The following is a 57,244-nucleotide window of genomic DNA, read 5'->3' as shown; positions in this document are numbered from 1 at the left end:
AGCCTTCAGTGCCCGCAACTGGCCGCCGAGAGCCGCCAGACACGCGCGGGCCACCTCCGGAACTCGGCGGTCGGCTGGATCGGCGACGACTTCTAACAGCTGTTCGACACCCCTGCGCCCGACGGGAGCAACAATCCCGAACTCGGCCAGATATGCGCGGATCGAGTTGATGACGGCAGTCTGCTGGCGAATGAAGAGATGGCGCACGCGATGAAGCATCAGACAGCTCTGTTGTTCGATGGTCTTGGTCGGCACGAACCGCATGTTGGGCCTTGTGACCGCCTCGCAAATAGCCTCTGCGTCGGTGCTGTCGTTCTTCTGCCGCTTAACGTAGGGATTCACATAGGCCGGAGGCATCAATCGCACCGTATGCCCCAACGCCTGCAGCTCGCGCGACCAATAATGCGAGGACGCGCAAGCCTCGATCCCCACAAGGCACGGCGGCAACTTCTCAAAGAAGGACAGCACGAAACGGCGATTGAGCTGACGACGTATGACCACCTGGCCGGCTGCATCGACCCCATGCACTTGAAAGACCGACTTCGCGATATCCAATCAACAAGACGGCGCTTACGATGCTGCGCTTCGAGCAACGGTTCAACGGCCGGGTCGCTCTCGTGCGGTCCGTTCGACGCGACGAGCTAAATCCAAACGACCTGAAAGCGCGACTGACTGCCCACTTCGAAAACCCGATGCCCGATGTCGAAGCGAGCGCTGATGCATTGGCTTTGTGCGTCTCGGATTTCGAGCGCGCCGTGATGGGACGCTTGCTCCAGCTCGGCTGTAGCGTTCGACCGCAAGTAGGTTCGTTGGGTTATCGCATTGACATGGTGGTTGAAGGCGCCAACGGCCGACGGCGGGCGGTCGAGTGTGACGGTGACCGCTACCATGGTCCAGAGCAATGGCGGAAAGATATGCGCCGCCAACGTGTGCTCGAGCGCGTCGGCTGCGCTTCTGGCGGAGTTTTGCATCCAGCTACTAGCTCGACGGGCGGTACGGCAGTTGCTCCCCAGCCGGACAGCGATATGCGTCTTCCTCCGGCAAATGGACAAAATCCTGCTTGCCGAAGCGCCCCTCGGATTTGGCACCAGACGTCTGCGGCTTGGGCACAGTTACCGTGATGCCGACCTCGTGGCGCGCGAGGATCTCCGGACTGCTGAAGTAACCGCGATCGGCAACGACCTTGAGCGTCTCGGTCGTTAGAACAGCCTTCGCCTGCCTGGCCATATTGGCAAGCTGATCCCGATCCGAGCCACTGTTCGTTACCTCATGCGTGACAATCAGATGGTGCTCGGTATCCACGGCGACTTGCACGTTGTATCCGACAACGCCGGACCCGCGGCCGCTGGTAGCCATCGAGCGGCTGTCGGGATCAGTCAGGGAGATTTGCTGGTCGGCCGAAGCCAGCATCCGCTTTTCGTAAGTAGCAAGCTTGCCCATTTCGTCCTTCAGTTTTGTGAGCTTCTCATTAAGCCTCGTCACCTTCGCGGCCAGAGCTTCGGTCGGCTCGTGTCGGTCAGCCGTGTCAAGCTGGCTGATACCGCGCGGCCCTCTCCTCCAACTGAGCACGACGCCGTTCCACCTTCGCTCGTGTGAAGTTCTTGTCCCGGTTGTTCACGGCTTTGAACTTGCTGCCGTCGATCGCAACACTCGCCCTCGCCAGTAAACCCATCTCTCGGCAGAGTTCAACGAAGCGCGCACATACCTTGCGGAGTGCCAGGCCGCTGTCCTTGCGGAAGGCAATCGTCTTGTGATCGGGAGCGAGCCGACCCAGCAGCTACATCGCCTTGACATTGCGGCCGGCTTCTCGTTCGAGCCATCGGCTCGATTGCACCCGGTTCAGATAGCCATAAATGTAGAGCTTCAGGAGAACCGAGGGGTGATACGACGGCGGACCCGTTGCAGCCGGCTCCGCTTCCTCAAAGCCTATCTCAGCCGAATCGAGCGCATCGACAAACATGTCGATCACTCGAACAGGGTTGCGGCGACAAGACCTGCGTCGCTTCCTCGAGGTGTCTACTGCGGATGGATGCCGGCCGCCTTGATGATCCTTCCCCATTTATCGATCTCGGCTTTCAGGAACGTCTCGAGCGCTTCTGGAGTTGCACGCTCGCTCTCGACCGGCGCCATGCTGAGCTCGGCAAAACGGCTGACCAAAGCAGGATCCTTCAGCGCCGTCTGCAGCGCGCCGACGAGATGATCGACCACGGGCTTTGGCGTGCCGCGCGGCGCGTAGAGGCCGTACCAGGTCGTGACGTTGAATTCGGGAACGCCGGCTTCGGTCGAGGTCGGCACATCCGGCAGCGTCGCGACACGCGCCTTGCTGGTGATGGCATAGCCCTTGATCGTCTTCGACTGGATGTACGGCGTCGGCCCTGTCGCGGGATCGCAATAGACGTCGATATGACCGGCGATGATGTCGTTCAGCGCCGGTCCGCCGCCCTTGTAGTAGATCTGCGAGAGTTTCGTGTCGGTGGTGCTCATGAACATCAGGCCGCAGAGCTGTGAGGCCGAGCCGAGACCGACATTGCCGATGTCATCTTGTCACCCTCGCTGCGAATCCGGGCGATCATCTCGCTCAAATCCTTGGCCGGGAAGTTCGGCAGCGCCACTAGGATCATCGGGACGTCGGTGACGAGCCCGATCGGGGCGAAGTCGCCGACGGGGTCGAACGGCAGCTTGGCGTAGAGGGAAGGCGCGGTGGCCTGGCCGACATGCATCAGCAGCAGCGTGTAGCCGTCAGGAGCCGCCTTGGCGACGCGGTTGGTGCCGAGCGTTCCGCCGGCGCCGACCACGTTCTCGATGACGACGGACTGCTTCAGCGTCGCGCTCATGGCGCTGCCTAGGATGCGCGCGATGACGTCGCCCGGGCCACCGGCCGAGAACGGCACGATCATCGTGACGGGGCGGACCGGGTAGTCGTCCGCGACCGCCGCGTCACCTGGGCAAAGCAGGAGGAACAGGATCAGCGATCGTACGAGAAACTTCATCGAACACTCCCTTGGCGGCATTGTTCTAGTCGTCGGAAGGCGCCGCCTCCTTGGCCGCCGACGATTTTTCGATCATGTCGAGCGCGGCCACCGCGGCCGCGTTGATGTGGTCGACGCAGCAGCGTTCGGCGAGATCGGCATCGCCGTTCTGGATCGCACGCCAGATCGCGGTGACTTCGCGAAGGCTCTTGTTGATCCGCTTCGGTTGCGACATCGACGTGATCCGCAGCAGCTGGATGCGGTCGTGCAGCGGCTTGAGCATGCGCTGGATAAACGCATTGCGGCAGCCGCCGATCAACGCCGCGTAGAAATCGGTCTTGGCTTCGAGGCATCCGATGAGGTCCTGGCTGGCCGCGGCCGCCTTCAGGCGCGTCAAGGCGTCGCCGATTCGGCGGGCCACCTCGGGGTCGTGAAGCCTGGCGCATTCGCGGCCGGCGAAGCCTTCGAGGACGGCGCGCGCCGCGTAGAGCTGCCGGGCTTCTTCGAGGCTGATTGTGGACACCACGGGGCCGCGGTGCGGGACCATATTGACGAGCCCGTCGGCCTCGAGCGCACGCAGCGCTTCGCGGATCGAGGGGCGGCTGACGCCCATCATCTCGCAGAGCTCGCGCTCGACCAGGCGTTGGCCCGGCTTCAATGTTCCCGACATGATCGCCTCACGCAGCTTCTGCGCCACCCTCGCCCGGACGGTCGGGACGTCCTCGATCCGGAGTGTCGACTGCAATTCGCTACGTCTTTCCATGTCCGGGTCCTGTTCGGGAAAATTCAGTACCGGTTTACAGGCAGAATCATCATTTCGGCAATTTGAACGTGGGCCGGCTGGTCGAGCGCGAAGACGATCGAACGGGCGATATCGGCCGGATCGAGCGCCATCCTGAACTGGTCGAAATAGTCCTTTTCCTTCTGCCGATCGCCGCGGTAGCGGGTCAAGATGATGTTGGTCCGGGTCAGGCCGGGCTGCAGCTCGGTCACCCGGATCGCGGTTTCCGCCAGTTCGCCCCGCAGGGTCTCGGTGAACATGTGCACGCCCGCCTTGCTGGTGCTGTAGGCGGCCATGTCAGGCACGATCCGGACCGCGTTGATCGAGCTGATGTTGACGATATGACCGGAATTGCGCTTGACCATGCCAGGGAGGATCGCGCGCGTGACGCGCATCAGGCCGATCAGATTGGTCTGGATGATATTGGACCAGTCGTCCGCGGAGCCGGCATCGAAGCGCGTCCGGCCGCCGATATCGTGGCCGGCGTTGTTGATGAGGACGTCGACCGGTTTGAATTGACCGGGAATGGCATCCGGCAGACCATCCACGGCCTTTGCATCGCTGATGTCGAGCTGGATCGGAAACACCGCGTCACCGGCCGTCGCTGCCAGCTCCGCAAGCGCCGTTGCATCGCGGTCGACCAGCACCATTCGACGGCCGCTTTCCAGCAGCGCCTTGGTGATGGCGCGTCCCATGCCGCCGGCGGCGCCCGTCAGCACGACGGTCTGGCCCAATTGTTCAGTCATCGCAACACTCCCATTCCGATGCCCTCATGCGACCGACCAGCCGCCGTCGATCGGCAGGTTGGCTCCGGTGATGTCGTTTGCGGCGGGTCCGCAGAGAAAGACGACCATGGCGGCGACGGCATTCATCTCGATGAAGCGCTGCGTCGGCTGGCGTTCGCCGAGATATTCGTGCGTCATGTCCTCGACCGGACGGCCGCTATCCGCCGCCAAAGTGGCGATCTTGTCGAGGATGGCGGGCGTCGGCAGCGTGCCGGGGCAGAGCGTATTGCAGGTGATGCCGCTGCGCGCCGTCTCAATGGCGACGGCGCGGGTGATGCCCAGGATGGCCGTCTTGGTGGTGACGTAGTCGACGCGGTCCTCGATCGCGCGGCTCGAATAGATCGAGCCCATGTTGATGATCCGGCCCCACCCGCGCTGCTTCATCGTCGGCAGCGCCAGGCGGATCAAATGGAACGGCGCCGACAGGTTGACGGCCAGCGCCTGCTCCCAGCGATCGGGCGGAAACTGCTCGATTGCCGAGAAATGCCGGACCACCGCGTTGTTGACGAGGATGTCCACGGCCCCGCAACGGTCGAGCAAATCGGTCATCATGGCCTCGATCGCGTGACGTTGCGCGAGATCGACGCCGGCCGTAACGACCTCGACGCCGAAACGGGTGCGGAGATCATCCGCGGCCCGCTTCGGCGCAACGAGATCGTGAAGGACGATATTGGCGCCGGCACCAGCCAAGCCTTCCGCGACGGCCAACCCAAGGCCTGCCGTCGCTCCGGTCACAAGTGCCCATTTGCCCTTCATCGCAACCACGCTCCGCTATGTCTTGTCGAGTTCGGCGAAGACGTCCTTCGCGTTCCGGAACGCATCCACGCCGGCCGGCACGCCGCAATAGATCGCGACCTGCATGAAGACCTCGCGGATCTCCTCGCGGGTTGCGCCGTTGGCGAGCGCGCCACGGACATGGGTCTTCAATTCATTCGGGCGATTGAGCGCGCAGAGCATTGCTAGATTGAGGAAGCTGCGGGTCTTGCGCGTCAGGCCTTCGCGGCCCCAGACGTAGCCCCAGCAATACTCCGTGGTGAGGTCCTGCATCGGGCGATTGAAGTCGTCCGCGGATGCGATCGCCTTGTCCACGAACTCGTTGCCGAGCACGCTCTTGCGGATTTCGAGGCCGCGGTCGTAAGTCGCCTTATCCATGTTGTTCTCCGTTGTCTTGAGGCGGGTCAGCTCTTCGGCCAGAACGGCTTTGCCAGCGCGAGCTCGGGCGGGAACACCGTCACTGGTACGCCGGCCTGCCATTGCACGATGGTCATGCCGGCGCCGACGCGGCGTCCTTTCTCGTCGAACTTGATCTCGCCCAGCGGATAATATTTTGAGGGACCGCCATCCATGGTCCGCAGTGCCTCGCCGACCGCGACGCGATCGGCCTTGCCCGCCTTCTCCAGCGCATCCTTGATCACCCACATGTCGCCATAGGTGGAGATCGCGTTCTGCGTCATCCACGGCTCCTTGTAGCGGGTCTTCAATTCCGCGATCAGCGCCTCGTGGCCCTTGGCGCCCCAGCTCGCGACGCAGGTCAGCACGCCCTGGAGCAGCTCGGGGCTGACGGTTTGCAGCATGTCCGGCTCGGCGATCGCGATGCCGAACGAGATGGTCGGTACCTTGCCCTGGCCGAGGCCGAACTCGTTCATCTTCTCAAGCAGCAGCTTTGCATCCGATATCACCGTCGGCAGGAAGAACAGCAGGTCGGGTTTCGCCGAACGGATCTTCTGCACCAGCGAGGTCGCGTCCGCCAGCGGCGGTGTGAAGGTCTCGTCAACGATCAGCTGCAGCTGGTTCTCCGCCAGCAAACCCTCGCGCATCGCCTTTGCGGAGGCGATCGAGGCCCCGGTGTTGTCAGTCAGGATCGCGACCGTCTTCGGCCGCTTGCCGGCGGCCGTCTCCGCCAGCTTGATGAGCTGGGGCAGCGCCTGCCGTGCCTGCGAACCAGCGGTGGCCGCGGTCTGGAATACGTATTTGAATCCGCGGTCGGTGATCAGGTCGGAATAGGAGAGGGTGAGGACGGGCAGGCTGGCGCGCTCGGTCACTTCCGTCACCGCAAGCGTGAACGAGGACAGATAGGCGCCGCTGGCCGCAACCAGATCGGTCTCCTGCGCGACCATGCGCTGGGCAGCGTTCTTGGCCTTCTCCGTGGTGTCGCCGGAATCGAGCACGACCAGCTTCAGCTTGGCGCCGCCGAGCGCCTTGATGCCGCCTTGCGCGTTGATGTGATCGACCGCCATCTCGGCGCCCTCGCGCATCACCGTTCCCGGGCGGGCGTAGAGCCCGGAGATCGGTACCAGCAGGCCGATCTTCACCTCGGATGGCTGCTGCGCCCAGGCGCGGGATGCGATCAGCGTGCCGGAGGCGCCGGCCAGCAATGTTCGCCGCGAGATCGTGATCTTGCTCTTTGCAGTCATGACAATTCTCCTCCCCGGAAAAATTCTCGCAGCGCTTTATGATTTCTTCGGCCAGAACGGTTGCGCTTGCGCGAGCTCGGGCGGATAAACGGTGACAGGCACGCCCGATTGCCATTGCACGATGACGACGCCGGCGCCGACGCGGCGGCCCTTCTCGTCGAATTTGAGCTGGCCGCCCGGATAATATTGCGACGGGCCGGCATCCATGGTGCGGAAGGCCTGCGCGACCGAATTGCGGTCGGCCTTGCCGGCCTTTTCCAACGCCTCCTTCATCAACCACATGTCGCCATAGGTCGAGATGACGTTCTGCGTCATCCAGGGCTCCTTGTATTTGGTCTTCAGCTCGGCGATCAGGGCCTCGTGGCCTTTCGAGCCCCAATTGGCGACGATGGTCATAATGCCCTGCACGGTCTCCGGGCTCACGCTCTGGAGCATGTCGGGCTCGGCGATGGTGATGCTGAAGGACACCGTTGGGATCTTGCCCTGGCCGAGGCCGAACTCGCTGATCTTCTCCAGCCCGAGCTTGGCATCGGAGACCGCGTTCGGCATGAATAGCAGCAGGTCGGGCTTGGCCGAGCGAACCTTCTGGATCAGCGGCGTCGCATCCCATAGCGGCGGGGTCCAGACCTCCTCGACGACGAGTTGCAGGCCTTCCTGCGCCAGCAGCTTTTCCTTGAGCGCCTTGGCGGTCGCAACCGAGGTCGCGGTATTGTCCATCAGCATCGCCACGGTCTTCGGCTTCTTGCCCGACGCATTCTCGGCGAGCTTCATCAACGTCGGCAATCCAAGCTCGGATTGGCGGCTCGCCGTTGCCGCGGTCTGGAAGATGTATTTGAAGCCGCGATCGGTCAGCAGGTCCGAATAGGACAGCGTCAGCACCGGCAGTTCGGCGCGCTCGGTCACCTCGGTCACGGCGAGGGTGAAGGAGGAGAGATAAGAACCGGTGGCGGCGACGAGGTCGGGCTCCTGCGCCACCATGCGCTGTGCCGCGTTCTTGGCCTTCTCGGTGGTGTCACCGCAGTCGATCACGACCAGCTTCAGCTTGGCGCCGCCGAGCGCCTTGATGCCGCCCTGCGCGTTGATGTGCTCGATGCCCATCTCGGCGCCCATCTTCATGACCTGGCCGGGGCGGGTGTAGATGCCCGACAGCGGCACGATCAGCCCGACCTTGACTTCGGCCGGTGTTTGCGCGCGTGCGACGCCGGCGAGGCCGATCGCGGCAGCGCCGGACAGCACGGTACGGCGCGTCAATCCTCTTGATGTCTTGCCTCTCGATGCCTTGTTCATTTGTCGTCTCCCTGGTCTTTTGTTTTTGTTCGTCACATGCCGAGATAGGCTTTTCGCACGCGGTCGTCGGCGCGCAGCGTGTCGTTGTTGCCTTCGAGCACGACGCGGCCGGCTTCGAGGACATAGCCGTGATCGGCTGACTCCAGCGCCTCCGCGACGCGCTGCTCGACCAGCAGCATGGTCAGCCCGGACTGGCGCCGGATATCGATCAGCCGCTCGAAGATGAAATCCGCGGTCGACGGCGCGAGCCCCATCGAGGGCTCATCCAGCATCAGCAGCTTCGGCGAGGAGGCGAGGCCGCGGCCGATCGCGAGCATCTGCTGCTGGCCGCCGGACATCGTACCGGCGAACTGGGTGCGGCGCTCCTTCAGCACCGGCAGCCACTCGAAGATGCGTTCGATATTGGCCGGCCAGTCGCGCCGGCCGCTTTCGGTCATCGCGCCCATCTCCAGATTCTCCATCACGGTGAGTGACGGGAACACCTGGCGCCCCTCGGGGACGTGGGCGATGCCGAGATGCGCACGCTGCGGCGGAGGTACCGCGAGGAGATCGACGCCGTCGAACCAGATGGCTCCGCCGCTCGGCTTCACGATGCCCGAGATGGTCTTGAACAGCGTGGTCTTGCCGGCGCCGTTGGGACCGACGATCGCGACGAACTGACCTGCGCCGACGTTGATCGACACGCCGTTCAGGACCGGTTTTGCCGAATAGCCCGCGCTCAATCCCTCAATTCGCAGCATGGCCCGCCCATTTTTTGCCGAGATAGGCCTCGATCACACGGCTGTCGCGCGTCACCACCTCGGGCAGGCCCTCGGTGATGACGGCGCCGTGGTCGAGCACGAGGAAGCTGTCGACCAGGCGGACCATCGCCTGCATGGTGTGTTCGATGATGGCGATGGTCATGCCGTTGCGCGCGAGCTGCTGGATCACGGCCACGACCTCATCCGCCTCGCCGTGACCCAGGCCCGCGAGCGTCTCGTCGAGCAGCAGGATGCGCGGCTGGCCGGCGATTGCGCGGGCGAGCTCCATCAGCCGCAGTTCCTTGGTCGAAAGCTCGCCGGCGACGCGATCGGCCACGGCGGAGAGTCCGACGCTGGCAACGGCATCGGCCGCGAGCTTGCGAGCCTCTGTGTCGGTGCGGGCGCGCACATAGGCGCCGACCACGACATTGTCCAGGATCGACATGCGCAGGAACGGCCGCATCACCTGAAAGGTGCGGCCGATGCCGGCCTCGCAGATCACATGCGGCCGCTGGCCCGACATGTTGCGGCCGTCGATCAGCACCTCGCCCTGGCTCGGCTTCAGGAAGCCGTTCAGGAGATTGAACAGCGTGGTCTTGCCGGCGCCGTTCGGGCCGATGATGCCGAGGATCTCGTTCTTGTGCAGCTTGAAGCTGACGTCCTGCACGGCCTTGAGGCCGCCGAATGAGCGCGAAAGGTTGCGAACCTCGAGCACGACCTCGCCGGTCGCTGTACGTTGCCGCGCGGCGGGCTTCAGCGCCGTGACCTTGACCGCGGTCGTGTCCGGGGCGGCGCTGGCCGCCGCCGTGGGGGCATTCCGCTTGCGCAGGAGATCGCGCAGTTTCCAGAACAGGCCTTCCGGCGCGAGCAGGATGACGCAGACGATGGCAATGCCGAAGATCACGCCCTGAATGCCGGGGATTCGCGCGCCGGCCTCCGCGTGCAGGATCTCGGCAAGCGGGATCAAGATCACCGAGCCGATGACCGGGCCCCAGACCGTGCCGACACCGCCGAACATCGCAACCGTGAGCGCCTGAGCCGATACCAGCATGCCGAACACCGATGCCGGGGTCACGACCAGCAGCACCTGCGCATAGAACCCGCCGATGGTGGCGGCGATCGCGCCGCTGAGCATGATCGCGCGCAGCTTCCACGCCAGCGTGTTGATCCCGGCAGCTTCAGCCGCGGCCTCGTTCTGCTTGATCGCGAGCAGCGCCATGCCGAAGCGCGAGCGCTCGATCATTTGCGTCAGCACGATAGTCGCCAGCATGATGGCGAGCCCCAGCAGCGTGTAGATGTGGGGATCGGCGAACTGCATATAGGCGATCGGCGCATCGCGCTTGATCGGGAGCGTCACCTCCTGAAAGCCAAGCCATTCGAACACGTAGAGAATCGCGAGCGGATAGGCGAGCATCGCGAGCGCGAAGTAGTGGCCTTGCAGGCGGAAAGTCGGAAAGCCGATCAGGAGCCCGGCGATGCCGCCGAGCATGGCGGCGATCGGGATCAGCAGCCAGGGCGAGATGTCGAAATAGATCTGCCCGAGCGCGGTCGCGTAGGCGCCGATCCCGAAGAAGGCCGCGTGGCCGAACGAGATCAGCCCGGTGTAGCCGCTGAGCAGATTCCAGGACAGGCCGAACACCGCCCATACGGGCACCAGCGTCAGGATCAGCTGGTAATAGGAGTTGCTGACGCCGAGCGAGATCCCGGCATAGGCGAGCGTGAACAGCAGGGGAGGCAGCAACGATCGCAGCGGGAGCATGGTCATGTCCTCTCGACCATGCGCCCGAAGAACCCTTGCGGGCGGAAGAAGATGATGAGGAGGAAGACGGCGAAGATCGCGGCGTTCTGCAGCTGCGTCGGCAGGATCAGCGTCGACATCTGCTGCACGAGGCCGATCGTCATGCCGCCCCAGAAGGCGCCGATGATGCTGCCCATGCCGCCGAGCACGACGCCGGCATACATGACGATGACGTATTCGAGGCCGACGAAGGGATGGAACGGATAGTTGGTGGCGAGCAGGCCGCCGGCAATCGCGGTGATGCCGCAGCCGAGCGCGAAGGCGGTGCGATGCGCGCGGTCGACGTCGATGCCCATATAGGTCGCGGCGGTTGGATTGTCCGCGGCGGCGCGCAGCGATTTGCCGATCCGGGTCCGCGTGATCAGCAGCGACAGCAGCATCATGATCGCCAGCGAAACGATCGCGTCGATGCTGCGCGCCTTGTTGAGGAAGATGCTGATGTCGAGGAACGGAATAAACTCCCACGCCGAGCTCGACAGCGGCGTGCGGATCGAAGCCAGCACCGATCCGAACACGATGAGGCCGCCGTTCTGCAGGATCAGCGCGATGCCGAGCGTGAGGATGAGCTGGGCGTAATGGCCATCACCCTCGAGCGAGGCGGTACGCGTACCCGAGACGCGCGAGATCAGAGCCAGATGGACGAAATAGCCGAACACGGCCAGCACCGGCCCGGCCAGGATAATCGCGACGAACGGTCCGACCGTATTACCGAACAGCGCCTGGATGCCGGCCGTGGTGAAGAGATAGAAGGCGGCATACATGCCGAGCATCATGAAATCGCCATGGGCGAAGTTGATGACGCGCATGACGCCGAAGATCAGGCCGAGCCCGACGCACATCAGGCCGTAGACGGCGCCGATCAGGAGGCCCGCGGCGAGCGCTTGCAGAAATCCTTCCATCAGCCCCGCCTCCGCGCAGCAGTCGTGCTGATTGCTGACGATGCCAAGCTGGTCTCCAGATCGACCATGTTTCCCCCGTACTCTCCGGCATTTCTTATGATGCCGATCGTAAAACCCGTTCCGTCGTGTCCAAACGGCATTGCGCTGCGATGACACCGGCGTTGCCGAGCTGCTCGCAGTCGTCGATGAGTTGCTCGAGCCGGTGCGCACGGTCCTCGCCGAGCGCACGGCCGGCGGCAGCGCGAAAGCGCGCGCGGATATCTGAAGGCGTCGCGGCGATGATATCGGGCAAAGCGTGCCGGATCGTCCGGCCGCTGCGCAGATGCACGGTCACGTCCGCGCCCTGCTTGCCGGGAAAGGCGGCGGTGAAGCCGGGGTCTGCCTTGAGGTCAGTGACCGAAACCAGGCGGAGGATGTCGGCATCATCGAGGTCGGAATAGTTCTCTTCCTCGATGTCGCCCCGTGCGAGCGTCGCGGCGACGCTGAAGGGAATACTCATCTTGGCCTGGAGCGCTTTGCGGTAGGGCCCCGTGGAATCGCAGCCGGGATAGCGAACGGCGGCATCGGGGACGCGAATGACGACGCGGTCGATCTCGCCGGCGTCCGCAAGCTCAAGTGAGACGCGAAGCGCCGCCTGCGCCGCGGTCTGCGCGAAATTGCAGGCTGGAACCGGCTTGTTGTAGACGGCCATGATCTCGCACTCGCCATCCGGGAACAGTGCGATGCTGTCGGGCGCGGCCTGGCGGCGATAGGCGGCGAACAGGCCCGCTTCGCCTTCGAGGATGGTCTCAGAGCCGAACGCGCCGGCCGCGGCAAGCCCGACGGCCTTCATCGCATTGCCGGCTGCAAAGCCTGGATGAAAATACATGTCGGAGCCGCCGGCATGCGGCCACTCGTTCAGTCCGCTGGACGTGTTGGCCGCGATCGCGATGGCGCTGGTCGCGGCATCCTCGGAAAGGCCAAGCGCAAAACTTCCCGCCAGCGCCGCGCCGGGCGGTGTCACGAGGCCGGTCGGGCGATAGAGGCGCGCGAGATCGGAGGTCAGCAGCGCACTGCCGATCCGCGCACCGGTCTCGTAGCCGATGATGGCGGCGGTCAGCAGCTTCGCCCCGTGCAGCGGCGTCTGCTCGGATAGGGCGAGCAGGGTCGGCCAGATCACGACGCCGTGGTGGGCGATGCTGGCCGCATGCATGTCTTCCCGCACCAGGCCGTGTCCCATCACGGCATTGGCGAAGGCGGCGTCGGCCGGTGAGGAGAGCTGCGACGTCCCGATGATCGTCGCGCTGCCACTGCCTTGCGCGATCGCGACCGCCTGACGGCTCCAGGGATGGTTGCCTGCTTCGAAAGCGCAGGACAAAAAGTCGAGCAGACAGAGCTTGGCCTTGGCGACGACGTCCGGCCCGAACTCACCGAGATCGAGCGCAAGCACGCTCCGCGCCATCTGGCGCGCGAGCGAGACCTTGCCTGATACGGTCGGGCCGATCGTCATCGCAATCGCTCTCCCTGAATGTATGCGTGATCAGCCGCGCATTTCGACGCCGGCCCACTCCTCGAGCACCTTGGCGATCGAGGTGAAATCCGATGCCGCGCCGTATTTAGCGTTGGTGATCGCGAGCATCTGCCGCACCACCGCGCCGCAGACCATCGGCACGCCCATGGCCTCGGCCTCGTCGACGCAAAGCCGGACGTCCTTGTAGGAGAGGCCGGTGGTGAAGCCGAAATCGAACGTGCCCGGTAGCACCGCGCGCGGGAATTTGTCCTCGGACGCACTGTTGCGGCCGCTGCTGGCGTTGATGATGTCGATCAGCACCTTTGCGTTGACGCCGCCCTTGACGCCCATCGCGACCGCTTCCGACGTGATCACCAGCGCCGCGGCCGCCATCAGATTATTGGCGAGTTTGGCCGTTTGCGCCACGCCGGGCTTGTCGCCGGTATAGAACAGCTTGCCGAAATTCTTCAGGATCGGCTGCACGGTCTCGCAGGTCGCTTGCGGGCAGGACACCATCACGGCCAGCGTGCCGTTGATGGCGCCCTTGATGCCGCCGCTCACGGGCGCGTCGACCAGCGTCATGCCCTTGGCTTTCAGGCCTTCCGCGACGATCTTCGCCGCGCCGGGTCCCGAGGTCGACAGATCGATGACGATCTTCGCGCGGCTGCCGCTGCTGATGCCGTCCTGGCCGAGCGTGACCTCCTTGACGATGTCGGGCGTCGGCAGGCTGGCGAGCACGATGTCGGCGCGGGAAGCAACGTCGGCCGGCGATTTGCAAAGTTGCGCGCCGCGTTTCACCAGCGGCTGGGTCGCCTCGCTTTGTGTGTCATAGATGACGAGCGAATAGCCCGCATCGATCAGTCGCCCCGCCATGGGGCCGCCCATGCGGCCCGTGCCGATTACGCCGAGAATCTCTCCCGCCATCGTCTACTCCCTGTCGCGCGATCCCGTGCCGGGCGCGCCTTCTTGATCTTGTGGCCGATATTCCGGCCGACCGTTTTCGCCGGCCGGCCGTATCAACCGCCGTCGTCGTGGCCGCGGCATCTCGCGCCAACGGTCGGATTGTTATGATTGTCAGACAAGCTGTCAAGCATAACATTTGGGGTCGACAGTTTGCCGCGGATCGGCATAAGGTCCGGGAAAACGAGGAAGACGCCCCGCGTGCCGCAAGATTCAATTCCGAGTGTGAGCAGGACGCTCGCCGATTTCGTCGAGTCCTCGTCATGGACTGACGTGGAGGCGCAAGGCCTTGAGGCGCGGCGATCGATCCTCAATTTCTTTGCGACCGCGCTCGGCTCTGCGCGCGATCCCGTGGTCACCGCGGCAATGCGCACGCTGTCGCCGTTCAGCGGTGCCGCGACATCGACGGTGATCGGCCACTCCGAGCCGATGGACGCGCTGTGCGCCTCGTTTCTCAATGCCCTCTCTGCGAACCTGCTCGACTTCGACGACACCCATCCTGGGACGATCATTCATCCAGCAGCACCAGTTGCCGCACCGATACTGGCACTGGCGGAGATGCGTAAGCTCTCGGGGCGTGAGGTCTTGAGTGCCTTCATCCTCGGCGTGGATGTCGAGTGCCGCATCGGCAATGCGGTTTCGCCGCGCCATTACGCACGCGGCTGGCACATCACCTCGACCTGCGGGATTTTTGGCGCGGCGGCGGCGTGTGCGAAATTGCTGGGATTGCCGGCTGAGGGGATTGCGAACGCGATCGGACTGGCGGCGAGCCAATCGGCCGGCAATGTCGAGAACCTGCCGAGTGCGGCGAAGAATCTCAGCGTCGGCAATGCGGCACGTAACGGATTGTTCGCCGCATTGCTCGCGCAGCAGGGCTATGACGCCGCGCCGCGCGCCATCGAAGGTCCGCTCGGCTGGGCCCGCACCATGGGCGACGAGCCTGATCTCGCCCGGCTGTTCGACGGCCTCGGCAAGACCTGGGAGATCGCGAAGAACACCTACAAGCCCTATCCCGCCGGCATTGTGTTCCATTCGGTGATCGACGCCTGCCTGCTGCTGCGCGAACGCATGGGTCTGCGGGTCGATCAGGTCGAGTCGGTGACGGTGCAGGGCTCGGCGCTGCTGCTCGCCCGCGGCGACCGCCCCGTCAACAACGAGCGCGATGCGCGGGTCAGCATCCATCATTGCGTGGCGTGCGGATTGCTGCTCGGCGCGGCCGGCGTTACCGAATTCGCAAACGAGAGCGTGATTCGTTCCGACATCGCGCAGTTGCGGCAGAAAGTGAGGGCGGAGTTCGACGGCGGGATGCCCGACGGTGCCGCGCGCGTGATCTTGCGCCTGTCGTCCGGTGATGTCCTCAGCGAGGCCGTAGTGTCGCCTCGTGGTAGCCGGGATGCTCCTCTCACTGACAGTGATCTCGAGGCCAAGCTGCGCGAAGGCGTGCGGTCCGGTCGAAGCGATTGGGATGCGGACCGTGTCATCGACGCGGTCTGGCGATTCGATATGGTGGACGACGCCGGCCATCTCCTGCAATCGCTGCGACCGCAATCGGCGTCGCTCGAAACAACTTCCAACTAGACTCTCTCAAGACCGGAAAGGGACGATCATGAGCAAGACCGAACTATTCGAAAAGGGCCTCAAGGTTCGCAAAGAGGTGCTCGGCGAAGACTATGTCAACAAGTCGATTGCCGGAGCCGACGACTTCACGCGCGCGATGGCGGAATGGTCGACCGAATTCTGCTGGGGCGCCTTGTGGACGCGACCTGGCGTCGACCGGCGCACACGCTCGATCGTCAATCTGGCGATGCTCGGCGCCTTGAACCGACCGCACGAGCTGAAGCTGCACGTCAAGGGCGCCTTGAAGAACGGGCTGACCAAAGAGGAGATCAAGGAGATCCTGCTCCAGGTTGCCGTCTATTGCGGCGTTCCGGCCGGAATCGACGCGTTCCGCAATGCGCGCGAGGCCTTCAACGAGGTCGATGCTGCCTCCTGAGCCGTTGAATGGACGCCCCATGGCCGACCCGGAATACGAGCTCTTCGCCATCCGTTACGCAACGGGCGACGCGCAGCGGAGCGAGCACTTCATCGGCCGTGATCCGCATGATGGACCAATGCCGATGGACTATTTCATGTGGCTGGCGAGGGGCGGCGGGCGCTCTTTCGTCATCGATACCGGGTTCAATGCCGAAATCGCGAAGCAGCGCAGGCGGACCTTCCTGCGCTGCCCGGTGGAGACGCTGCGCGCGTTCGATATCGATGCCGCCGACGTCCGGGATGTGATCCTCACGCATCTGCACTACGACCACGCCGGCAATTTCGACCGGTTTCCGAACGCACGGTTTCACCTCCAGGAGCGCGAGCTCGCCTATGCGACCGGGCGCTACATGCAATATCCGCGGCTGTCGCATTCCTTCGAGGTTGACGATGTCTGCGGGATCGTGCGGCTGAACTACGCGCGCCGTGTGCTGTTCTATGACGGCGACGCCGAGATCGCGCCCGGGTTGACGGTCCACGCGGCGGGCGGGCATTCGGCCGGCCTCCAGTTCGTCCGCGTCAACACGCGCCGTGGCCCCGTCGTGCTCGCCTCTGATGTCAGCCATTTCTACGAGAACATGACCAGCGAGCGTCCGTTCACGACGGCGTTTCACGTCGGCGACATGCTGGTGGGGTTCGACAGGCTGCGCGCCGCAGCACCTGACGCGGACCATATCGTTCCCGGCCATGATCCGTTGGTCATGAAGCTTTACCCGGCACCGAGTTCCGACCTGAGCGGCGTCGCAGTTCGTCTGGATGTGCCGCCGTCGGGGCCAGCTCATTCTTGGGAGGTCGAGAGAGGCAATGCCAGAAACAATGAAGATCAGGCGCCGTGCGAGCGCTCAAGAAATGAGTGTGACTAAGGAAGACGGAGTGTGGTCGGGCGCGCCAGGTGGCCGCGGTAAATGCGCACGACGTCGTCTGCGGCTGGCGCGGAATACGTCACGGTCTTCATTGTGCCCAAGTGTCCGTGCTCGTCGCGGCACCCGAGCAGAGTCCTCGCGCACGGATGCTTCACGCGGATAGTCTCGACGAGCTGTTCCAGTTCCGTGGTGCTTCGCTTCCGTCGTATCCCCCGGAGGGCGCCGCCATGTTTGGGGGATCATCTTGAAGGGGACGCCGAGTTGTCTAAGCAATGGTTTGCGGAGTCAGATATCGGTTTGTCGGAAAATTTTTGTGAGAAATTCGGCGGATGACAATATAACTACCTGCCCTCGAGGAGCGGGGCCCGTTTCTCCATTGAATGATAGGATCCCTTCGGCGGTCCTGGGTACCGACGAGTTGATTGTGGGCGTTGATTCCGAAGTACATCGCGGAGCGGAGATCCATGCGCCCCTAACGTCATGGAGCGCTTGGCCTGTCGGATCGAGAGCGGGGCGTTCCGCGCGATCTTGCCCGCGGTCGTCAGTGCGTCGTCCATGGACCTGCCCGGTGCGCAGAGCCGGTTGACTACGTCCCATTCGAACGCCTGTTCTGCGTCAACGGCTCGCCGGTCGGGATGATTTCGGCCGCGCGAGCAAAGCCGATGGCCCGTGGTAGGGTCTGTGTGCCGCCTCCACCAGGCATGATCCCGATCGTGACCTCCGTGAGAGCAAACGCGCCGACGGTACGGCGTAGGCAAAGTCGCACAACAGCATAAATTCGAAGCCGCCTGCGTAGCGGCTCCGTTGGCGGCCGCAATGATCGGAAGCGGGCAATCGAGCATACCCAGCATCATGCACTCGAACAAAGCGTGCTGCTTGTTCCAGATACGTCCGACATGCCGCGACGCTCCTTGAGGTCGACGCCGGCGCAGAACGCGGTCTACGCTGCCGGTCAGCACCATGCAGCGCCAGGTCGCCGGATCGGCGTTGATGCGCGTGAACAAGTCCACTATCTCGTCGCCCATCTTGGTGCTGATGGCGTACGTGCGTCCGGGCGATTGAAGCGGATGACGAGAACGTTGCCGATCTTGGATTGCCAAATTCGCCTCAGCCCCGGCCTGGAGCCGGTCACCTCGCCAAACCATCCGAAGGAGATGCTGGCCTGAATCTAGCCGGTTGCGCGCGGGAGCATGCCCTTTGACGTGATCTCCGCCGAAAGCTCCTCAATCGTCTTGCGCTGCTCCATGGCCGCTCTTCGGATCAGCGCAAAGGCGGCGGGCTCGCCGAGCGCGTGCGAATGCATCACTTGGAGAACGGCGGCCAGCACGATGCGGCGCGAGCGAAGGCGATGCTCGAGCTTGAGCACCTGCTGTTTCAGTTCGTTGGTGCGCTCGTTGCGCTCGAACGCCATGACGAGCGCCGCGTAGATGCCGGCCGAGCGCAGCGGCTTGACCAGGAACGAGGCCGGATCGAGCTCGAACACCAGCTTCAGGCGGCTCGGCGTCTCGGTGCCGAGTAGGGCGATGACCGGCGATCGCGCCAGCAGCGCGCGTTGCGCCGGTTGCAGCAAGGGCAGGAACTCGTCGTCGATCAGCGACAGGTCCGGCGTGGAATCGAGCGGCGCGTCCGGCGTCCACGCGATGCCTTCGATGCCGAGACGTTCGAACTGGCGTCGCACGATGCTCGCGTCGCGTTCGTCCTTGATGGCGACGAGCGCTTTGCGTCCGCGCAGCGAAAATGAAGACCGTCTGCTCATTTTACAACCCGCAAACGCGGCGCATTCGGCAATGTGCCGGCCGCCGAGGTTTCCCTCGCCGGGCCGACGGCAACGTCGAGCTGCGTCAGGTAAGGATCAGGCTTAACAGGCGCCTCGGCTTCCCAGAAGATATCAAATTGTCCTTGCGGATTGGATACGGCAAGCCGCGGTGTAAGGACGCAATGGTTGTTGCCGCCGTCGATCCACACCGGTCCTTGCGGCGAATTGTAGCGATGTCCCGCCGCGGCGCGCCGCACCTCTGCAATGTCCGACGTGCCCGCGCGCTGCAGTGCGCGCGCCAGCAGATAGACCGCCACATAAGCGGATTGTCCGTCAACGGAGGGGCTGCTGTCCTCGCCATAGCGCGCCTTCCAGCGCGCGACGAAGGCGCGGTTCTCCGGCAGGCGGATGCTCTCGAAATAGGCGGATGACGTGATGCAGCCGGCCGATGCTGGTCCGACGATCGACAATTCCGGCTCGCACAAACTGCAGCTCAACATGGGAATCTCGAGTCCCGCAGCCTTGGTGCCGGCATGGAAGGCCCGAATGAAGTCGTAGCTCGAGCTTCCGACGAGCGTGTTGAACACGATCGGCGGCTTGCGGCGGACGATCTCGTCGACGATGTGGCCGACTGCGCCTTCGCCGAGCTCGAGCAGCCGTTCCGCCAGGATATGGCCATCTGCCGCGCTGACCAATTCCCGGGTGACGCGATTGGTCTCCCATGTCCAGACGTAGTTAGAGCCGACGCAGAAGATCTCCCGCGAGAGGTTGTCGAGCACGTAGCGGACGAGGGGCAAGACGTTGTGATTGGGCGAGGCGCCGACATAGATGACGTTGTCGGAGCACTCGAAGCCCTCATAGCGCGCAGGATACCAGAGCAGGCGATCAGTGCGCTCCACAATCGGCAAGACCTGCTTGCGCGAGGCCGAGGTGTAGCAGCCGATGATGTGCTCGACGCCGACATTGCGGATGAGATCGTCGCAGACCGTATGGTATTCCGAGATGATGCCGTGGGGATCGCGAATATGGGGAACGATCGTGAAATCAAACTCCGCCTGGTTGTTGATCTCGTCGACCGCCATCACCGCGCTCTTGAGGATCTCGCGCCCCATGGCCTGATAGGGGCCGGACTGCGAGCAGATGACGCCAACGGGAACAGACGGTTTTGTCATTGACGACTTTCAGTAGTGCAGCGCGAAGATGAAATCATCTTCGGCGACAACAGTGCAAGTGGCTTGCCGCTTTGCTGCGCAGCACTATCGAAATTTAGGCAGAGAGCATCGTTGACAATGCGATAGGCAGTTACTTAGACTTTTCTCCTACAGGGATTCCTGTCGAACCTCGCGTGCGCCGATCTGGCCGATGACGTCCAGCTCCTTGCACTAAGTGCTTCGTTCGAGTTCGGACCCTAAGCGATAGATCATAGCCGCGGCATTTGAGCCATTCGTCACCTCATTCGGGAGGGACGGGTGGTTTTTTTCGTTGCCGCCAGGGAGGCTGGCGATGCGCCGTGTCGCCAGAACGGTGACGCATGCGCGAGTGGCGGCGCTGCGTCACGTCGAGTGTGAGGATGAAGAACGATGGCGGCAACGGATCTCCCCTATCTCGGGCTCGTCGATGTCGGACAGAAGATCCAGGCGAAGGAGCTGTCACCGGTAGAATTGACCAAAGCGATGCTCGGGCGGATCGAGAAGCTCGACAGCAAGCTCAAGAGCTTCGCGCATGTGATGGCCGACTCTGCGCTCGCCGATGCCGCCACGGCGGAAAAGGAGATTGCTTCCGGCAGGATCAAGGGGCCGCTTCATGGTGTGCCGTTAGCGGTCAAGGATCTATGCTGGGCCAAGGGTGCCCCAGCGGCGCATGGCATGACTATTCATCGCAATTTCCGTCCCACCGAGGACGCAACGGTGGTTGCGCGGTTGAAGGATGCCGGTGCGATCATCCTCGGCAAGCTGCAGCAGACCGAGGGCGCCTACGCCGACCATCATCCGAAGATCGATCCGCCCAAGAACCCGTGGAACGCGGAGCTCTGGCCCGGCGCATCCTCAAGCGGCTCAGGCGTCGCAACCGCGGCAGGCCTTTGCTTCGGTTCGCTAGGCACCGATACCGGCGGATCAATCCGCTTTCCGTCCGCGGCCAACGGCGTCACCGGGCTCAAGCCGACCTGGGGACGTGTCAGCCGCTACGGTGCGTTCGAGCTGGCGGCGACGCTGGATCATATCGGCCCAATGGCGCGGAGCGCGGTCGATTGCGGCGCGATCCTCGGTGTGATCGCGGGCCAGGACCCAAAGGACACCACGTCGGTTCCACTGTCGGTGCCGGATTATCTCGCAAGACTGTCCGGTGACCTGCGCGGCGTGACGATCGGTGTCGACCGGCGCTGGACCAGCGAAGGCACCGATGGCGACGCCGCCAAGGTGCTGACCGAGGGGTTGCGGGTGGCGGCTGATCTCGGCGCAAAGATCAGGGAAATCTATTTCCCAGATCCCAAGGCGGTAATCGACGACTGGTTCCCACTTTGCGGTATCGAGGTCGCGGTCGCCCACGAGGACACCTATCCTGCGCGCAAGGACGAGTACGGTCCGGCGCTCGCGGGCCTGCTCGATCTCGGCCGGCAACAATCCGGCACGGACTATCAAAAGATCGTGCTCCGGCGCGAAGCGTTTCGCGGCGCGGTGCGCGTGCTGTTCGAGACGGTCGACCTCATCGCGGTCCCGGCACAAGCCTTCGCCGCGCCCACGCTCGGTAAGATGGCGGCACTCGGCGAGGACGCCTCGCTGATCGCTGGACTGCTCCGATTCACATGCCCGTTCGACATGACAGGAAGTCCAACCGTAACGCTTCCCGGCGGCTTCGCAGCCAACGGCGGTCCGGTCGGCTTCCAGTTCGTCGGGCGTCATTTCGACGAGGCCAGGCTCGTTCACGCAGGCGATGCGTTTCAACGTGTCACCGACTGGCACAAGCGTCATCCCGAGATCTGAGTTTAGGAGCTATTCGTATGTCCGCAGAAGACTGGTTGAAGAACTCCATCATGGCCAAGCGCGCAGTCGCAAAGGGGGCGACCGGCGCGACGCATAGTCTGACGATCGAGCAGCAGGGCAGCTTCCACTACGTCTACGGTCCGTATGCCAAGCCCACGTTGTCGATCGATCCGGGCGGGGTGGTCGTCGTCGAGACGGAGGACGCTTTCGGTGGCGTGCTCACCAAGGAGAGCGACAGCCCGACGGCGAAACTGAACTTCCCCTATCTCAACCCGCAATGCGGACCGATCGCGGTCAAGGGCGCCAAGAAGGGGGATTGCCTCGCGATCTATATCCGCGACGTCGAGACCCGTGGCGAGCAGCCGGCTGGCACGACCTGCATCATCCCGGAATTTGGCGGACTGGTCGGAACCGCCTCGACGGCCTTGCTTAATCCGCCGCTGCCGGAGCGCGTCAAGAAGCTGCATGTCGACAGGAAAGGTGTGCGCTGGAGCGAGAAGATCACGCTGCCCTACGAGCCGTTCATCGGAACCATCGGCGTCTCGCCGGAGATCGAGGCGATCTCGTCGCTACAGCCGGATTACCACGGCGGCAACATGGACCTGCCTGATGTCGCTCCTGGCGCGATCATCTATTTTCCGGTGCATACAGATGGCGGGATGCTCTATGTAGGCGACTGCCATGCGACGCAAGGCGACGGCGAACTCTCCGGCGTGGCGATGGAGCAGCGCGCGACCGTCACGTTGCAGGTCGATCTCATCAAGAACTGGAGCTTCGCGTGGCCCCGACTTGAGACGAAAGATTTCATCATGACGATCGGCAGCGCGCGTCCGCTCGAGGACGCGGCGCGTATCGCCTATCGCGAGCTCGTGCGGTGGATGGCGGCCGATTACGGCTTCGACGAGATCGACGCCTACATGCTGCTCAGCCAGGCCGGCCGCATGCGTCTCGGAAACATGGTCGACCCCAAATACACCATGGGGGCATCGATCCTGAAGAATTACCTCAAGCCATGACATTCAACCATATTCAAAGACAGGGGACATCACGATGAATTCCGGACGTAGAATTGGTATCGCTCTGCTCGGTGCTTTGCTCGGAACGTCAGCGGTGGGGATTGCTCAGGCAGCTGAGCCGCTTAAAGTCGGTCTGCTCGAGGACGTGTCAGGGGATCTCGCCTTTATGGGCATGCCGAAGCTGCACGGCTCTCAGCTCGCCGTCGAGGAAATCAACAAGAGCGGCGGAATCCTAGGGCGGCAGATCGAGCTGATCCACCTCGATCCGCAGGGCGACAACGCGCGCTATCAGGAATTCGGCCGCCGTCTGCTCAATCGCGACAAGGTCGACGTACTGATTGGCGGCATCACCTCCGCATCCCGCGAGGCGCTGCGTCCGATCGTCGACCGCACCTCGACGCCCTACTTCTACACCAACCAGTACGAGGGCGGTGTCTGCGACGCCAGCATGATCAGCATGGGCGCGGTTCCTGAGCAGCAGTTCTCGACGCTCATTCCGTGGATGGTCGAGAAGTTCGGCAAGAAGGTCTACGTCATCGCCGCCGACTACAATTTCGGCCAGATCTCGGCCGAGTGGAACCGCAAGATCATGAAGGATCTCGGCGGCGAAGTTGTTGGCGAAGAGTTCATTCCACTCGGCGTCTCGCAGTTTGCGCAGACCATTCAGAATATCCAGAAGGCGAAGCCGGATTGGTTGCTGACGATCAACGTCGGTGCTGCCCAGGATTCGTTCTTCGAGCAGGCGGCCGCTGCCAACCTCAACCTGCCGATGGGGTCTTCGATCAAGGTCATGCTGGGCTTCGAGCACAAGCGGTTCAAGCCTCCGGCGCTCAACAACATGCACGCCACCGCGAACTGGTTCGAGGAGATCGACACGCGCGAAGCCAGCGAGTTCAAGAAGCGCTGGCACGCCAAATTCCCGGACGAGCTCTACATCAACGATATGGGCTACAACGCCTACAATGCGCTCTACATGTACAAGGCGCTGGTCGAGAAGGCGAAGTCGACGAAGCTCGAGGATATGCGGAAGGTCATCGCAACTGGTGATGCCTGCATCGACGCGCCCGAAGGCAAGGTCTGTATAGATCCGAAGAGCCAGCACACATCGCACCGTATGCGCCTGATTTCGGTCGGACCCAAGCACGAGGTGACGGTGGAGAAGGACTACGGAGTGATCCAGCCCTATTGGCTTGGCGAGATCGGCTGTGATCTCACCAAGAAGAACGACAAGGATCAATACACGCCGAGCCATCTCCCGAAGAAGTCGTGACGAGCAACGGGCACGGATCTTGCTCGTGTTGAATGTCACGGGTCTTGGACAAAACCGGCGCCGCGACGATGCGGCGCCGGGATCGGCAAAGGGATCAAGATGTCGGCCGAAGTGTTCTCGCTATTCTATCAGTTCGCCGACGTGTTTGCGTTCCTCATTCTTTCGGCCGCGGGCCTCGCCATCGTGTTCGGCATGATGGGCGTCATCAACATGGCGCATGGCGAGTTCATCATGTGCGGCGCCTATGTGACAGTCGGCCTGGTGAATCTCGGCGTGCCGCTCGCGATCGCCCAGATCCTTGCCGCGGTGACGGCAGGGCTCATCGGCATCCTTGTCGAGTTCCTCGTCGTGCGGCGCTTCTACAAGCGGCCGTTGGATTCTCTCCTCGCGACGTGGGGCCTTAGCCTCATCGTGACTCAATCGATGCTCCTGATCGTAGGTTCTGCCGTACGGGGCATAGGAACGCCAGAGGGAAGCTTCGCAATAGGTGGCTATACGTTTTCGACCTATCGTCTGGTGCTGTTCGGTTGCGCGGTGGCCGTGCTCGCCGGTCTTTACATCATCTTCATGAAGACACGGTTCGGCGTAATCGCCCGCGCTACCATGCAGAATGCCGCGATGGCAAAGGCGCTAGGCGCACGCACGGGCCGCATCTATGCGATCAGCTTCGGGATCGGCACTGGCCTCGCCGGGCTTTGCGGGGCGCTCTACGCGCCGACCATGACGCTGATCCCGACCATGGGCGCGACTTTCGTGGTCGAAAGCTTCGTCACCGTCGTGATCGGAGGAGCGAACGTGCTGCTCGGAACGGCGCCAGCCGCAGTGTTTCTGGCGATGATCCGGATGGCGCTGAATGCGAGTTACGGTCAGATCATCGGACAGATCGGCATGCTGGTGGCCGTCATCCTGATCATTCGGGTATTACCTGAAGGTCTGTCCAGCGTTCTGGTTCGCCGTGGGCGCTAAAGGGAAATGTTGATGCTCAAGCTGCTGGAAGGCCCGCAGACGCTCGGACGTGGCAAGATCTTCTGGTCCTGCTTCCTTGCTGTGCTCTCTGGCTCGCTGACCTATCCGTTGTTCGCCGATTCCTACGACGTCGGAAATTTCGCCTACTTCCTGATCTGGATATTCATGGCACTCGGCCTTTGCCTGATGTGGGGCTATGGCGGGATGCTATCATTCGGCCAGACCCTATTTTTCGGCATCGCCGGCTACGGCTACGGCGTGCTCGCAATCAACATGGGTGGCGGCACGGCAACGATCGCCGCGCTTGCACTCTCCGTGGTGCTCGCGATGATCGCGGCGGGCATTCTCGGTTACTTCATGATCTGGGGCGGTATCAACGGCATCTTCTTCGGCATCGTGACGCTTTCGGCGACGCTGGTGCTGGCCTTCTTTCTCGGCCAGACTGCCGGACCGGAATGGCATATTGGCCCGGCGCGGCTGAACGGCTTCAACGGCATGAAGGGCATGGACCCGCTGGCCGTCGGCGACTTCTATATCGAGGGATCGGCGCTCTACTATGTCATGATCGCGTTGATCGTGATCGTCTATCTCGCGCTCCGGATGCTGGTGAATTCGGGGATCGGCAACGTCATCGTGGCGACGCGCGAGAACCCGCAACGCGCGGAGATGCTGGGCTATGACGTCCGCAAGTATCAGTTGCTGACATTCGTGATCGGCAGCGGTCTCGCGGGCCTCAGCGGCGCGCTCTATACGTCCTGGGGGCAGTTCATCACGCCGTCCAGTATCGGCCTGCCGGCGGCGGCGATGCCGATCGTTTGGGTGGCCTTCTCGGGGCGCAGCGATCTGACGGCGACGCTGATCGGGTCGTTCCTGCTGCTGTTCGGCTTCCAGACCATCACGGTCTACAGCCAGCAGGCTGCGCTCGTGCTGATGGGCGCGTTGCTGCTGGCGACGGTGATGCTGGCACCGCAGGGCTTTGTGCTCGGTATCGGTAAGCTCGCCGCGGACTGGTGGAGCGGACGCCGGGGCGACGACGGCGCGGTCACCGCTGAGGCCGATAGCCTGCAATCGGAAGGGTCCTGATCATGGCTCTGGTCGAGGTCAAAGGCGTCTCCAAACGCTTTGGCGGATTGACCGCCGTCTCCGGCGTCGACCTCACCGTCAATGCCGGCGAGGTCCACTGTTTGATCGGGCCCAACGGCGCCGGCAAGAGCACGTTGTTCAAGCTGATCGTGGGTCTCTATCCCCCGACCGAGGGCAGCATTCTGTTCGACGCCGTCGATATCACCAGGGAACGTCCCTACGCGCGCGTGCAGAGGGGCATGAGCATCAAGATGCAGGCACCGAGCGTGTTCAAGGAACTGCCGGTCAGACAGAACATCCAGACCGCGCTGCAGGATCGCATGTCCGGTGTGGAACGCATTGTCGAGGAAGACCGCCTGATGGCGCTGCTCGATCTCACGGCGGATAGTGACAAGCTCGCGGGCGCTCTGTCGCATGGCCAGCAGCAATGGCTTGAGATCGGGATGGCCCTGGCGCTGAAGCCGCAGCTCCTGCTGCTGGACGAACCGACGGCCGGAATGTCGCCGGAGGAAACCTTCAAGACCGGCGAGTTGATCAAGTCGTTCAATGCCGAGGGTATGACGGTGCTGGTCGTCGAGCACGACATGGCCTTTGTCCGCCAGGTCGCGCAGCGTGTCACCGTGCTGCATCTCGGCAAGATCTTCGCGCGCGGCGACCTCGGAAGCATTCTACAGGACGAGAAGGTGGCGGAAATCTATCTGGGTAAGACCCATGCTCACTAAGCCACACTCCACTGACCGGATTCTGGACGTATCGGAGCTTTGGGCCGGATATGGCGCGACGCCGATCCTGCAGGGGGTGACCATGTCGGTCTCGCGCGGCGAGATCGTCGGCGTGATCGGGCGCAACGGCGTCGGCAAGTCGACACTGATGCGGTGTCTGATCGGCCTGCTCCAGACGTGGCGCGGCACGATCAGTTTCATGGAGCAGGACGTCACAAAGCTCGAAGCCGACGCGCGGGCGAGGGCGGGCTTCGGCTACATCCCGCAGGGACGCGACGTGTTTCCGCAGATGACTGTTGAGGAGAATCTTCAGGTCGGCGAGCTCATCGGCGGCCCCCGCGGCAAGAAACTGCCGGAGCTCGTCTATGAGTATTTTCCGCGCCTGAAGGAGCGCCGCCGGCAGGCCGCGGGCACCATGTCGGGTGGTGAGCAGCAGCAGCTCGCGATAGGCCGTGCGTTGATCGGCAATCCGTCCCTCATGATCCTGGACGAGCCGTCCGAGGGCATCCAGCCATCGATCGTCCAGCACATCTGCGAGGCGCTGCGGTCGTTCCGCAACGAGCTCGGAACCACCATCATCTTCGTCGAGCAGAACCTCGACACGATTCTGGCGATCGCCGAGCGCTGCTACATCATGGAGAAGGGCAAGATCACGCAGTCGCTGGCAGGCGCCGAGGTCAACGAGGACAACGTCCGCGAACAGCTTCTGCTCTGAACGGCAGCATGCGTGTCTTGAAGTCGTCGATAGGGAGGAATGAACATGGATCTGGGACTCAAGGGAGCAAGGGTTCTCGTCACCGGCAGCACCAAGGGCATCGGCAGGGCGATCGCCGACACGTTTGCGGCCGAAGGCGCCAATGTCGGCATCTGCGCACGCAACCAGACCGACGTCGACAACGCGGTCACCGCGATGAAGGCGAAGGGCGTCGCCGCGTTCGGCAGCTCGGTCGACGTTTCCGACGGCCCGGCGCTCAAGGCCTGGGTCGAGGATATGGCCTCCAAGCTGGGCAGCATCGACATCGTCGTTGCCAATGTCAGCGCGCTGTCGATCGGGCAGGACGAGGAGAGCTGGGAGAAAGAATTTTCCACCGACATGATGGGCACGGTGCGGCTGGTCAATGCGGCGATGCCGTATCTGGAGAAGAGCAAGGCCGCCGCAATCGTCACGATTTCCAGCGTGTCGGGCCGCGAAGTCGATTTCGCAAGCGGACCCTATGGCACGTTCAAGGCAGCGATCATCCATTACACGCAAGGGCTCGCGTTCCAGCTTGCCGGCAAAGGCATCCGGGCCAACTCGGTGTCGCCGGGCAATACCTATTTCGAGGGCGGTGTCTGGGACCAGATCAAGGATGGCAATCCCGAGCTGTACAAGACCGCGTTGGCGCTCAACCCGACCGGGCGTATGGGCACGCCGCAGGAAATGGCGAACGGCGCGGTGTTCCTCGCCAGCAAAGCGGCGAGCTTCATCACCGGCACCAACCTAGTGGTCGATGGTGCGCTCACGCGCGGAGTGCAGTTCTAGGCGCATCCAGAGCCGCGCAGACGGGACCGAGCCGTCAGCGGCCCGGTGGGCAAGGCCGTTTCCGGCAACAACAGGGCTGTCAGATGTCAGCAGATCCAATCCACTATAAGTCGATCGCCGAGCTCTCCGAGCTGTTCCGTCGCGGCGAGATGCTGTCCTCGAAAGTGACCGAGGCCATGCTGAGCCGGATCGCCAGCCTCGATGGCAAATTCCACGGCTATGCGCTCGTCCTTGCCGAGCGCGCCATGGCGCAGGCGAAGCGCTGTGACGCCGAGCTCGCCCAGGGAATCTGGCGCGGACCGCTGCACGGTGTGCCGATCGGATTGAAGGATCTCTGCTACACGACCTTTGCGCCGACGGCAGGCGGCACCACGATTCACGCCAGGTTCGTCCCGTCCTTCAACGCCACGATCGTAGACCGGCTCGAGCAGGCCGGCGCCGTTACGCTTGGCAAGCTGAAGATGACCGAGGGCGCCTACACCAGTCACCATCCGAACGATCAGGCGCCGCTCAATCCCTGGGGCGTCGATTACTGGGTCGGCTCGTCCTCGAGCGGATCGGGCGTGGCGACGTCGGCGGGGCTCTGCTTCGGCTCGATCGGCAGCGACACCGGCGGCTCGATCCGGTTTCCGTCGGCAACCTGCGGGCTGACCGGGATCAAACCGACCTGGGGACGCGTCAGCCGTCACGGCGTCTTCCCGCTGGCGGACTCGCTCGACCATGTCGGGCCGATGTGCCGGAGCGCGGCCGATGCGGCCGCCATGCTCGGCGTCATCGCAGGGGAGGATGTCAACGACCCGACGGCCCTGCAGGCGCCGGTGCCGAACTATCTCGCAGGGATCGGTGACGGGGTCCGGGGCCTGCGGATCGGCGTCGACCGCAGCTACACCCAGAATGGGATCGATCCGCAGGTCGTCGACGCGTTGCTGGAAGCCGAGCGGACGCTCGCGGCGCTGGGGGCCGATATCCGCGAGGTCAGGTTCCCGGCCTACGAGAAGCTCGTAAGCATGTGGATTCCGATGTGCTCGATCGAAACGGCGGAGGCCCACCTCGAGACCTATCCGTCGCGAAAATCGGAATATGGCCCCGATCTGGCGCAGCTGATCGAGCAGGGCAGGTCGATGAGTGGCGTCGAGATCGCGCAGATCCATCACGAGCGCTTGAAGTTCAGCGGCAGCCTCGCTGCGTTGTTCGGCGACATCGACCTGCTGCTGATTCCCACCATGCCTGTGCCGATTCCGACGCTGACCAAGATGGGCGAGTACGGCGCCGATCCGAACGTGCTGCTCAGCATCCTGCGCTTCACCGCGGTGTTCGACTTCTCGGGCAGTCCGACTATCACGCTGCCGAATGGCATGGCCTCGGATGGCCTTCCGCTCAGCATGCAACTCGTCGGCCCGCATCTGTCGGAGGATGTGCTCGCTCGCGCCGGGCATGCATTCCAGTCGGTGACGGACTGGCACACTCGGCGTGCCCCGATCGATTGAATCTCTTTCGGCCGGCTCGGGGACCGAACCACCGCTTTCGGCATCACTGACGGTATGTAAAAGATACTGTGGCGGTAAAGCGGTGACAATTTCCGCCACTTCTGTGAGCTATTCAGTTGATCGATTCCGACAGATAGTGAAATCGGCAGTTGTTCGAACGGCGCAAATTATTCGTGAGTCCAAGGTCGACCAATTGCCGCGACTGGCGCTCGCGAAAGGAATCACGGAGAACATGACGTCGACCGGGGTCTTCGCCAGGGCCCCCCAGCTTGTCCACAAGGTTCTTGGATGCGGTCTTCAGGTGCTGATCTTGGTGCCGCCATCGAGCCAGTGTTGTCGAGCAATAGGCGATGCGCAGCACGCTATTTCCTCAGGTCGAGGTCGAGCCAACGCTGAAACGGCGAAATCCCCCCTGAAACAGGGAGGTCTAACCTTCGTTCATTAACGAGGGGATTGCAAAATGATCACGCTTAAAGCAATTGCGCTTGTTGTCAGTGCCGGATTCATTTTCGCGATGTATTCGGGTGAGCTTGGCGCGGACGTGGTTCTAGCCGTCGTTGCTTGCCTCTCATAACGAAGGGCCCGCCATCGTGAACCGGCGCCCTGGCAAAGGCACCACCGGCCCCCGGCGGGCTCCGCGCTCCTCCGCCTTGCTCAGCTTTGCTCAGCTTTGCTTCCCATGCATGCAAGCCCTCACAAACTCTCGCTTTGCGCGCCCTTGCCCTTTCCCCCTCCCGCCTGCACTCGAAAAGCCACGTTCGGTAGCGAGCTGCTGGCATTTTTCCAATTTTTGAGGGTTGCGAGGTCCGCCCTGCTGAGCCTGTACAGCGCCACCGACCAAAACCAGAGCAACGGAAGCAACTAAAATCGGCCTAATCATCGCGAGTCTCCTCAGCTGCTTTAAATCAATCGATTAATGGCGCACCCCTTGGCATCGCGGTCAACCACTGCGGCGTGGACTTAAAATCGCTTTTGGATTGTAACATGCTGTAGCCCGCCGGACAGACCGACGGACTCGCGACGAAACCTTTTTTCCGCCTCAAGAAGCAGTCCGGAAACAAGCTGGGTCTAGCTTTTCCTTATAGGCCAACGGGGATTCGGTCATGTGGACGCTCATTGAAAATCTGTATCGGGATTACTGCCTGACGCGGTTGAACGGAGATTCGCAGATACGAACTCAGCCACTAGGCAAAGAAAAGCCCGCCGACCTTGGGAGCCGGCGGGAGTTTTGAGGTGGCGAGAGGCGGACACCTATCGCTCTGGTCTGTTTATCACCGCAGCCGGGGCGCGCGAACGTGGCCTTCAATTCATCCTTAACGCCGCGTGCCTAGATTCGCGCTGGGACGGGGCCGTGGGGGACATACGCGGCCTAGCTCAGAGGTGAAGGTCCGCCAGCTCAGCCAGCCCCGGCGGGCCTTCCCTCACGCGTTAAATACGATTCCAAAGTGTGATCTAGATGACATTGTGCGTCGGCACAGGTGTTGTACGTTTCTGGTCACCGGGGCTGGCTCCATATTTTACTTAGATCGTTTTCACCCGGATTTTTAGACAACGAGGCCGCAGCGGTCCCCCCGCTGCGGCCTCCGTGCCGATCGTCCTGATTGCCCATAATGGACAGCATTATGCCTAAGGAAAATTGTTTGATCGTTGTTGCCGCGGGCCGACAATTGGACTTGCTGCGCGGTGAAGCGTCGCGCATCGCAAAGGGAGCCAAAGCCGATTGGTGGATTGATCGTGCCGAGGTCGGAACGCGCTTTTGCTTTGAAGATGCTAAGGCAAAGGAGTCATTCGCACTCACTTGCGACAGCTTCGGCATTCCTTGCAAAGACGGGTAAACGAGAGGCCCGCCGAGCAGAGGCGACGAAACCATTTCACCGCCTCAAGAAGCAGTCCGGAAACAAGCTGGGTCTAGTTTTGCCTCATAGGCTAACGGGAATTTGGGTCATGTGGTCACTTATTGAAGACCTTTATCGGGACTACTGCCTGGCTCGACTGCAGGAGATGCGTAGGTCGGAGCCGACCCACTAGGGCCAACATAGGCAGGATCGGATTGTAGCCGTTGCTGCCTATGCAGCCGACCAGAATTGGAATCATGGACGCTACACCGGCAGTACCGTATCTGTGCTGCGTCACGTGCGACGTTCGCTCGGTTTGTGAGTGTCGAGGGCGGTAGGCTGCAGCAACCAGCGGCCCACTATTTGCGCGGTTTGAGTACAAAATCAGCGGCACCGTCACGTGAGACGCACGTTTCAGTGATGTGGGTCCATGGCGTGACACCTAGCGCCCCCGGTTCTAGCCTCAGGCCATCCATGCGCAGCCCTTGTCGTAACTGGCTTGTCGCAACCAGATGATCCGGTCGCTTGTTTTCATATACCACGAAGCCCCGCCAGCAACGTTAGCCGCTGTTGGTTGAGCGCGCCGACGGGGTCTACCGCCTTGGCGGAAGCAGGCCGGCATGCTCGACAGCATTCGCGGGGAAAGTGGTTTAAGACGGTTGGCTGGTGAAGCAGAACGCTGACCCTCGATGCCAGCTAGCGGCAGCCATCACCCCTTAGGAACGCAGGACTTCGCCTCCGGTTGACCGACATCAACCAAAGGAAAACCCCTCATGATGAAACTCTCGATCGCATCGGCCGCGCTGATTGCTGGCGGCCTTCTTGTTTCCTCCGCGCCCGCCGCGCAGGCCCAGGAGTATCGCTGGTGCGTCCAGGGCAAGGGCGTAGGCTATCCCGGCGACTGCAGCTTCTCCACACGCGCCCAGTGCCTGGCGTCGGCATCCGGCCGGAACGTCGATTGCGGCATCAATCCTAGGACGGCGTACGGCCGACAGGAGCGTCGCGGCTGGCGGTAAGCCCGAAAGGGGCACCCGGCGCCTGACTATCAGTCTTAAAGGTTTGGCAAGAGAACAGGATGAGCGACCGCACAGGTAACGAACCCGCACCCTTGATGCTTATTGGCGTGGCGGTCATTCCAATCATCGCGGTGCTCGCCTGGTTCGCGCTCTGATTTGACCCGTTTGATAAAGAGCCCATGGGCAAGGGCACAAGGAACTCCTTACGCACCTCAAGAATTATGCATTTGGCGGCGCCACTAAGGGCGGATGTCCCCCTGGGCGCGGCAAAGACTCTCGGTCCAACTCCGGGAGTCTTCTGCCTTGATCGTCGACAGCGTCCTTTGTCGGAGTAAGCGTATGCGTTCCTCGCCCTCGATTGTGCCGGCTGATCGCCTCGACCGCGACATCTACCTTGTCCTTGAAGACTTCGGCGCCGTGGCATGACGTTCCGGGAGGGCAAGCCGGAAGGCCCTGCTCCGCAAAACGAGCGCGACCACTTCATTCGCTGTACGATCTGCGGCGAGATGATCGACATGCGCGACCTCGGCGAGGTGATGGATCACTTGCACGGGCAGGATGTCCTGGAGGAGCCGCAGCAGCATTAGGTGTAACGATGGCGGGTTGCGTTTGCTGCGACGATACGCATTGGGTATGCGAGAACCACTCCGACCGGCCCGACTGCTTGTGGTTGCGGCGGAGCCGGAGAGCCCTGCCCGTTTGCAACAACGCCGGACCGAACGAACTCCCTATACTGCCGAAAGGCTTTGAGACCAGCTTTACCGCGACCGAGATCATGCGGCCGTTGCTAAGGAAGAAGCCATCTCGCGGGCCGAAGACATAGGCTCAATCTTTGCGGCGTTTCGCCGTCCCTAATCCCTTGAAGGAACTCGCCCGCAGCAATCCTTCGGATGTGATGTCCCGGTACTCCACATCGGCGTAGAACTTCGGTTCAACCCATGTCGCCTTCGGCTTCCTGATAGACTTGGTGAGCTTTTGCTTCGGGCTTACTACCGTGTCGAGTGCGTCCCTTATCTTTCGCGAAGTCGTTCGGCTCCAACCTGTCCCGACCTTGCCTATATATCGAAGCTCTTTGCCTTCCTGTTTGCCCAGGTAGAGGGCGGCGACGCCGGTCGGATCCTTGATGAAACCGACGACCGGGAATTTTTCTCGCTGAACAGTTTTGACTTTTTGCCAGGCCTCAACCCGCTCGGACCTGTAGGGCGCGTCCACCTGCTTTGAGACGATACCCTCGTAGTTCAGCTTAATTGCCGCCTCGAACAGCGCCCCCCCGTCCCCCTCATGGTGCTCGCTATAGAGGATAGGCTGCTTCAGCTTGTGACTGTCGATCAGCTCTCTGAGAAGCTCCTTACGAGCAAGCTGGGACATTTTGCGAAGGTCTTGACCATCAAGCCATAGGAGATCGAATGCGAAGTACAGCAAACGCTCCTGGTCCCCTCTTCCGAGGTCCGCTTGCAGCTCAGAAAAGTTGGTGCGTTCCTCGTGGATGACGACGACCTCGCCGTCCACGATTGCCTGGCCGGGTATGTTGAAGGCGCCTGCAATGACAGAGAACCGGTCGACCCAGTTGTGCCCGTTTCTCGTGAATGCCTTGCGGTCACCGCCGTCCATATGGAGCTGAATGCGGTAGCCATCGTATTTGATTTCGTGAATCCATTGACCGCCTGAAGGCGCCCTAATCTTCAGGGTCGCCAACTGTGGGCTGATAAAACCCGGCATCGGGGCCGCCGGCTTGACCGGTGCCTTGGTACGCTTCGCCACTCTACACAACTCACAAAAAGCCCGCCGTCAGGACTGACAGCGGGCAGTCTATCTTCCTCAGTTCACGATTCTTCTAACTTTGGGACAGAGTGGTGTTCCACCGGCGAATACACGGATGCGTTCCAGCACAACCGCAGATGCGTTTTGGTTTGTGTTTTCGAGAACACCTCCCGAGCGGCTCGGGAACGCGGTGTGATAAAGCGTTCTCTTTGGCTCTTTGCACGCTTCCAACGGCACCAAGCGCCGGGAGCACGGCTTATTTGGCGTTCGCCGGAAATGTAATTCTAACGGCGCGTTGTGGCGGTGGGGGCAATAACCAGGAGGAAGATTGACAGCAGCCGTCCTTGTCGCCTCTGCCCTAACAGTTGGCCCCGTCATGGCCCAGCAAGCGACACCCAATCAGAACCTCCAGAATGAGGCGGACAAAGGCATAAAGACACAGAACACTGGCGCCTCTGGCAATGTCGGAAGTCAGGCCTCTCCTGGAGCAAGCGCGCACCCGCCCGGTCAACCTGGCGCGCCGGGCGCTTCAACTGCCACCAGCGCGCAGAACTCAGGCGCCGGCATAAGCGGCGCGCCCGGCTGCCCGGTAACAAGAGCGGCCCGCCCGCGAAACGTTGACCGTTGCGTCCGGTTCGGCAGTCCCGCACCTGTTGCTCTTAAACCAACGGAAAAGACCCGCCAATGTTTGGCGGTTTTGCTGCTGATGAGCGGCTATCGCCACTCGCAATCGATAATTTAAAGGCAGCTTTTTGCCCAGTGGCTTCAGGAACGTTCGGGTAGTGCCGTCATTTGGAGAGCGATGACGAGCACGACCGTAGTTCTCATTCCAGGCATGCTGAAAGCACTACGGCTGACGCGCGTCTACGGCTTTATGGTCGAGCGCAGAGACGGCCATGCTGGGAGCAACCTGCCGGCGTGCTCAAAGGTTTTGGCAGAGAAGATGATCGAAGGCCGCTGGTTGGTGAAACAGGGGGAGCGTTATCAGCCTACAGAGAAGGGTTGGAAAGCAGGAAAAGCAGGTTCGGATGTCGGGTAGGAGAAAGGCTGGCTCGAACTGCATACAGCGGGACTCGTGCGGCTGCTGACACCAAGCGAGAATCTAGCGGCGCCGTGAGAGGAACCGGACGGGCAGTTTTTGCTTGAGTCGAATGCCGGCTCCCGCCGAGCTGGCGGGCGGCCCGGACCTACCCTCAATAGCCCCCCTGAACCCGGGGCCGTGTCTCCGCGGTATTCGTCACTCGCCTTAGGGTGTCGCTACTCTCCGGAACGTATCGCATCGATCGTGTGCGCAATCAGGATTGCGACGCTCACGCCAATGAGAATGACTGAAAGCCAGACGATCACGTTCCTCTCCGTCCACCTCCTCAAGTGAACGCGCTCAACCGCGCACAGTCAAAACCAACAAGCCCAACAGCTTGGATTTGGCGCTGGGCTGAGGATTCTTGGCAACTCTTGCGTACGCAGTCGGCCCTATCGGCGGAAGGCCAGCACGAGAAGGAGACCAACAACGCACGCCGCGAGTAACAGTAGCAAAGTACCCACGGCCCCCCCCGAACCATCAAAAATCAAATGAAACTTGCATGCAAGAATATCATTTAATTCGGTTTGTCAGAGCTACATAAATGGATTAAATCGAATTGATTAATCAACCAGTAATGAGTAATCCCGTGTTCCTGTGCCTCGCATTAGCAACATTGATCTTAGTCGCGGCAGCGATTTTCTCAGTCTACTTAGCGTTTGATCTTCCCGTTGATAACTATTTACGCGACGAGTAATCGTCAGCACTCTTTAAACAGATTGGATCATGGTGCTTCTCGGGACGGGGCCGTGGGGGACATACACGGCTTTGTGCTTGGGTGAGAGCCCGCCAGCCAGCCCGGCGGCGCTCTCCCTCAGCGCATTATGGTTCAGATTAATTACTAATTTGATTTGTGATTTAGATCATATTGTAGCCGCTCAGCTTGCCGGTATGATGCATTCACCGGGGCTGGCTCATATTTCACTTAGATCGTTTTCACCCGGATTTTTTTTGACCATCGCGTTGGCCGCAGCAGTCCCCCTGCTGCGGCCTTCGTCGTTTGGCGCCACGGGCAGGCCATCCCTCGAGTCCGAAATCAACAACGTACGTTAAGCAGCTGAATTAGTTTTGTGCCCTTGCTAAAATAAACAGTTTGCCGACACGCAAGCTTGCGTTCTAAAAAACGGCTGCCGGGGCTGGCTCATAGTTCGCTTAGATTTTTCACCCGGATTTTTCGAGGATGACAGCCGCAGCAGTTCCCTGCTGCGGCTGTCGGTCCGGAGTCGCAAATGACTTTTCCCGAGAATGATCGCGAAGTGTTGTGTCTGGTGAGTGCCTTTAAAGAAATCAAGAGCCGTGGGAAGCGGCGCGCACTGTTGATGCTGGTTGAAGAGCTCGCGCAGAAGGCTGATCAGACCTCCGACGAAAAAACCGCCGGGGGTGACGCCGGCGGGGTTGCGATTCGAATTGCCGAAAAATCCGGTAATAAAGGCGGCTAGCCACTCAAATCAGCCGCCTAGCCTCGCGATTCGACGTTTGGCTTGGCAGCTCTCAGAGGCTGTCCCCGCAGCATCGCGCGCGGCGCACTGTAGTCGCGCACGCCAAGGGCCCCGCCCGCCGCAGGCGGCGCTCAGCTGCCATGTAGCCGGCAACCATTCCTAAACCCGCGTCCTGTACAGTTTCACCATGAATCATGAGGATAAACCCGAGTGGTTTTTACCCAGCCTCCGGCGCAGCTATGCCCGCTTGGCGGCTTGGATGACGCGCGGTAACCGTGCGCCGGAGCCCACCCGTTTGCCAGCGCCGCCTCGATTAGAGCGCCCAGCGCGTGTTCCAGACCCACCGAGGCGGCCTGCACCGCCGCGCCTTTAAGGGCCGTCTTCAAATGGCGAATAGTCGCACATTGGTACGTCCGTGGTTGCCGAGAGGAGGAATTGCTTTCGCTCTTTGGCGCAGGTGCCACGGCTGAGCAGGCTGGCGAGCGGCTAGGCCGCACACGCCAATCAGTTTATGCCCGCTTGCAGCGCTTTCAGAAACAGCGGGGTAGAACGAGCAGGAAAAGCGGAAAGTTATTCCCGCAGTTGACAGAGGAGTAACGAAGATCGACGTGCGAGCTTAGCCTGCTACCTTCAGCTCACCGAACGCGTTGTTCCCTTGGTGCTGCGTGCCGAAGGCCGTTGACCCGAATTTTAGTTTATAGCTTAACGTATGCTTAAAGTCCTTTGCCTATTGCAGGTTGCAAAGGATTCCGGATGCCCTTTAGCCCTTATTCCGCCGCCAACCACTTAGGTCGCTTCGCCAGGGACGAGCGCGGCAATATCGCCGTCATCTTCGCCATCGCCTTGCTGCCGATTTTGTCATTCGTCGGGGCCGCGATCGACTACAGCCGCGCCAGTCGCGCCCGCACCGCGATGCAGGGTGCGCTCGATTCAGCCGCGCTAATGGTCGCTAAGAACTTGTCCGACGGGAAGATCACGGCTGATCAAGTCCCGACCGCTGGCGCGGCTTACTTCACCGCACTCTATACCGAGATAGACAGCCAAAACGTCAAGGCATCAGCCACCTACACCGCCAACAACGGCGGCAAGGGATCCACGATAAGGATGACGGCGTCGGGCGAAATCAAGAGCCAGTTCATGCAGATTGCTGGGTTTCCAACCCTCGACTTCAGCGTCGGCTCGACTTCGACTTGGGGGAACAGCCTGCTTCGCGTCGCGCTGGTGCTCGACAACACCGGCTCGATGGCGGGCACCAAGATCAGCAACCTGAAGACTGCATCCAAGAACCTTGTCGACAAGCTCGGGGCGCTTGCGAAGACCCCGGGGGACGTCATGCTCTCCGTGATTCCATTCGCGAGCGCCGTCAACGTGGGCACCGATAAGGCCTCGGCCGCGTGGTTGCGTTGGGATCTATGGGACCCCAGGTCGGAGGATTCCTCCGGCAACTCCTACTGCAGCAGCGGCCGGAGCTCCTGGTACACGATGGCGATGTGCAAGGGGCACGGCTACACCTGGAGCCATTCCGTCGGCTCGCCTTCGACTTCGAACTGGAACGGCTGCGTCTCCGACCGCGATCAGAGCTATGACGTCTCCGACGCGTTGCCATCGGCGTTGACGACCCAATTTGTCGCCGATCAGGACCCGTACTGCCCTGCCAAGATGCTGGCGCTGACCAGCACATCCAGCACCGTCAAGAGCACTATCGACGCGATGTCGGCGAACGGCGGCACCAATCAGACCATCGGCCTGCACTGGGGCTGGTTATCGCTGCTGCAGCAGGCGCCGCTGAACGCACCGGCCGAGGACGTCAACAACGTCTACCAGCACGTGATCATCCTGTTCACCGACGGTCAGAACACAGTCAACCGCTGGAATGGCGACGGGTCCATGACGTCGTCGTCGACCGAACGCGGCAAGATCGACACGCGGATGGAGGCTCTGTGCGCCGCGGTCAAGGCTAAAAACACGACCATCTACACGGTCCAGCTTGATGACGGGACTGGCGTGTCGCCCGTGCTGCCCAAATGTGCAAGCGGCTCGGCAAACTTCTTCATGCTGAGCAACCCGAGTGAGATCGACACCGCCTTCACACAGATCGGCACCTCGATCTCCAAGTTGCGCGTTTCGAAGTAGACCCACATGTGTATTTTGCTTGGTCCTGGCCCAGGGGAAGCAAAGGCTGGCGACAGCACACAGAGCCCCCTAAGGGCGAAATCGTAGCCGCACATGAGCTCCGACCCGACGTCACTTGTTGGCCCTCAGGTCCCCTAAGTTGAAGCGGCCGTTAGGGCGCGGCCAGCCGGCTAATGGCTGCACGTCTAGGCAGCATAGATTAATCTAAGTTGGGCTTCGAACCGGATGCTGCGCTTGCCCGCAAGTGCTGTGCCCTCAAGAGAGCCGCCCCCCGCATTGCAAGTCCCTGAAAAGCCAATTCCGATCTCGTGTCCTCCAAAAACTGGGTCTTCACCTCGCGCTGGCGTGTGTTCCTGATTGACCATCTGCCCTTTCCATCGTCCATTAGACGAGGAATACGACCCGAGATAGTAAAAGAAAGCATCGCCCCCCAAGATACGTCCGTTGTTCAAAAGCATTACGCCGGTCAGTCCACCGGGGACACCATCCAAAATGCTCAAACGAATGGAGTATAATCCGTCGGTAATGCCAGCTTCGCCGACTAAACCGGGTGCCGCCAGGTCGCTCTCGTCTAGCGGAGTCATGACGGATCGAAAAACGGCGTTAGGCACCTGCGGTGATCCGCCTTCGAAGTGAAACGCCTTGCCGACGGCCCGTCCGCTGACAGATATCGTCGAAACGTCGGAGCCGAGCAGCGATTGATGACCGACATCGAAATTGTGCCGTCGGCTCGTCACATCGACGTGTATTTCGTCTTCCGCAATTCGGTAGGTGCCTATATGGGCGAACCCTGAATTGCCCCCCAACAACTTGCCCCCACGAACGTAGGTAACGCTACGTCCAACCGCTTCGTTGATCCTGAATTCGCTTTTGAAAAACCCATTGAAAAGGTTCTGCAAGTTGCCCATCCGCACCGTAGTTCGCCTCGTGATCTTAACCAGCTTAGCAGAAGAGCCAAATCCAGCGATACGAAACTGCACCGTCTGACGAAAAGAAGACGGAGGAGCCTCGATCCTGGCTTGGGCCGTTGGCTGATTGTTGGATTGGCAAAGCCGGAGATAAAGTGTGCATTTTGGTTCCAAAACGCGACCATCTGTATGGCCCGAGAACACTAATTTCGTGAGCAGATCGCAAAGCCCATCAGGAGAGCTACGTGCAGCCTAGGGTAAAGTGCCTGCTCCATCTGGTCGAAACATTCGGATCTCAGGATTCGATATGCAGGAGGCTGCCAGTTGGTGACTGTGTATCCGCTAGTAACAGTACGTAATAACCCTTCTTAGGAGACATAGAGAAGGTCTGATCAACTCAGCATGAGAGTCTTTCTAGAGCGTACCCAGATAGTGTCATAATAGGAGCTACTAATGTATAGCAGTAGAAGCGGATACACAGTCGCCAACTCGGTATTGATACCCGGGTTGAATGAATGGATTTTAGATCACGCTAGCACTGACTGGTGGAGCCCGTTTTACATCAATTTTATGTTCGAACGTCTTCCTGGATCGGAGGAGGCGGTATTGGCGCAGATGCGTAAAGCCATTGAAAAGTACTACGGCCGATCTAGTACACGTTTTGATAGGGCACCCAGATCCGCACACTCTCAATCGCGTATACCGCGGTTGCTTCTCTTTCCCGACAAGCCTGTTGCCAAGCGCGAAATGGCTTCTTTACGAGAGGTCTCAATGAATGCCGGGGGCCTCCACTACAACGGGCCCATGATGATTCCGCGGTATTCGCGTTTCCGTGGATGCGTCATTGATCATCTTGAACAAAAGCAGCAGGCGTATACTCTCCACGGGATCAGACGCATTCATGTGAAGCCTATCCACGGCGCTGCTGGCATCGCTGAATACGCCTGCAAGACAATCAAACGGAATAGGGCTGATCAAGACGCAATTCTAGCCTTGCCACGCAGCATGAGCGAATTGCCGGACCGGGATTGATCTGTGCAAGCCGTCTCGCTGTCGAATGTGCGTTATGAGATGTGCACGTAGACGTTTGAGATGTGCACGCAGCTATAGTCGGATGTTCACGGAGCGCCTTGCGCTAGTGCATTTTGTCTAGCCGGCCAGGGTTTTTGCGATAATTCTATGCGCCTTTGTGCCTGACATGCGCCCGACTAATGGTAGTGACTCCGCCAGGGCATAGATCGCTCGCCTAACGTTCGGTTGATTCACAAGGATCGTCGAAGGCGCTTGCGTCGGGAGCACTACGATCGCGGCGGGCGGCAGCGCCACCATCGACGCCTATGCCATGAACATTGGCAGCGGCGTATCAGGAGCATCGACCGCGAAAATATACTTTTCGACCGACGCCACCATCACGGCGTCAGATACAGTGCTCGCGACTGTGAACTCTGGGGCACTGACGAGCGCCGGCCAGGCCGGATATTTCGATCATCAGACGCTCCCCGTGACGCTGGCCGCCAATCTTGCGCCAGGCACCTACTACATCGGCGGCATTGCCGACGCCAACAACCAGATCAACGAGAGCAACGAGGCCAACAACACCTACAACGTCACGAAAATCACCGTGACGGCCCCGCCGCAACCCGACCTCTCCGAATATGTGAGCGTCGGGAGCACCACCATCGGGGGCCGCGGCAGTACCACGATCGACGCTTACGCCATGAACATCGGCAGCGGCGTATCAGGGGCATCGACCGCGAAAATATACCTTTCGACCGACGCCACCATCACGACGTCAGATGCTAGCGACCCTCAATTCGCCGGCACTGACGAGCGTCGGCCAGGCCGGCTACTACGACCATCAGAACCTGTCGGTGGCGCTCGCAGCCAATCTCGCGCCAGGGACTTACTACATTGGCGGCATCGCCGACGATGGCAATCAGGTCAGCGAAGCCAACGAAGCCAACAATACCTACAACGTCACGCAGATTACTGTGACGAGCTCAGCTGCTTTCAGCCTTGCGGCTGGCCAGGATCACAGCGACACCTTTGTGTTTAAGCCGGGATTCAAGAACGTCACCATCACCGACTTCGATCTCGCGAGCGATATAATAGAGATTGAGCGCACAGTATTCGCGAATGCTGAGGCGCTTGTCGCTTCCGCCTTTGAAGACGGCAACGGCAGTGTGGTGATCGCTGCCACGTCAAACGACACGATTACGATCGACAATGTGGGTTTGGCCGAATTGCATCAGCATCAAGCCGACTTTCATTTTGTCTGAAGGAAATGGTGCGATCTAAGCTCCTAAGCCGATGGCGGCAATAACTGTGCGACCAGCATCGCTGCCGAGATTCATAAATCAAGCTTTCGTACGCTTTGTCTCGGCCAGTGGCCGACTTCTTCCATAACGTTTGGTATGCGAACACGTCGGCAAAAGTCCCAGCATGAAAGTCGCTAGACCAATGGGTCATTGCCTTTCGGCTGCTGCAAGAACTTAGGTGGGTGGGCTCGGATATCGCGGGCGGGGCGTTCGGTCGGGTCGCGGCCGAGCTTGAGCTGCAGCTCGACGAGGTCGATGAAGACGTCGGCCTGCCGGCGCAGCTCGTCGGCGATCATCGGCGGCTGGCTGGCGATCGTGGAAATCACGGTGACCCGCACGCCGCGGCGCTGAACGGCCTCGACCAGAGAGCGGAAGTCGCCGTCACCCGAGAACAGCACCATCTGGTCGATGTGCTCGGCCAGCTCCATGGCGTTCACGGCGAGCTCGATGTCCATGTTGCCCTTGACCTTGCGGCGGCCGGATGCGTCGATGAACTCCTTGGTCGCCTTGGTGACGACGGTGTAGCCGTTGTAGCCGAGCCAGTCGATCAGCGGGCGGATCGAGGAGTACTCCTGATCCTCGATGATGGCGGTGTAGTAGAACGCCCTCAGCAGCGTCCCGCGACTCTGAAACTCCTTCAACAGGCGCTTGTAATCGATGTCGAAGCCCAGAGTTTTCGCTGTCGCGTAGAGATTGGCTCCATCGATGAAGAGCGCGATCTTGTCGGTAGGTGAATGGGACATCGTCTGGGCTTTCGGCGGGGCAAGAAGGAAAAAACATCCCAGTTTTCGTCACGCAAATATTTTCGGTCGCACTCTCTATGGGTAGCCACCGGCGCTCGTCGCTTAGCGCTAAACGTTTTAAGCTTCAACTAATATCTGACTCTGTGGTGGAACTCTACCACCGTCCGAAAGTTCTCCCGTCAAATTTCTAATGTATCCTGTCCATTTCCAAGTGCGCATTTGAAGGTGCTACGGATGAAAGCTGGCCATTTTTCCTCTTTGATATGTCGATGCATCGGCGCGGTCGTGCCTGGCGATGGTGCATCATTGACCGCTCGGGCACCCCTTTGTTGATGGGCACCGAGTGCAGCAGGGCTGCAGCTCGTTACCGGGCCACCAGGAAAACTTTTCCAAATGTTATTGGCGGCTCCGTATCGGAATCACTTTCACCGGCAGCCTGGTCGCTCTCCTCAAAGAGTGAGGCGCCACGCACCCCCCGACCTAGAGGGAAGGCGTGGGTCGAATCGAGAGGTCAATAGCCCGATGCGCCGGGCTAAGGCGCCTGCGTGAGGGGCAGAAGATGCTCTACGAAGTCAAGGTTGATCATAAGCGCGCAAGATGAGCGCGGAAACTGATTACTGCACTTTTCGCCCGAGGTCTCGCAGGAGCGCCTGGAGAAAATCACTCGCATTGTCGTACCGAGCGCCGCCGCTCGCGAGTTCACGAGCGCGCGGCTCCACTACACTTCCAACCGTTTCCGGACCGAGTAGATCAGCTGTTTCGGACCATTTCTGCAGAAGGCTGTCAGGAATGTATTCCGCAGACCGAACAACCTCAAAAGGGATTCTTCGCCTTTGGTTTTATGGTCGTGATGAGCTTTCGCCGCGTAGAATGCTAATAATCCACGAAAAGCATCACGGGAAACGGCTGGTTTGGCCATTGCAATGTCCCCGCAGAATTGAGTGCTCAACGAAGAGGCCACTGAAAGGCGGCCTGGGAGTTCGATGTGCTGACCCCAAACAACTTGTACTGAAATGCCTGCTGCAGCCTTGCCGTTGCTACAGAACCCCAGTGTAAATAGATGAGAGATGAATGTGCCAGCCCGGTTACAGCAGCATGGCAAGATGATTCGCTTCTGCCAACAAGAATCTGACAGACGCCGGGAAAAACTTGGCAATCCCGAGCTTATGTTAGATTGATTGACGTATCACCGGGCCTTCGGTGAGCGAGGGATCATGATGATCTATCAGATTTACGTGCTCGACGAGCTTGGCGATGCCTTAAGTTTGGATCTAGTCGACTGCGCGACGGAGGTCGAAGCAAAGGAAAGGGCCGCTGCGATGGTGGACGAGCACCCCGTAGAACTTTGGTGCGGGGATCGACGCCTCATCCGCCTGGAGCCGCAACTGGACTAGAGCTTATACTCAACGCCGTTCAACCCGCGCGCGGTGGCGGCGCCTTGTCAGTCAATCTTTGAGACCGGACATGGCCAGAGACAGTTATCCTTCAAAGGGCCGCCAGGTTGGCGGCTCCTTGCACGACATCGCCAATTCCGCTTGGGATCCGTTGCCGACCTGAGACCGTGGCGATCAACGTCCACATCCAAGAAATATACTGACGAGCCAAGAGATCGCCGCCACTTCGCATTTTGACCCGAAGCGGAATCGCCTGCTGAGAAATGGCTTAGCGACCGCTGCGTGGTGGCAGCTTGGCAGCTATTACTTCGCCTCCCTAACAACACAGAGGTGGCAGCTTACGCCGCGCGGCGGTATGTCGCTGAGACGAGATGGGCCTTGCGCCAGCAACCCCGGCCAGACGGTAGACTGGCTCACTGCGGCGGGTAGTCGGCCGGTTGCAGAACTCGCGAGGCTAAAGGTCGTCCAAAGATTGAAGGCGGTTTGGACGTAGGACCTTTTGCGATATTGGAGACAACTGCGGCATCGGCACGGGGTCCCCATAGTTCAGATGTTCTGTAACCTATGCTGTGGTACCCAGCTCTGATGGCACGCTATGTCTACTCGAGAATTATCCATGAAGCCGCCATTGCTGTCGCGACCCGGGCAACTATCAAAAGGAGAAGTCGGCACAACGATGGAGATGCTTCGAAATCTGCGTTTAGAAGTTGCGGCAGCCGAGGGTGGAACAGAGCTTCGTCGCTTCCGTTAAAACGTCCGAGCTCTACGTCACAAGAGCAGGACTGGGATGCGACTCTTCAAAAGGCGACGATGATGCTGGCTATGCGGTCAAGGTCTGACCCAGATCTCGCGCAAGCTTCACGGCAAGCGCGATGATTGTTAGCGTCGGACCCGCTTGGCCAGATGTGGGCATCACGGCCGAGCTCAAGACGTGTAAATTCGGGACGTCAAAGGTACGGAGGGAGCGATCTACGACGGCATCTCTTCGGTCCAGCCCCATCCTTGCTGTGCCGATCTGATGTGTCCCATGGCGCGCCCTGGCGAGCACAGTATCCTCTAACTCCTCGTTGGGATAGCGATAGTGGAGTGTACCGACGCTTGTTCGATCAAGCCACTTTTGCAAAAGTCGGTGAGATCGAACAAGACTTTCCGCATTTCTGCGATCAAATTTCAGGCACACAGACAATCTCGGAACTCCGAGTCTGTCGGTGTCGCGGTTTAGCCACACGCGACTGGAGCGGTCCGAAAGTTGCTCTTGGTGGTACGCCAGACCATAACGCCGCATTCGGTTCTTTACAAACAATCCCGGAAGACGAGCCGTCGCAACGTATCTTTGGTAAGCGAACTTTGGCAGAAAGGCAGCGATGCGTGGCAGATCTCGCATCGCGTTTTCGAGATGCCGCGTCCAAGCCACGTCTGGCCTCAGGTGACGCATTCGGATTGCTTCGGGTAGTACCCTCCTGGCGAGCGGCCCGAGAGCCACCGTTAGATAAGCGAGCGACGAAATGCCGGAGCCGTGTGAAGCATCCGAGACGGGCATCACGATCGGCCAAAACGCACAATTGAGTAACTTGTTCTCCCGCTGAACTTCGTCTGAAAGGATCATGCGCCGACGCACATATGAACCATTGCCATCAAGAAGAAAGCCAAATGCATCGACATGGTTGTCACTTGCAAAGGTGATGTTCGCGATGTCTCCAACCAAATGAGCCATATAATAGCGACCAAGTGGTCCGCCTGTGCCACCAAAGATCTCGGGGTGTTCGCGCTGGATCGTTAGCAACAGCCTGGTGCTCTCAAGACCACCGCAGGCTATCACGACCTCCCTGACCGGGATGGTGATGCGTTCGCGACCAGATCTGGACACGACGATTTCGCCTATTGCCCCGTTTTCCCGAAGAGCGAACCCGATCACCGTCGCATTGAGGCGAACGTCAATGCGTGGAGATGACAGCGACGTCTTGTGAGCTCTTTGAAATTTTGGTCTATTGGAAAATCTCTCAAGACGATGAGTATCGACCTGCGCGCGGTCGTGAAGCGCGTCATGCATTGCGGCAGCGGTGAAAGCCGGCTCGCCACACGAAGCGTAACTACAGGCAGCTGCATAAAATGGGAGGAGCTCCTCGAATGCGATAGGCCACTTCGCTTCGGTCAACCCCGGTCGTGCTGAGAAGTCGATTGGGTCGAGTGGTTGACACCTCGCCCCCCAAAGATTGGATGCACCACCAAAGCGTCTAGAAACGCAAACCGCCATCTCGTAGTGGCTGTTTACATCAATGATCTGCGCGCCAGAGAGTTGTTGCGCGTCTCTGGATCCACCCTTCGCTCCACTTTCGAGCAAGAGTACCGATTTCCCGATCCGGGCACACTCAAGCGCCAGAGTAATACCAGCGGGGCCGGCTCCGATTACTGTCACATCGGCGTTGTTGGAGGCGAGGCCATGAAGGCCATGTGCAATCATTATTTAAAGATCCTGACACTTAGATAAATGGCAGGGTGCGACAATTCCAATCGGCAGGAAACCACACATGTTAATGTGTCTTGCAACGGCTTTTCTCTAATGCACCTTAGTTGGCTCCGCCGTTGCCTGATAGGTAAGCAGGAATGACACTTTGCTTGGCGGAATGAAACGCTGGCGTTCAAGCCCCCAAAGCAGTTCGCTTCGCCACTCGCATAGATGACGGACCGGGCAGATACAGAATGACATCGACCGCGATGGCGGACTTACACACCGACTTGCCGGACGCCGCTCAACGCCATTAATGGGCGCTGAGGCAGCGCCACGCCCTTTGATGGGTCGCCGCTGGGGCAACGGTAGCGGACGTCGTGATGGTGGCGCCGGTTGAAAAAGTGCATTTTCGCTGTCGAGGCACCCGAAGTATCGCTACCAATGTTGATGGCATAGGCGTCGATGGTGGCGCTGCCGCCCGCCGCGATGTTCGTGCTGCCGACGCTCACATATTCAGAGAGATCGGGTTGCGGCGGAGCCGTGGCGCGCTGCCACTAAGCTAATTCCGGCCTCGAATTTCTCATGCAACTGCTCGCGCTCCGTCTTAGTCTTAGCGAGAGCACTTTCAAGGCGACACTGCATATCGCCAGGCGTTCTTTGATCGCTTCCATAGTCGTCAATTGGCAATCACTGCGCGTCTGAGCTGAAGTGCTCATCGATGTCCTCGCAACGGTTCAAAACAGGTCGCAAAACAATGGCGAGGCCTGTCGGGAAATCTCTGAAATGAACTTAGGGCCAGCCTCGGATATTTGATTGTGCGAGAACGAACCGCCCGAAGCAACTTAGCCTTTGGATTAATCTAACTAAGCAAGGTTAGCAGGTCGCCCGTTTGGGTCTCGCAACCGTTTCATGGATCTGGCGGTTCAGTGATGGCCGCGGTGGGGGTCACGAAATCAAAAAGGCCATGGATTATCTGCGGAGACTGCGCCTTGAGGTCATATCACTGAGCTCGAGGCCGAACTTCGCCGTACCAACGTGCGAGTTTTGCGCCTAAGAATTCGAAGATTCCCGAATCGCTTTGGCAAGGAAGTAAATCTGCGGCTGCCGAGAGGAAGGCCGCAGCAGGGGGACTGCCGCGGCCCGCATTTTCAAAAAATTCCGGGTGAAGACGATCTAAGTGCAATATAAATGAAGCTGAAACCGCCGTGGATTGCATGGGCGACTGAGAATTTGATGCCGTAGAATGCGGAAGTCAACTCAGCGTAGTCGACCAGTAGCAGTCGCCATGGAAAATATCCATCCTGCGAGACCAAGCCTTCGTTCCGCAGAAATAGACCAGTAGAACTCGCGACGGCCATTGCATAACGTCTGCAGGTGATGAGGCCCCACGGGGCATTATCCGACGATGCGATAAGCGCGCAGGCTCAATTAGAAACTCTGCTGCCTGCCAGCCTTAGCTTCTTTTCTTAACGGGGAATCTGCACTTGCGCCGACGAATCTCCTTAGTTGTCATCCTCACTAAGGCTGGCTATCATCCAACATTATTGTTTTGATTATTGCTTTAAGGTGTGGCGATGGTTTTCTGGGACATAGTCCGTGTATTTTTCCCGAAAGTAGTTTTGGTCGCCTTAGCACTGTTTGCGTTTAGGCTGGTCGTGTTGACGTTATTGGAGAAACGCAACCCAGCTCATGTTTTGGTTTATCGCGAGGTGCTGCCGAAAGATATACTCGTTACTTTCGTGATTGGTTTCGGTGTTTTTCCGATTTCAAATTTTTTAAATCGCTGGATTGCGTATGAGCCAGAGCTCCCGCGCTTAGTCATGGAATTGCCGCTGGCGATCCGCATCGTGCTCTACCTCCTGATCGGCGATCTTGGACATTACTGGGTGCACAGACTCATGCACACACGTCACTTCTGGCGTACTCACAAGTGGCATCACGCGCCTACATACATGTATTGGTTAGCCGGCGTCCGCGCTTCGGTCACGCAGGTGACGTTGGTCAATCTACCATACATCGCGGCTGGAGCGTTTCTCGCGTTCTCCCCGTGGTGGATTTTTTGGGCTATTATCCTAAAGAACACTGCGCAGAATGATTTCATGCACTTCAACCGATGGTGGGGCAACCGATGGCTTGAGTGGTTCATCGTAACGCCTCGTTACCATCATATTCATCACAGTGATAATCCGGACCATTATAACAGCAATTTAGCCGCGCTATTTCCAATCTGGGATCACCTGTTCGGAACTTACGTTGACCCCGACACGGTCCAAAAACCTTTACGTTTTGGCATTGGAGAATCTGTACCGCCGATCCGACTTTTCATTGGTATTTGAGAGAGTCGCGCCGCGCGGTGGTGGCGCCATGCGTTATTTTGTCGAGGCTGGCGAACAGCTGGGTGCTGCCCGTACAGCATCAAACGTCCAGGTTTCGGTCCGGGGATGCCGAGGATCAAACATTGGTGGCGCGTGAGATCGGACGGTAGTAACGAGCATTGGGCCACCATCGCCTCACAAAACTTGTAAATTGAACGACGTCGATCCCCTAGGCGACCTAGCGCTTCCGCAGCGCCGCGAGGATTGCGGCTTGAACCCTATTCGCCTGCTGGCGCGTAGGCTCTGGTGACTTCCCGGCAAGAAGCGCTTTGCAGATATTGTCCGCCGTCATCGGCTTCTTAGCAGTCCGCACGACTTTATAGCGGAAGGCTCGGTGACGTGATCACGGAGGACAGGCCAAAGGCGAACTCACGAAGCGTCGGAAAACCGACGTTGGAACTCGCTGCCTCGATCGTTGCGCCGCTCTATTGGGCTCAGCGAGGAGACCACGAGCCGCTTTTGCGCGAAACGGCACCGCCTTCTGTCTGCGCACGGCCGAGGCGCTGTTCGGGGTACTGCGGCTCACGTCGGCGAGAGGCCCGGCGGATGGCGGGAGTCGTGCATGCGATACGGGCGCCGTTGCCGGCAGGCCACCATTAGAAATGCCCGGTCGTTAAAGGGTAAGCGCTGTTTCGGTCCCACCTTCCATTGAAGGCGTCGAGCGAGGCATGATCGATCTCTGATTGGAGATCGGCTTGTGTCTAAGCTTGACCATATGCTTGAGCCCAGGACCTCGGTTCGCCGGGTCGAGGTCATCACGGAGAGCGGCCGACGCCGGCAGTTCTCGGCCGACGACAAGGCGCGGTTCGTCGAGGAGACGCTGGCCCCGGGAGCCGTGGTATCGGAGGTCGCGCGGCGGCACGGATTCTCGCCGCAACAGCTGTTTACGTGGCGCCGGCAAATGCGACAGCCGGTTGCGATCCCTGTGGCTCCCGAGCCGCAGACGTTCGTGCCCGCTGTCGTTACCCCATCATGCACGCCGCCGGAGCGCTCACCGCGGCAGTGCCGACGCCTCCGGAAGGCGCCCGAGGGGGCCGAGAACAGCGGCATCATCGAGATTGAGATCAACGGCGTCGCGCTCCGGGTCGGCCGCGGCGCGGATGCCGCGACGATTGCGGCCGTGATCCATGCGCTGAAGACCTGCACGTGATCGGTCCGACGGGCGCGGTGCGGGTGATGGTGGCGACCAGGCCGGTCGACTTCCGCAAGGGTGCCGAAGGGCTCGCGGCCCTGGTGCGTGAGAGCATGCAGGCCGATCCGTTCTCCGGCGCCGTGTATGTGTTCCGCGCCAAGCGCGCCGACCGGGTGAAGCTGATCTATTGGGACGGCACGGGTGTGTGCCTGTTCGCCAAGCGGCTTGAGACCGGTTCGTTCTGCTGGCCCAACGTGCAGGACGGCGCCATTCGCCTGACCGCGGCGCAGCTGTCAGCCTTGCTCGAAGGACTGGACTGGAAGCGCGTCCACACCGCGCGCGAGACACCGTCGCCGATCCAGGCGAGTTGAACTGCGGCACAGTGAATCAGTATGCATGTCGCGCTCGCGAGATGCCGCGACGCATGGTGTAATCGCATCATGGCGACGACGGCCGACACGCTTCCGGACGATCCCGGCACGCTCAAGACGATGCTGCTGGCCGAACGGGCGCGCGCCGCGCGGCTCGAGCAGATCATCAAGGAGTTGCAGCGTCATCGCTTCGGCCGCCGGGCCGAGACGCTGCCGGAGGACCAGTTGCTGCTCGGCCTGGAGGAGGTCGAGCAGGTCGAGGCGAGCAGTGATGCCGCGACCGATGCAGCCAATGCTGCCGAGCGATCGAGCCGAGCCGCACGGCGCCGCAGGAACAGAGGAGCGCTGCCGGCGCATCTGCCGCGGGTCGAGATGCTGATTGACCTCGACGATGACGCCTGCCCGTGCTGTCAGCAGGCGCTGCACCGGATCGGCGAGGATGTGAGCGAACGATTGGATATCGTGCCGGCCCAGTTCCGGGTCCTAGTCGTAAGGCGGCCGAAGTATGCCTGCCGGGCCTGCGAGACCATGGTGCAGGCACCGGCGCCAGCGCGGCTGATCGAGGGCGGGCTACCGACCGAAGCCACCGTGGCGCAGGTACTCGTCGCCAAATATGCCGACCATCTGCCGCTGTATCGGCAGGCTCAAATTTACGCCCGCCAGGGCCTCGAACTGGATCGCTCGACCTTGGCCGATTCGGTCGGGCGGGCAGCCTTCCTGTTGCGGCCGGTGCATGAGCGACTGCTCGCGAAGCTGAAGCAGTCGACAAAACTATTTGCCGACGAGACCACCGCCCCCGTGCTCGATCCCGGACGCGGCCGCACCAAGACCGGCCAGCTCTGGGCTTATGCCCGCGACGACCGGCCCTGGGGCGGCACGGACCCGCCCGCCGTCGCCTATGTCTACGCTCCCGATCGCAAGGCCGAACGGCCGATCGTCCACCTCGCGGGTTTTGCCGGCATCCTCCAGGCGACGGCTATGCCGGCTATCGGGTCCTGGCCGAGCGCGGTGACGTAGAACTGGCGTTCTGCTGGTCACATGTGCGCCGGCGCTTCTACGAACTCGCCGCGGCCGGTCCCGCACCGATCGCCAGCGAGGCGCTCGAACGTATCGCCGGGCTCTACGTCATCGAAGCCCAGATCCGCGGCCGCACCGCCGACGAGCGTCGCGCCGTCCGCCAAGAGAAGAGCCGGCCGATCGCCGACGAGTTCGAACCCTGGCTGCGCGCCAAGCTTGGTCTGATTAGCCAAAAGACCAAACTCGCGGAGGCCATCCGATATGCGCTGTCGCGTTGGGACGGGCTGACGCGCTTCATTGCCGGCGGCCGCATTGAGATCGATTCCAACGTCGTCGAGCGCGCTATCCGCCCAATCGCGCTCAACCGCAAGAACGCCCTGTTCGCAGGCTCGGACGGCGGCGGCGAACACTGGGCCGTCATCGCCTCACTGATCGAAACCTGCAAGCTCATCGGCGTCGAACCCCACGCCTATCTCGCCCACGTCATCACCCGCATCGTCAACGATCACCCGAATAGCCAGATCGACGAACTGCTACCCTGGGCCTATCTCGCTACCCCAGAACGCTGGCGCGTGGCCTGAGAACATTGCTTACGTTAAAGGCGCAGGCTGCCGCCAGGTATGGCGAGCGAGAGCAGAGGCGCCCAGTGCGCTGGCCGACCATTGAGGAGTCGAACCGAGCCCAGACCGAAGAAACCGAGCGGCTCCAAAGGCAAGCAAGAGCGAGCATGTCTAAGTAGCTCTGCTTGCAGCGGTTGCTCGTCCTGTCCGGTTTCGAACGGGCTGCCGACAGGACGCGCGCCGCTTCCCAGTACGTACCAGCCTTGACTAATCGGTTCTGAACACGACGCCGATGCGAACATCACTAGACCAAATGAGACGGCAATCTCTGATGATACGGTCTCTCTCCAGCATCAACTTAAACTTCTCACGGGTGTGCAGCTTTGTCGGTAACTCGATGCCAGCTCCGTCCTCCGAGAGGTTGAACACGCGACAACGTTGGCTGCCGCCGTCTCCAAAAATGTAGGCGACCAAGTCGACATCCGAACGCTCGATCTTGCGGCGGTTGGACATTGTTATTCCTGAGATAAAGAGGCCGGGTCGTCTCCTTCACTGACCGACGTTATCTCAAGCAACCTGAACTGCCTCGCGATCCGGGTTGCCAGCTGCGAGCGCTCATTGGCCAACTCTTTCCTATAGTCGGACACGTCATGTCCGTCGTGCTCAAGAACTGCGATTAGAACCGTTCGATCGTGAACATATTTCGACTTGTCTGCGATCTCTCGCGCCAAAGCAGCCAGTTCGTCATCATGGTCTGAGGTCATGACAATCCCATTTGTACAATCAGCAGGGCCGCGCAAAGGCGTTAGCTTACATGCTTAATACTTACAGATAGTTACGTGCGCGCAAACGGCGTCACTACGCCTATCCAGTCCGAGCAACTACCGCAGAGTAGCTACAGCGGCGGACGACAACCATGGGTGGGGGCCCCAAAAGTGTAGGGACTCTGGGGTACTCCAATCGCCAAGCAGTCTTCGAACCCCAATCGTGTGGCGGTTCTTCGTAGGCTTTTAGGACACGGCCGATGGCCTGCACGCCGATGACGTCCTTGCGGTACATCTGCATGATGGCTTGGTCGGCCATGGCATCACTCAGCGGTGAAGCCTGATAGGTCAGCAGCTACGCAAAGACATCAACCCAAAGTACCGCATGCCATCTGACATCAAGGCGTGGTCTTCCTGGATGATCTCGTGTCCGAAGAAACCCAGCGTGTATCTAACCAGCTCCACGATTTGATGATGTGGAACGGGCACGTGGCTGTCGGTGGGACAGGGCGTGATGACGGCGCGCAGTTAGTCGTAGGACACGGGACTGGCGCCCGCATGCAATATGGGGGGCAGGCTCTTAATGGGGGACTTCCTGCTCAATCGTACCATGGCCTCGGGGGCACAACCTCTGTCATAAAAACTATAAAGTTTGCTTCTATAGGATGCTGAAAACCCGATTTTTCCAACGATGATGTCGGCTTCGCCGGTTCCTGTGTGTGCATTGAGGTATGGACGCCTTGAACTGGCTGACAGAAAACCGGCACAACCTTTGCTATTAGCTGAGGGAGCTGGGAGGCTTGTATGGAAACGAAACAGTATTTTAGATCTATGTCCGCCTTCTGTAAGCAGCGTGCCAAAATGGTCGGTGAGGACGAGCTGTTTTGGCTCACCGAGGCCGAGCTGCTGGAGAGACTGTCAATCAACGCTGAGCGCCAAATGAAGCTTGCCACTCAGCAACTGATCAATCCGTTGGCGGCCTAAAGGAAACGCCCCCGAAGGGGCTTACCAATCTTGTGCTAGGCCGACGGTCATGATGCGCTTAGTTTTTTTGGTATCGGTGGGATCTTCGGACCCGCCGGTAAGCGCTTGGTTCATGTAGTCGATCTTGAACCACACCTCGCGGTTAGCTGTTCGCCCGCGTGGCAAGCCGGACTTGGAATGCACATTCGACGACGAATTGACGAACCGGATTCTTTTCGCGCTTCGGTAGGGTATCTTGCCAAGCAACGATCGAAGCTGCGCCGGTGTCTTTGTTAAAAGCCGCCCCTTAGTTCGTGCGGCTTTCTTTCTTCTCGCATCTTCTTTTCTATGGGAGCCCGCACGGCGCGTTCGAAACGCTGCAACTCGTCGAGCGAGAGCTTTTCAAGCAGGGATTTTACGCACGACATACTTGCACTCACGAGAACCGGCTCGCCGCCATACACGCATAGACGACAGGGCCGTTCCGGGTGATGGCGCGTTGCGCCACAGACAAACACCCAACCTTGGGATTTGCGAGATTTTCGAAAATTGACAAATCAACTCCGCTTCGTGCAAGCCGTGATGCTTGGGGGGCAGAGCAGATGGGATGGATAGCGAACTGGCTTCGCCGGCCTGATGTCGGGCTACGGCCTCGGGACGGCGCGCAAGTAGACCTTCAACCACTGTCAGAGCGCGGCGGGCGATGGCTGAAGCACAACTTGTTTCGCTTCCCGGGCGCGGTGTGGTCTCGGGAGCGCCGGTGTGTGGAGCTAGCAGAGGGCGACGTGATCGCGCTGCATCTCGTTGTCGAGCGGCTGCGGGAGGCCGGGGTGCGGGTGCGCTTTTATGGCCGGCTGCGATGCTGGGACGGCGCGTCGCCCGTCTGGACGTTGCTAGTGCGGGGGAAGCGCTAATCGGGAACTCCGCCCGCTAGGACAACCTGCGTAGTGTTGCGCGGTGAGCACGCAGCCGGATTAATTGCCGCACGCCATTGCCTGCAGTGCTCGATTCTGGCCTCTTCATAAATGGCAATGCTTTCGTGGGGGATAGCATGTACGGCGAAGCCGGTTGCATAATTTGCTGCCAGCCTAGAGTTCTAAGGGCACTCTTTCCGGTCGCAAAAGGAGTTGAGCTAAAGCTCTACGAATGCGCTAGCTGCGCTAGCAGCATGTGGCTGATCACCAGAGTATCGAGAGTGTCTGCCGCCAAGCTTACCACGATCGACGCGGCACTGAAGGCCGCGAACGATCGGAGTTCAAAGACATCGTAGGCTCGGTTCTAGCGACGTCTTTCCTTTTTCCTCGGCGCAGGTCTCAACCGATGACGATCGTGTCGACCCTCAAGGAGGGCAGACAGCGATAGGTATACACGGCCGGCAAGCCTGACATCTTCGGAAGGCTCCCAAGGTAATCCACCGGCCGCTTGCGCTCCTTGAAAATTAGAATCGGTGGATCGTCTTCCACATGACTCTAAAAAAAAGTCATCCTAGGGTCTTAGGAAACCGGACGCACCTCTGGTCCATTACCGGTGACTATCAATCCGGCAAAAAAGCCGCTCGCTCAAAAGTCTCGGGCGGCGGCTTTCCAGCCCCGGGAGGGTGTGATGCAAAAACCCGGATAAAGCGCTGGAAGCGACTTGATGATGCGGCATGTCTGGGAAAGTTGCTGATGATCGAAGTCATAACGTCCTTTTACGCTGCTTGATCCCAGTCGGCACATACGGCCTTGGTGGCCACTTACAAGTTCCACCCCGTATTCGGTAAAGACAATTCCAGCCGCGGCAAGCTAGCTCATTAGCACCGCAAGCGTTGCTTCGTGAGGCTCGCGCTTGCCGGACTCCAGATCAACCAGCGTTCCACGGTGGATGTTACAGCCTTCAGCTAAATAAGCTTGCGACCAGTCTAAGAGACCGCGTGCCGCTCTGACTTGTGCTGCCAACAAAGATAAGTCGCGCAAACCGACCGCCTCAAAAGTGGAAACGGGATTGAAATCTGACAAAATGTCGGGGTGCATATTGCCTTTAATACTGGGAAATTCATGTCCGTAAGTCCATTGCCAACTCCAGCCAACGACAACATCGGCTTGACGCGCCGTTACGGCTAAAGGACGCGGTGACATACGCTTTCCCGCTGGGGGGTATGACCGAGAGCGGACTACGCCGAGAGGCTAAGGCCGGGCGGCTGGCTGTAGAGAAGATTGCCAAAGGACTTCACGACGCTTCGCGATATTGAGGAAATGAGAAAACTATGCCGCGTCAAAGCAGAGGGCCGCTTTTGGTGGCGAAAGGAGCGGCGCAACCACGGCAAGGTCATTGCCAAGGGAACGTGGATCATTGTCGACGGCCGCGAGCATATCGCCACGGGATCCGCACAAAGATCGCGCGGGCCAAAGCGGTGCCGGCGCTGCTCTTCCATACGCTTAGATCTACAGCTCGCCAGGGCAACATGGGCGGTCCGAGTGCGGCGTTCAATCCTGACTACGGGTACGGCATCCTGGATCCCGTCGCCGCCTATCAGACCCTTGCATTGTTGCCGTAGCTTCGATCGAAGTAGGGGCAAAAGTCGGGGCCCTGATGGCCTTGGCCCCTAGGGATGCGTAGGTGTGAAATGAGTTAACCCAAAATTACAGGTTCTCGCGAATGCTGAATCACCGTAGTCGCACCGCCGCGGGTCCCCGGATCCGTTTTCATTCCGATCTCACCTGCTCGGTTAGCAGTCTCCTCATTGGAGAAGTCCGCAATGTGCAAGGAATCTGATCGCGCTTCTGGCGCTCCTCTGCTTGTCTATATGCGATCACTATTGGTCAAATGGCCACTATACGGCAGCTGTGAACCGCCCCGGGTTTGCCGGAGGCCATTTGGTTTAAGTTATGCCGCCATCGCGGGTTGTTCCAGCATGGCGTAGTAGCGTTGCTCGGCTTCGGCTGGCGGTATGTTGCCGATGGGTTCCAGGAGCCGCCGGTTGTTGAACCAGTCGACCCATTCCAGCGTCGCGAACTCAACTGCCTCGAAGCTGCGCCATGGCCCGCGCCGATGGATCACCTCGGCCTTGTAGAGGCCGTTGATGGTTTCGGCGAGAGCATTGTCATAGGAGTCTCCGACGCTCCCGACAGAGGGCTCCACGCCGGCTTCGGCCAGGCGCTCGGTGTATTTGATAGAGACGTAT

The 57,244-nt window shown here is 60.5% G+C and carries 51 protein-coding genes and 5 pseudogenes (1 of these 56 cut by a window edge); 29 read left to right on the top strand and 27 right to left on the bottom strand.

The genetic code is table 11. The features are described from left to right. A protein-coding gene (locus N551_RS0117935; protein WP_027568088.1) for an IS110 family transposase crosses the window boundary here: on the bottom strand, positions 1-555 show its 5' portion. It extends 453 nt beyond the left edge of the window; the window shows 555 of its 1,008 coding nt (coding positions 1-555); its start codon is at positions 553-555; its stop codon lies off the left edge, out of view. Between the two features lie 20 nt (positions 556-575). Between N551_RS0117935 and N551_RS39705 the strand changes: the two are divergent. Continuing rightward, positions 576-890, top strand: a pseudogene (locus N551_RS39705) (hypothetical protein); the annotation flags it as partial. A 100-nt stretch (positions 891-990) separates the two neighbouring features. On the opposite strand, the pseudogene N551_RS39310 reads toward N551_RS39705, so the two are convergent. From N551_RS39310 to N551_RS0117865, 13 genes and pseudogenes are all read right to left on the bottom strand, one after another. Further along, positions 991-2,059: pseudogene (locus N551_RS39310) on the bottom strand (IS1182 family transposase); the annotation flags it as partial. Continuing rightward, positions 2,017-2,990: pseudogene (locus tag N551_RS35735) on the bottom strand (tripartite tricarboxylate transporter substrate-binding protein). The pseudogenes N551_RS39310 and N551_RS35735, both read right to left, overlap by 43 nt. 25 nt (positions 2,991-3,015) lie before the next feature. Next, entirely contained in the window at positions 3,016-3,732 is a 717-nt protein-coding gene (locus N551_RS0117915; protein ID WP_051462809.1) for a GntR family transcriptional regulator, read from the bottom strand. A 23-nt stretch (positions 3,733-3,755) separates the two neighbouring features. Next, positions 3,756-4,496: an SDR family oxidoreductase gene (locus tag N551_RS0117910; protein ID WP_027568085.1), complete on the bottom strand. Its 741-nt coding sequence runs from the start codon at positions 4,494-4,496 to the stop codon at positions 3,756-3,758. A gap of 24 nt (positions 4,497-4,520) precedes the next feature. Beyond that, the gene (locus N551_RS0117905) at positions 4,521-5,291 is read right to left on the bottom strand and encodes an SDR family oxidoreductase (protein WP_027568084.1); all 771 of its coding nucleotides are present in this window, start codon (positions 5,289-5,291) and stop codon (positions 4,521-4,523) included. Between the two features lie 15 nt (positions 5,292-5,306). Further along, complete coding sequence (locus N551_RS0117900) at positions 5,307-5,687, bottom strand: carboxymuconolactone decarboxylase family protein (protein WP_027568083.1); 381 nt, start codon at positions 5,685-5,687, stop codon at positions 5,307-5,309. Positions 5,688-5,713: 26 nt separating this feature from the next. Then, positions 5,714-6,949 (bottom strand): ABC transporter substrate-binding protein, encoded by a 1,236-nt coding sequence (locus N551_RS0117895; RefSeq protein ID WP_027568082.1) that lies wholly within the window; start codon positions 6,947-6,949, stop codon positions 5,714-5,716. Positions 6,950-6,985: 36 nt separating this feature from the next. Continuing rightward, a complete protein-coding gene (locus N551_RS0117890; RefSeq protein ID WP_027568081.1) occupies positions 6,986-8,236 on the bottom strand; it encodes an ABC transporter substrate-binding protein in 1,251 nt (416 codons plus the stop codon). 32 nt (positions 8,237-8,268) lie between these two features. Further along, complete coding sequence (locus tag N551_RS0117885) at positions 8,269-8,976, bottom strand: ABC transporter ATP-binding protein (protein WP_027568080.1); 708 nt, start codon at positions 8,974-8,976, stop codon at positions 8,269-8,271. Further along, positions 8,963-10,741: an ATP-binding cassette domain-containing protein gene (locus tag N551_RS0117880; protein WP_035961532.1), complete on the bottom strand. Its 1,779-nt coding sequence runs from the start codon at positions 10,739-10,741 to the stop codon at positions 8,963-8,965. The genes N551_RS0117885 and N551_RS0117880 overlap by 14 nt, the downstream gene beginning before the upstream one ends. After that, positions 10,738-11,673 carry a branched-chain amino acid ABC transporter permease gene (locus N551_RS0117875; RefSeq protein ID WP_027568078.1) on the bottom strand — a complete coding sequence of 312 codons (936 nt, stop codon included), beginning with the start codon at positions 11,671-11,673 and terminating at the stop codon, positions 10,738-10,740. Before N551_RS0117875 ends, N551_RS0117880 begins: the two co-directional genes overlap by 4 nt. 94 nt (positions 11,674-11,767) lie before the next feature. Continuing rightward, entirely contained in the window at positions 11,768-13,162 is a 1,395-nt protein-coding gene (locus N551_RS0117870; protein ID WP_027568077.1) for an MmgE/PrpD family protein, read from the bottom strand. 30 nt (positions 13,163-13,192) lie between these two features. Next, positions 13,193-14,086, bottom strand: a complete 894-nt coding sequence (locus N551_RS0117865) for an NAD(P)-dependent oxidoreductase (RefSeq protein WP_027568076.1) — start codon at positions 14,084-14,086, stop codon at positions 13,193-13,195. A 261-nt stretch (positions 14,087-14,347) separates the two neighbouring features. Here N551_RS0117865 and N551_RS0117860 point away from each other — a divergent pair, with 261 nt between their 5' ends. From N551_RS0117860 to N551_RS35730, 3 genes are read left to right on the top strand one after another with little or no spacing between them, the layout of a single operon-like run. After that, complete coding sequence (locus N551_RS0117860) at positions 14,348-15,700, top strand: MmgE/PrpD family protein (protein ID WP_245287799.1); 1,353 nt, start codon at positions 14,348-14,350, stop codon at positions 15,698-15,700. A 28-nt stretch (positions 15,701-15,728) separates the two neighbouring features. Beyond that, positions 15,729-16,115, top strand: coding sequence for a carboxymuconolactone decarboxylase family protein (locus N551_RS0117855; RefSeq protein WP_027568074.1), 387 nt, complete (start codon positions 15,729-15,731; stop codon positions 16,113-16,115). Between the two features lie 19 nt (positions 16,116-16,134). Next, positions 16,135-17,019, top strand: coding sequence for an N-acyl homoserine lactonase family protein (locus N551_RS35730; protein WP_051462808.1), 885 nt, complete (start codon positions 16,135-16,137; stop codon positions 17,017-17,019). 586 nt (positions 17,020-17,605) lie between these two features. Here N551_RS35730 and N551_RS39700 read toward each other — a convergent pair. Next, positions 17,606-17,722 carry a hypothetical protein gene (locus N551_RS39700; protein ID WP_081747877.1) on the bottom strand — a complete coding sequence of 39 codons (117 nt, stop codon included), beginning with the start codon at positions 17,720-17,722 and terminating at the stop codon, positions 17,606-17,608. A 193-nt stretch (positions 17,723-17,915) separates the two neighbouring features. Between N551_RS39700 and N551_RS39155 the strand changes: the two genes are divergently transcribed. After that, positions 17,916-18,185 (top strand): hypothetical protein, encoded by a 270-nt coding sequence (locus N551_RS39155; protein WP_210164562.1) that lies wholly within the window; start codon positions 17,916-17,918, stop codon positions 18,183-18,185. A gap of 2 nt (positions 18,186-18,187) precedes the next feature. Here N551_RS39155 and N551_RS0117840 read toward each other — a convergent pair whose 3' ends face one another. After that, a complete protein-coding gene (locus tag N551_RS0117840; RefSeq protein WP_027568073.1) occupies positions 18,188-18,775 on the bottom strand; it encodes an ANTAR domain-containing response regulator in 588 nt (195 codons plus the stop codon). Beyond that, positions 18,772-19,947, bottom strand: a complete 1,176-nt coding sequence (locus N551_RS0117835; RefSeq protein WP_027568072.1) for a transporter substrate-binding domain-containing protein — start codon at positions 19,945-19,947, stop codon at positions 18,772-18,774. The genes N551_RS0117840 and N551_RS0117835 overlap by 4 nt, the downstream gene beginning before the upstream one ends. A 408-nt stretch (positions 19,948-20,355) precedes the next feature. Here N551_RS0117835 and N551_RS0117830 point away from each other — a divergent pair, with 408 nt between their 5' ends. From N551_RS0117830 to N551_RS0117790, 9 genes are all read left to right on the top strand, one after another. Then, complete coding sequence (locus N551_RS0117830) at positions 20,356-21,756, top strand: amidase (RefSeq protein ID WP_027568071.1); 1,401 nt, start codon at positions 20,356-20,358, stop codon at positions 21,754-21,756. Between the two features lie 17 nt (positions 21,757-21,773). Then, the gene (locus N551_RS0117825) at positions 21,774-22,772 is read left to right on the top strand and encodes an acetamidase/formamidase family protein (RefSeq protein WP_027568070.1); all 999 of its coding nucleotides are present in this window, start codon (positions 21,774-21,776) and stop codon (positions 22,770-22,772) included. Positions 22,773-22,806: 34 nt separating this feature from the next. Next, positions 22,807-24,042 carry an urea ABC transporter substrate-binding protein gene (locus N551_RS0117820; protein ID WP_027568069.1) on the top strand — a complete coding sequence of 412 codons (1,236 nt, stop codon included), beginning with the start codon at positions 22,807-22,809 and terminating at the stop codon, positions 24,040-24,042. Positions 24,043-24,141: 99 nt separating this feature from the next. After that, positions 24,142-25,008, top strand: a complete 867-nt coding sequence (locus tag N551_RS0117815) for a branched-chain amino acid ABC transporter permease (protein WP_035961530.1) — start codon at positions 24,142-24,144, stop codon at positions 25,006-25,008. A 12-nt stretch (positions 25,009-25,020) separates the two neighbouring features. Next, complete coding sequence (locus N551_RS0117810) at positions 25,021-26,091, top strand: branched-chain amino acid ABC transporter permease (RefSeq protein ID WP_081747876.1); 1,071 nt, start codon at positions 25,021-25,023, stop codon at positions 26,089-26,091. Positions 26,092-26,093: 2 nt separating this feature from the next. Then, complete coding sequence (locus N551_RS0117805) at positions 26,094-26,813, top strand: ABC transporter ATP-binding protein (RefSeq protein WP_027568066.1); 720 nt, start codon at positions 26,094-26,096, stop codon at positions 26,811-26,813. Then, positions 26,803-27,528 carry an ABC transporter ATP-binding protein gene (locus N551_RS0117800; protein WP_081747872.1) on the top strand — a complete coding sequence of 242 codons (726 nt, stop codon included), beginning with the start codon at positions 26,803-26,805 and terminating at the stop codon, positions 27,526-27,528. Before N551_RS0117805 ends, N551_RS0117800 begins: the two co-directional genes overlap by 11 nt. A gap of 45 nt (positions 27,529-27,573) precedes the next feature. Beyond that, positions 27,574-28,335, top strand: a complete 762-nt coding sequence (locus N551_RS0117795) for an SDR family NAD(P)-dependent oxidoreductase (RefSeq protein ID WP_027568064.1) — start codon at positions 27,574-27,576, stop codon at positions 28,333-28,335. A gap of 83 nt (positions 28,336-28,418) precedes the next feature. After that, a complete protein-coding gene (locus N551_RS0117790) occupies positions 28,419-29,822 on the top strand; it encodes an amidase (protein WP_027568063.1) in 1,404 nt (467 codons plus the stop codon). 112 nt (positions 29,823-29,934) lie between these two features. On the opposite strand, the gene N551_RS38085 is transcribed toward N551_RS0117790, so the two are convergent. Continuing rightward, positions 29,935-30,183 (bottom strand): hypothetical protein, encoded by a 249-nt coding sequence (locus N551_RS38085; RefSeq protein WP_155809774.1) that lies wholly within the window; start codon positions 30,181-30,183, stop codon positions 29,935-29,937. A 1,261-nt stretch (positions 30,184-31,444) separates the two neighbouring features. Between N551_RS38085 and N551_RS0117780 the strand changes: the two genes are divergently transcribed. The 3 genes from N551_RS0117780 (at position 31,445) to N551_RS38850 (ending at position 33,260) form a co-directional block, all read left to right on the top strand. Next, on the top strand, positions 31,445-31,657 hold the full coding sequence (locus N551_RS0117780) for a hypothetical protein (RefSeq protein WP_027568062.1): 213 nt from the start codon (positions 31,445-31,447) through the stop codon (positions 31,655-31,657). A gap of 773 nt (positions 31,658-32,430) precedes the next feature. Then, a complete protein-coding gene (locus N551_RS0117775; RefSeq protein ID WP_027568061.1) occupies positions 32,431-32,673 on the top strand; it encodes a DUF3551 domain-containing protein in 243 nt (80 codons plus the stop codon). Positions 32,674-33,095: 422 nt separating this feature from the next. Next, a complete protein-coding gene (locus N551_RS38850) occupies positions 33,096-33,260 on the top strand; it encodes a hypothetical protein (protein ID WP_197031154.1) in 165 nt (54 codons plus the stop codon). 238 nt (positions 33,261-33,498) lie between these two features. Here N551_RS38850 and ligD read toward each other — a convergent pair whose 3' ends face one another. Then, the gene (gene ligD, locus N551_RS0117755; RefSeq protein ID WP_027568060.1) at positions 33,499-34,434 is read right to left on the bottom strand and encodes a non-homologous end-joining DNA ligase; all 936 of its coding nucleotides are present in this window, start codon (positions 34,432-34,434) and stop codon (positions 33,499-33,501) included. 802 nt (positions 34,435-35,236) lie between these two features. On the opposite strand from ligD, the gene N551_RS0117750 reads away from it, so the two are divergent. The 3 genes from N551_RS0117750 to N551_RS0117740 all read left to right on the top strand — a co-directional run bounded on the left by N551_RS0117750 (position 35,237) and on the right by N551_RS0117740 (position 39,087). Further along, positions 35,237-35,473 (top strand): hypothetical protein, encoded by a 237-nt coding sequence (locus tag N551_RS0117750; RefSeq protein WP_027568059.1) that lies wholly within the window; start codon positions 35,237-35,239, stop codon positions 35,471-35,473. A gap of 1,271 nt (positions 35,474-36,744) precedes the next feature. Continuing rightward, on the top strand, positions 36,745-36,954 hold the full coding sequence (locus N551_RS38080) for a hypothetical protein (protein ID WP_027568058.1): 210 nt from the start codon (positions 36,745-36,747) through the stop codon (positions 36,952-36,954). Positions 36,955-37,707: 753 nt separating this feature from the next. Continuing rightward, positions 37,708-39,087 (top strand): TadE/TadG family type IV pilus assembly protein, encoded by a 1,380-nt coding sequence (locus tag N551_RS0117740; protein WP_027568057.1) that lies wholly within the window; start codon positions 37,708-37,710, stop codon positions 39,085-39,087. 185 nt (positions 39,088-39,272) lie between these two features. Here N551_RS0117740 and N551_RS0117735 read toward each other — a convergent pair whose 3' ends face one another. Then, positions 39,273-39,986 carry a GrlR family regulatory protein gene (locus N551_RS0117735; protein WP_245287798.1) on the bottom strand — a complete coding sequence of 238 codons (714 nt, stop codon included), beginning with the start codon at positions 39,984-39,986 and terminating at the stop codon, positions 39,273-39,275. A gap of 462 nt (positions 39,987-40,448) precedes the next feature. Here N551_RS0117735 and N551_RS38075 point away from each other — a divergent pair, with 462 nt between their 5' ends. From N551_RS38075 to N551_RS39305, 3 genes and pseudogenes are all read left to right on the top strand, one after another. After that, the gene (locus N551_RS38075) at positions 40,449-41,027 is read left to right on the top strand and encodes a hypothetical protein (protein WP_155809773.1); all 579 of its coding nucleotides are present in this window, start codon (positions 40,449-40,451) and stop codon (positions 41,025-41,027) included. A gap of 238 nt (positions 41,028-41,265) precedes the next feature. Next, positions 41,266-41,589, top strand: a pseudogene (locus N551_RS39695) (CARDB domain-containing protein); the annotation flags it as partial. Between the two features lie 202 nt (positions 41,590-41,791). Then, positions 41,792-42,274: a hypothetical protein gene (locus tag N551_RS39305; RefSeq protein ID WP_027568054.1), complete on the top strand. Its 483-nt coding sequence runs from the start codon at positions 41,792-41,794 to the stop codon at positions 42,272-42,274. A gap of 173 nt (positions 42,275-42,447) precedes the next feature. Here the strand turns inward: N551_RS39305 and N551_RS0117720 are convergent, their stop codons facing one another. Beyond that, positions 42,448-43,056 carry an NYN domain-containing protein gene (locus tag N551_RS0117720; RefSeq protein ID WP_027568053.1) on the bottom strand — a complete coding sequence of 203 codons (609 nt, stop codon included), beginning with the start codon at positions 43,054-43,056 and terminating at the stop codon, positions 42,448-42,450. Between the two features lie 1,214 nt (positions 43,057-44,270). Here N551_RS0117720 and N551_RS35725 point away from each other — a divergent pair. Further along, a complete protein-coding gene (locus N551_RS35725; protein WP_155809772.1) occupies positions 44,271-44,450 on the top strand; it encodes a hypothetical protein in 180 nt (59 codons plus the stop codon). A gap of 820 nt (positions 44,451-45,270) precedes the next feature. Here N551_RS35725 and N551_RS37095 read toward each other — a convergent pair. Continuing rightward, on the bottom strand, positions 45,271-46,911 hold the full coding sequence (locus N551_RS37095) for an FAD-dependent oxidoreductase (protein WP_081747869.1): 1,641 nt from the start codon (positions 46,909-46,911) through the stop codon (positions 45,271-45,273). A 1,562-nt stretch (positions 46,912-48,473) separates the two neighbouring features. Between N551_RS37095 and N551_RS0117705 the strand changes: the two genes are divergently transcribed. From N551_RS0117705 to N551_RS35720, 4 genes and pseudogenes are all read left to right on the top strand, one after another. After that, positions 48,474-49,235 (top strand): sterol desaturase family protein, encoded by a 762-nt coding sequence (locus tag N551_RS0117705; protein WP_027568051.1) that lies wholly within the window; start codon positions 48,474-48,476, stop codon positions 49,233-49,235. A gap of 736 nt (positions 49,236-49,971) precedes the next feature. Then, positions 49,972-50,424: a transposase gene (locus tag N551_RS0117700; protein ID WP_027568050.1), complete on the top strand. Its 453-nt coding sequence runs from the start codon at positions 49,972-49,974 to the stop codon at positions 50,422-50,424. Next, on the top strand, positions 50,421-50,777 hold the full coding sequence (tnpB, locus tag N551_RS0117695; RefSeq protein ID WP_027568049.1) for an IS66 family insertion sequence element accessory protein TnpB: 357 nt from the start codon (positions 50,421-50,423) through the stop codon (positions 50,775-50,777). Before N551_RS0117700 ends, tnpB begins: the two co-directional genes overlap by 4 nt. Positions 50,778-50,846: 69 nt before the next feature. Then, positions 50,847-52,375: pseudogene (locus N551_RS35720) on the top strand (IS66 family transposase). Positions 52,376-52,621: 246 nt separating this feature from the next. Here the strand turns inward: N551_RS35720 and N551_RS0117685 are convergent. Both N551_RS0117685 and N551_RS0117680 read right to left on the bottom strand, forming a co-directional pair. After that, on the bottom strand, positions 52,622-52,867 hold the full coding sequence (locus N551_RS0117685) for a PilZ domain-containing protein (RefSeq protein WP_027568048.1): 246 nt from the start codon (positions 52,865-52,867) through the stop codon (positions 52,622-52,624). A 2-nt stretch (positions 52,868-52,869) separates the two neighbouring features. Beyond that, positions 52,870-53,118 (bottom strand): hypothetical protein, encoded by a 249-nt coding sequence (locus N551_RS0117680; RefSeq protein WP_027568047.1) that lies wholly within the window; start codon positions 53,116-53,118, stop codon positions 52,870-52,872. Between the two features lie 804 nt (positions 53,119-53,922). Here N551_RS0117680 and N551_RS0117670 point away from each other — a divergent pair. Further along, complete coding sequence (locus N551_RS0117670; protein WP_027568046.1) at positions 53,923-54,102, top strand: hypothetical protein; 180 nt, start codon at positions 53,923-53,925, stop codon at positions 54,100-54,102. Between the two features lie 21 nt (positions 54,103-54,123). Here the strand turns inward: N551_RS0117670 and N551_RS39690 are convergent, their stop codons facing one another. From N551_RS39690 to N551_RS0117655, 3 genes are all read right to left on the bottom strand, one after another. Continuing rightward, entirely contained in the window at positions 54,124-54,237 is a 114-nt protein-coding gene (locus N551_RS39690) for a DUF3768 domain-containing protein (RefSeq protein ID WP_371180068.1), read from the bottom strand. Between the two features lie 1,628 nt (positions 54,238-55,865). Then, the gene (locus N551_RS37090) at positions 55,866-56,198 is read right to left on the bottom strand and encodes a helix-turn-helix domain-containing protein (RefSeq protein ID WP_081747868.1); all 333 of its coding nucleotides are present in this window, start codon (positions 56,196-56,198) and stop codon (positions 55,866-55,868) included. 748 nt (positions 56,199-56,946) lie between these two features. Next, positions 56,947-57,244 (bottom strand): integrase core domain-containing protein (locus N551_RS0117655; RefSeq protein WP_035961526.1); only part of this gene is annotated, 298 nt, incomplete at its 5' end.

It is taken from the genome of Bradyrhizobium sp. URHA0013, from assembly GCF_000518345.1.
GTDB lineage: Bacteria > Pseudomonadota > Alphaproteobacteria > Rhizobiales > Xanthobacteraceae > Bradyrhizobium.
This window is presented reverse-complemented; position numbering and strand designations above follow the sequence as displayed.

Bases quoted from the DNA above. Each gene is read 5' to 3' on its own strand.
- N551_RS0117910 (WP_027568085.1), bottom strand. From the start codon at position 4,496: ATGACTGAACAATTGGGCCAGACCGTCGTGCTGACGGGCGCCGCCGGC.
- N551_RS0117780 (WP_027568062.1), top strand. From the start codon at position 31,445: ATGCCTAAGGAAAATTGTTTGATCGTTGTTGCCGCGGGCCGACAATTG.
- N551_RS0117870 (WP_027568077.1), bottom strand. From the start codon at position 13,162: ATGACGATCGGCCCGACCGTATCAGGCAAGGTCTCGCTCGCGCGCCAG.
- N551_RS0117885 (WP_027568080.1), bottom strand. From the start codon at position 8,976: ATGCTGCGAATTGAGGGATTGAGCGCGGGCTATTCGGCAAAACCGGTC.
- N551_RS38080 (WP_027568058.1), top strand. From the start codon at position 36,745: ATGACTTTTCCCGAGAATGATCGCGAAGTGTTGTGTCTGGTGAGTGCC.
- N551_RS37095 (WP_081747869.1), bottom strand. From the start codon at position 46,911: ATGATTGCACATGGCCTTCATGGCCTCGCCTCCAACAACGCCGATGTG.
- N551_RS0117750 (WP_027568059.1), top strand. From the start codon at position 35,237: ATGACGAGCACGACCGTAGTTCTCATTCCAGGCATGCTGAAAGCACTA.
- N551_RS0117900 (WP_027568083.1), bottom strand. From the start codon at position 5,687: ATGGATAAGGCGACTTACGACCGCGGCCTCGAAATCCGCAAGAGCGTG.
- N551_RS0117810 (WP_081747876.1), top strand. From the start codon at position 25,021: ATGCTCAAGCTGCTGGAAGGCCCGCAGACGCTCGGACGTGGCAAGATC.
- N551_RS39700 (WP_081747877.1), bottom strand. From the start codon at position 17,722: ATGCCTGGTGGAGGCGGCACACAGACCCTACCACGGGCCATCGGCTTT.
- N551_RS35730 (WP_051462808.1), top strand. From the start codon at position 16,135: ATGGCCGACCCGGAATACGAGCTCTTCGCCATCCGTTACGCAACGGGC.
- N551_RS0117720 (WP_027568053.1), bottom strand. From the start codon at position 43,056: ATGTCCCATTCACCTACCGACAAGATCGCGCTCTTCATCGATGGAGCC.
- N551_RS0117815 (WP_035961530.1), top strand. From the start codon at position 24,142: ATGTCGGCCGAAGTGTTCTCGCTATTCTATCAGTTCGCCGACGTGTTT.
- N551_RS0117805 (WP_027568066.1), top strand. From the start codon at position 26,094: ATGGCTCTGGTCGAGGTCAAAGGCGTCTCCAAACGCTTTGGCGGATTG.
- N551_RS0117835 (WP_027568072.1), bottom strand. From the start codon at position 19,947: ATGACAAAACCGTCTGTTCCCGTTGGCGTCATCTGCTCGCAGTCCGGC.
- N551_RS0117680 (WP_027568047.1), bottom strand. From the start codon at position 53,118: ATGACCTCAGACCATGATGACGAACTGGCTGCTTTGGCGCGAGAGATC.
- N551_RS0117795 (WP_027568064.1), top strand. From the start codon at position 27,574: ATGGATCTGGGACTCAAGGGAGCAAGGGTTCTCGTCACCGGCAGCACC.
- N551_RS0117890 (WP_027568081.1), bottom strand. From the start codon at position 8,236: ATGAACAAGGCATCGAGAGGCAAGACATCAAGAGGATTGACGCGCCGT.
- N551_RS0117790 (WP_027568063.1), top strand. From the start codon at position 28,419: ATGTCAGCAGATCCAATCCACTATAAGTCGATCGCCGAGCTCTCCGAG.
- N551_RS39305 (WP_027568054.1), top strand. From the start codon at position 41,792: ATGCTAGCGACCCTCAATTCGCCGGCACTGACGAGCGTCGGCCAGGCC.
- N551_RS38850 (WP_197031154.1), top strand. From the start codon at position 33,096: ATGACGTTCCGGGAGGGCAAGCCGGAAGGCCCTGCTCCGCAAAACGAG.
- N551_RS0117775 (WP_027568061.1), top strand. From the start codon at position 32,431: ATGATGAAACTCTCGATCGCATCGGCCGCGCTGATTGCTGGCGGCCTT.
- N551_RS35725 (WP_155809772.1), top strand. From the start codon at position 44,271: ATGATGATCTATCAGATTTACGTGCTCGACGAGCTTGGCGATGCCTTA.
- N551_RS0117905 (WP_027568084.1), bottom strand. From the start codon at position 5,291: ATGAAGGGCAAATGGGCACTTGTGACCGGAGCGACGGCAGGCCTTGGG.
- N551_RS0117705 (WP_027568051.1), top strand. From the start codon at position 48,474: ATGGTTTTCTGGGACATAGTCCGTGTATTTTTCCCGAAAGTAGTTTTG.
- N551_RS0117875 (WP_027568078.1), bottom strand. From the start codon at position 11,673: ATGGAAGGATTTCTGCAAGCGCTCGCCGCGGGCCTCCTGATCGGCGCC.
- N551_RS38075 (WP_155809773.1), top strand. From the start codon at position 40,449: ATGTATAGCAGTAGAAGCGGATACACAGTCGCCAACTCGGTATTGATA.
- N551_RS0117830 (WP_027568071.1), top strand. From the start codon at position 20,356: ATGGCGGCAACGGATCTCCCCTATCTCGGGCTCGTCGATGTCGGACAG.
- N551_RS0117895 (WP_027568082.1), bottom strand. From the start codon at position 6,949: ATGACTGCAAAGAGCAAGATCACGATCTCGCGGCGAACATTGCTGGCC.
- N551_RS0117840 (WP_027568073.1), bottom strand. From the start codon at position 18,775: ATGAGCAGACGGTCTTCATTTTCGCTGCGCGGACGCAAAGCGCTCGTC.
- N551_RS0117685 (WP_027568048.1), bottom strand. From the start codon at position 52,867: ATGTCCAACCGCCGCAAGATCGAGCGTTCGGATGTCGACTTGGTCGCC.
- N551_RS0117865 (WP_027568076.1), bottom strand. From the start codon at position 14,086: ATGGCGGGAGAGATTCTCGGCGTAATCGGCACGGGCCGCATGGGCGGC.
- N551_RS37090 (WP_081747868.1), bottom strand. From the start codon at position 56,198: ATGTCACCGCGTCCTTTAGCCGTAACGGCGCGTCAAGCCGATGTTGTC.
- N551_RS0117670 (WP_027568046.1), top strand. From the start codon at position 53,923: ATGGAAACGAAACAGTATTTTAGATCTATGTCCGCCTTCTGTAAGCAG.
- N551_RS0117740 (WP_027568057.1), top strand. From the start codon at position 37,708: ATGCCCTTTAGCCCTTATTCCGCCGCCAACCACTTAGGTCGCTTCGCC.
- N551_RS0117915 (WP_051462809.1), bottom strand. From the start codon at position 3,732: ATGGAAAGACGTAGCGAATTGCAGTCGACACTCCGGATCGAGGACGTC.
- N551_RS0117825 (WP_027568070.1), top strand. From the start codon at position 21,774: ATGTCCGCAGAAGACTGGTTGAAGAACTCCATCATGGCCAAGCGCGCA.
- N551_RS0117880 (WP_035961532.1), bottom strand. From the start codon at position 10,741: ATGACCATGCTCCCGCTGCGATCGTTGCTGCCTCCCCTGCTGTTCACG.
- N551_RS0117800 (WP_081747872.1), top strand. From the start codon at position 26,803: ATGCTCACTAAGCCACACTCCACTGACCGGATTCTGGACGTATCGGAG.
- N551_RS0117855 (WP_027568074.1), top strand. From the start codon at position 15,729: ATGAGCAAGACCGAACTATTCGAAAAGGGCCTCAAGGTTCGCAAAGAG.
- N551_RS0117820 (WP_027568069.1), top strand. From the start codon at position 22,807: ATGAATTCCGGACGTAGAATTGGTATCGCTCTGCTCGGTGCTTTGCTC.
- N551_RS39155 (WP_210164562.1), top strand. From the start codon at position 17,916: ATGCCGCGACGCTCCTTGAGGTCGACGCCGGCGCAGAACGCGGTCTAC.